General features: G+C 69.0%; 46 protein-coding genes and 2 pseudogenes (1 of these 48 only partly in view). 36 read left to right on the top strand and 12 right to left on the bottom strand.

Annotated elements, in window-relative coordinates; genetic code table 11:
* The 3 genes from U9R90_RS08070 to U9R90_RS08060 all read left to right on the top strand — a co-directional run.
* A protein-coding gene (locus U9R90_RS08070) for a sensor histidine kinase (protein ID WP_411055706.1) crosses the window boundary here: on the top strand, positions 1 to 877 show its 3' portion. Its footprint begins 368 nt before the window's first position; 877 of the gene's 1245 nt are visible here — the last part of the coding sequence; the start codon falls outside the window, past its left edge; it ends in the stop codon at positions 875 to 877.
* Positions 878 to 1269: 392 nt separating this feature from the next.
* Entirely contained in the window at positions 1270 to 1566 is a 297-nt protein-coding gene (locus tag U9R90_RS08065; protein WP_003951337.1) for a DUF4193 domain-containing protein, read from the top strand.
* Positions 1567 to 1578: 12 nt separating this feature from the next.
* Entirely contained in the window at positions 1579 to 2466 is an 888-nt protein-coding gene (locus U9R90_RS08060; RefSeq protein WP_411055705.1) for a hypothetical protein, read from the top strand.
* A 27-nt stretch (positions 2467 to 2493) separates the two neighbouring features.
* Here the strand turns inward: U9R90_RS08060 and U9R90_RS08055 are convergent, their stop codons facing one another.
* Positions 2494 to 2952, bottom strand: coding sequence for a DUF3093 domain-containing protein (locus tag U9R90_RS08055; RefSeq protein ID WP_411055704.1), 459 nt, complete (start codon positions 2950 to 2952; stop codon positions 2494 to 2496).
* Positions 2953 to 3010: 58 nt separating this feature from the next.
* On the opposite strand from U9R90_RS08055, the gene U9R90_RS08050 reads away from it, so the two are divergent.
* From U9R90_RS08050 to U9R90_RS08015, 8 genes are all read left to right on the top strand, one after another.
* Positions 3011 to 3592 (top strand): PaaI family thioesterase, encoded by a 582-nt coding sequence (locus tag U9R90_RS08050; RefSeq protein WP_411055703.1) that lies wholly within the window; start codon positions 3011 to 3013, stop codon positions 3590 to 3592.
* Complete coding sequence (gene dut / locus U9R90_RS08045) at positions 3589 to 4116, top strand: dUTP diphosphatase (protein WP_411055702.1); 528 nt, start codon at positions 3589 to 3591, stop codon at positions 4114 to 4116. The genes U9R90_RS08050 and dut overlap by 4 nt, the downstream gene beginning before the upstream one ends.
* A 1-nt stretch (position 4117) precedes the next feature.
* Positions 4118 to 4900, top strand: coding sequence for a DUF3710 domain-containing protein (locus tag U9R90_RS08040; RefSeq protein ID WP_411055701.1), 783 nt, complete (start codon positions 4118 to 4120; stop codon positions 4898 to 4900).
* 165 nt (positions 4901 to 5065) lie between these two features.
* Positions 5066 to 5809, top strand: coding sequence for an ABC transporter ATP-binding protein (locus tag U9R90_RS08035; protein WP_411055700.1), 744 nt, complete (start codon positions 5066 to 5068; stop codon positions 5807 to 5809).
* Positions 5810 to 5959: 150 nt separating this feature from the next.
* Positions 5960 to 8503, top strand: a complete 2544-nt coding sequence (locus tag U9R90_RS08030) for an ATP-binding protein (protein WP_411055699.1) — start codon at positions 5960 to 5962, stop codon at positions 8501 to 8503.
* A 77-nt stretch (positions 8504 to 8580) separates the two neighbouring features.
* Positions 8581 to 9264, top strand: a complete 684-nt coding sequence (locus tag U9R90_RS08025; protein WP_411055698.1) for a response regulator — start codon at positions 8581 to 8583, stop codon at positions 9262 to 9264.
* Between the two features lie 125 nt (positions 9265 to 9389).
* On the top strand, positions 9390 to 9788 hold the full coding sequence (locus U9R90_RS08020) for an OB-fold nucleic acid binding domain-containing protein (RefSeq protein WP_411055697.1): 399 nt from the start codon (positions 9390 to 9392) through the stop codon (positions 9786 to 9788).
* 3 nt (positions 9789 to 9791) lie between these two features.
* Positions 9792 to 10550, top strand: coding sequence for a DUF3159 domain-containing protein (locus U9R90_RS08015; protein WP_411055696.1), 759 nt, complete (start codon positions 9792 to 9794; stop codon positions 10548 to 10550).
* Positions 10551 to 10625: 75 nt separating this feature from the next.
* Here U9R90_RS08015 and U9R90_RS08010 read toward each other — a convergent pair whose 3' ends face one another.
* Together U9R90_RS08010 and U9R90_RS08005 are read right to left on the bottom strand one after the other, a co-directional pair.
* On the bottom strand, positions 10626 to 11288 hold the full coding sequence (locus tag U9R90_RS08010) for a potassium channel family protein (RefSeq protein ID WP_411055695.1): 663 nt from the start codon (positions 11286 to 11288) through the stop codon (positions 10626 to 10628).
* On the bottom strand, positions 11285 to 11953 hold the full coding sequence (locus U9R90_RS08005) for a potassium channel family protein (RefSeq protein WP_411055694.1): 669 nt from the start codon (positions 11951 to 11953) through the stop codon (positions 11285 to 11287). Before U9R90_RS08005 ends, U9R90_RS08010 begins: the two co-directional genes overlap by 4 nt.
* 225 nt (positions 11954 to 12178) lie before the next feature.
* Here U9R90_RS08005 and U9R90_RS08000 point away from each other — a divergent pair, with 225 nt between their 5' ends.
* A complete protein-coding gene (locus tag U9R90_RS08000; protein ID WP_411055693.1) occupies positions 12179 to 13507 on the top strand; it encodes a class I SAM-dependent RNA methyltransferase in 1329 nt (442 codons plus the stop codon).
* Positions 13508 to 13857: 350 nt separating this feature from the next.
* Here the strand turns inward: U9R90_RS08000 and U9R90_RS07995 are convergent, their stop codons facing one another.
* Entirely contained in the window at positions 13858 to 13998 is a 141-nt protein-coding gene (locus U9R90_RS07995) for a hypothetical protein (RefSeq protein ID WP_411055692.1), read from the bottom strand.
* Between the two features lie 202 nt (positions 13999 to 14200).
* Between U9R90_RS07995 and U9R90_RS07990 the strand changes: the two genes are divergently transcribed.
* The 11 genes from U9R90_RS07990 (at position 14201) to U9R90_RS07940 (ending at position 35454) form a co-directional block, all read left to right on the top strand.
* Entirely contained in the window at positions 14201 to 16312 is a 2112-nt protein-coding gene (locus U9R90_RS07990) for an AIPR family protein (RefSeq protein ID WP_411055691.1), read from the top strand.
* A 257-nt stretch (positions 16313 to 16569) separates the two neighbouring features.
* Positions 16570 to 18726: a methylation-associated defense system DNA methyltransferase MAD2 gene (mads2, locus tag U9R90_RS07985; protein WP_411055690.1), complete on the top strand. Its 2157-nt coding sequence runs from the start codon at positions 16570 to 16572 to the stop codon at positions 18724 to 18726.
* Complete coding sequence (gene mads5 / locus U9R90_RS07980) at positions 18723 to 20147, top strand: methylation-associated defense system restriction endonuclease subunit S MAD5 (RefSeq protein WP_411055689.1); 1425 nt, start codon at positions 18723 to 18725, stop codon at positions 20145 to 20147. The genes mads2 and mads5 overlap by 4 nt, the downstream gene beginning before the upstream one ends.
* Positions 20147 to 24541, top strand: coding sequence for a methylation-associated defense system protein kinase MAD6 (gene mads6 / locus U9R90_RS07975; protein WP_411055688.1), 4395 nt, complete (start codon positions 20147 to 20149; stop codon positions 24539 to 24541). The genes mads5 and mads6 overlap by 1 nt, the downstream gene beginning before the upstream one ends.
* On the top strand, positions 24532 to 26178 hold the full coding sequence (mads7, locus tag U9R90_RS07970; RefSeq protein ID WP_411055687.1) for a methylation-associated defense system protein MAD7: 1647 nt from the start codon (positions 24532 to 24534) through the stop codon (positions 26176 to 26178). Before mads6 ends, mads7 begins: the two co-directional genes overlap by 10 nt.
* Positions 26178 to 31865, top strand: coding sequence for a methylation-associated defense system ATP-binding protein MAD8 (gene mads8 / locus U9R90_RS07965; RefSeq protein WP_411055686.1), 5688 nt, complete (start codon positions 26178 to 26180; stop codon positions 31863 to 31865). Before mads7 ends, mads8 begins: the two co-directional genes overlap by 1 nt.
* A 251-nt stretch (positions 31866 to 32116) precedes the next feature.
* Positions 32117 to 32269 carry a hypothetical protein gene (locus U9R90_RS07960; protein WP_411055685.1) on the top strand — a complete coding sequence of 51 codons (153 nt, stop codon included), beginning with the start codon at positions 32117 to 32119 and terminating at the stop codon, positions 32267 to 32269.
* Between the two features lie 51 nt (positions 32270 to 32320).
* On the top strand, positions 32321 to 32695 hold the full coding sequence (locus tag U9R90_RS07955; protein WP_411055684.1) for an integrase core domain-containing protein: 375 nt from the start codon (positions 32321 to 32323) through the stop codon (positions 32693 to 32695).
* A gap of 537 nt (positions 32696 to 33232) precedes the next feature.
* A complete protein-coding gene (locus U9R90_RS07950) occupies positions 33233 to 33862 on the top strand; it encodes a hypothetical protein (protein ID WP_411055683.1) in 630 nt (209 codons plus the stop codon).
* Between the two features lie 236 nt (positions 33863 to 34098).
* Positions 34099 to 34305, top strand: a complete 207-nt coding sequence (locus U9R90_RS07945; RefSeq protein WP_411055682.1) for a helix-turn-helix domain-containing protein — start codon at positions 34099 to 34101, stop codon at positions 34303 to 34305.
* Positions 34306 to 34365: 60 nt separating this feature from the next.
* Positions 34366 to 35454 carry a tyrosine-type recombinase/integrase gene (locus tag U9R90_RS07940; RefSeq protein ID WP_411055681.1) on the top strand — a complete coding sequence of 363 codons (1089 nt, stop codon included), beginning with the start codon at positions 34366 to 34368 and terminating at the stop codon, positions 35452 to 35454.
* Between the two features lie 810 nt (positions 35455 to 36264).
* On the opposite strand, the gene U9R90_RS07935 is transcribed toward U9R90_RS07940, so the two are convergent.
* Positions 36265 to 36750 (bottom strand): hypothetical protein, encoded by a 486-nt coding sequence (locus U9R90_RS07935; RefSeq protein ID WP_411055680.1) that lies wholly within the window; start codon positions 36748 to 36750, stop codon positions 36265 to 36267.
* Positions 36751 to 36952: 202 nt separating this feature from the next.
* Here U9R90_RS07935 and U9R90_RS07930 point away from each other — a divergent pair, with 202 nt between their 5' ends.
* Positions 36953 to 37129: a hypothetical protein gene (locus tag U9R90_RS07930; protein ID WP_411055679.1), complete on the top strand. Its 177-nt coding sequence runs from the start codon at positions 36953 to 36955 to the stop codon at positions 37127 to 37129.
* A gap of 903 nt (positions 37130 to 38032) precedes the next feature.
* Entirely contained in the window at positions 38033 to 38422 is a 390-nt protein-coding gene (locus U9R90_RS07925) for a hypothetical protein (protein WP_411055678.1), read from the top strand.
* A 99-nt stretch (positions 38423 to 38521) separates the two neighbouring features.
* Here the strand turns inward: U9R90_RS07925 and U9R90_RS07920 are convergent, their stop codons facing one another.
* Positions 38522 to 43945 (bottom strand): sacsin N-terminal ATP-binding-like domain-containing protein, encoded by a 5424-nt coding sequence (locus U9R90_RS07920; protein WP_411055677.1) that lies wholly within the window; start codon positions 43943 to 43945, stop codon positions 38522 to 38524.
* Positions 43946 to 44172: 227 nt separating this feature from the next.
* On the opposite strand from U9R90_RS07920, the gene U9R90_RS07915 reads away from it, so the two are divergent.
* Positions 44173 to 44607 (top strand): transposase, encoded by a 435-nt coding sequence (locus U9R90_RS07915; RefSeq protein WP_411055676.1) that lies wholly within the window; start codon positions 44173 to 44175, stop codon positions 44605 to 44607.
* Here the strand turns inward: U9R90_RS07915 and U9R90_RS07910 are convergent.
* Both U9R90_RS07910 and U9R90_RS07905 read right to left on the bottom strand, forming a co-directional pair.
* Complete coding sequence (locus U9R90_RS07910; RefSeq protein ID WP_411057791.1) at positions 44534 to 44710, bottom strand: hypothetical protein; 177 nt, start codon at positions 44708 to 44710, stop codon at positions 44534 to 44536. The two genes, U9R90_RS07915 and U9R90_RS07910, sit on opposite strands and share 74 nt — an antisense overlap.
* 156 nt (positions 44711 to 44866) lie before the next feature.
* Positions 44867 to 46090, bottom strand: a complete 1224-nt coding sequence (locus U9R90_RS07905) for a hypothetical protein (protein ID WP_411055675.1) — start codon at positions 46088 to 46090, stop codon at positions 44867 to 44869.
* A gap of 239 nt (positions 46091 to 46329) precedes the next feature.
* Here U9R90_RS07905 and U9R90_RS07900 point away from each other — a divergent pair.
* Positions 46330 to 46623, top strand: a pseudogene (locus tag U9R90_RS07900) (transporter); the annotation flags it as partial.
* 403 nt (positions 46624 to 47026) lie between these two features.
* On the opposite strand, the gene U9R90_RS07895 reads toward U9R90_RS07900, so the two are convergent.
* A complete protein-coding gene (locus tag U9R90_RS07895) occupies positions 47027 to 47695 on the bottom strand; it encodes a nucleotidyl transferase AbiEii/AbiGii toxin family protein (RefSeq protein ID WP_411055674.1) in 669 nt (222 codons plus the stop codon).
* Between the two features lie 5 nt (positions 47696 to 47700).
* Positions 47701 to 48093: a hypothetical protein gene (locus U9R90_RS07890; protein WP_411055673.1), complete on the bottom strand. Its 393-nt coding sequence runs from the start codon at positions 48091 to 48093 to the stop codon at positions 47701 to 47703.
* 483 nt (positions 48094 to 48576) lie between these two features.
* On the opposite strand from U9R90_RS07890, the pseudogene U9R90_RS07885 reads away from it, so the two are divergent.
* Both U9R90_RS07885 and U9R90_RS07880 read left to right on the top strand, forming a co-directional pair.
* Positions 48577 to 48852, top strand: a pseudogene (locus U9R90_RS07885) (extradiol ring-cleavage dioxygenase); the annotation flags it as partial.
* 305 nt (positions 48853 to 49157) lie between these two features.
* Positions 49158 to 49433, top strand: a complete 276-nt coding sequence (locus tag U9R90_RS07880) for a DUF1876 domain-containing protein (protein WP_411055672.1) — start codon at positions 49158 to 49160, stop codon at positions 49431 to 49433.
* Between the two features lie 72 nt (positions 49434 to 49505).
* Here U9R90_RS07880 and U9R90_RS07875 read toward each other — a convergent pair whose 3' ends face one another.
* On the bottom strand, positions 49506 to 50519 hold the full coding sequence (locus tag U9R90_RS07875) for an Acg family FMN-binding oxidoreductase (RefSeq protein WP_411055671.1): 1014 nt from the start codon (positions 50517 to 50519) through the stop codon (positions 49506 to 49508).
* A gap of 408 nt (positions 50520 to 50927) precedes the next feature.
* Here U9R90_RS07875 and U9R90_RS07870 point away from each other — a divergent pair, with 408 nt between their 5' ends.
* Positions 50928 to 52061: a site-2 protease family protein gene (locus tag U9R90_RS07870; RefSeq protein WP_411055670.1), complete on the top strand. Its 1134-nt coding sequence runs from the start codon at positions 50928 to 50930 to the stop codon at positions 52059 to 52061.
* A gap of 41 nt (positions 52062 to 52102) precedes the next feature.
* Positions 52103 to 52675, top strand: coding sequence for a universal stress protein (locus tag U9R90_RS07865; protein WP_411055669.1), 573 nt, complete (start codon positions 52103 to 52105; stop codon positions 52673 to 52675).
* Between the two features lie 55 nt (positions 52676 to 52730).
* Here U9R90_RS07865 and U9R90_RS07860 read toward each other — a convergent pair whose 3' ends face one another.
* The gene (locus U9R90_RS07860; protein WP_411055668.1) at positions 52731 to 53768 is read right to left on the bottom strand and encodes a GerMN domain-containing protein; all 1038 of its coding nucleotides are present in this window, start codon (positions 53766 to 53768) and stop codon (positions 52731 to 52733) included.
* A 278-nt stretch (positions 53769 to 54046) separates the two neighbouring features.
* Between U9R90_RS07860 and U9R90_RS07855 the strand changes: the two genes are divergently transcribed.
* The 5 genes from U9R90_RS07855 (at position 54047) to U9R90_RS07835 (ending at position 57652) form a co-directional block, all read left to right on the top strand.
* Positions 54047 to 54598 (top strand): flavodoxin domain-containing protein, encoded by a 552-nt coding sequence (locus U9R90_RS07855; RefSeq protein WP_411055667.1) that lies wholly within the window; start codon positions 54047 to 54049, stop codon positions 54596 to 54598.
* A gap of 356 nt (positions 54599 to 54954) precedes the next feature.
* Positions 54955 to 55365 (top strand): cell division protein SepF, encoded by a 411-nt coding sequence (locus U9R90_RS07850; protein ID WP_411055666.1) that lies wholly within the window; start codon positions 54955 to 54957, stop codon positions 55363 to 55365.
* A gap of 56 nt (positions 55366 to 55421) precedes the next feature.
* On the top strand, positions 55422 to 56663 hold the full coding sequence (locus U9R90_RS07845; protein ID WP_411055665.1) for an AAA family ATPase: 1242 nt from the start codon (positions 55422 to 55424) through the stop codon (positions 56661 to 56663).
* A complete protein-coding gene (locus U9R90_RS07840; RefSeq protein ID WP_411055664.1) occupies positions 56660 to 57022 on the top strand; it encodes a nucleotide pyrophosphohydrolase in 363 nt (120 codons plus the stop codon). The genes U9R90_RS07845 and U9R90_RS07840 overlap by 4 nt, the downstream gene beginning before the upstream one ends.
* Positions 57023 to 57169: 147 nt before the next feature.
* On the top strand, positions 57170 to 57652 hold the full coding sequence (locus tag U9R90_RS07835; RefSeq protein ID WP_411057675.1) for a DUF6099 family protein: 483 nt from the start codon (positions 57170 to 57172) through the stop codon (positions 57650 to 57652).
* Positions 57653 to 57671 lie beyond the last annotated feature (19 nt).

The following is a 57671-nucleotide window of genomic DNA, read 5'->3' as shown; positions in this document are numbered from 1 at the left end:
CGCCCTGCTCGGGCTCAGCGTGATCGCGTTCGCCTTCGGGTACGCGATGGCGGGACGGGTGCTGTCGCCGCTCGGCCGGATCACCCGGATCGCCCGCCAGGTGGCCGGCTCGGACCTCTCCCGCCGGATCGAGCTGGACGGCCCGGACGACGAGCTCAAGGAGCTCTCGGACACCTTCGACGAGATGCTGGAACGGCTGGAGCGGGCCTTCACCGCCCAGCAGAGGTTCGTCGCCAACGCCTCGCACGAGCTGCGGACCCCGCTGGCGATCAACCGCACCCTGCTGGAGGTGCAGCTCTCCGACCCGGGGGCGCCCCCCGAGCTCCAGCAGCTGGGCAAGACCCTGCTGGCCACCAACGAGCGCAGCGAACAGCTGGTGGAGGGCCTGCTGCTGCTCGCCCGCAGCGACAACCAGATCGTGGAGCGCAAGCCCGTGGACCTCGCCGAGGTCGCCTCGCGCGCCATCGACCAGGTGCGCGCCGAGGCGCTGGACAAGGGCGTCGAGATCCGCGGCGAGCGGGCGCTCGCGGTGGTCCAGGGCAACGGCGTACTGCTGGAGCGGATCGCGCTGAACCTGGTGCAGAACGCCGTGCGGTACAACGTCCCCGAGGCCGGCTGGGTGGAGGTGCGCACCGAGGTCCAGCACGGCCAGGCGGTGCTCCTGGTGGCCAATACGGGCCCTGTGGTGCCCGCCTACGAGATCGACAACCTCTTCGAGCCCTTCCGTCGGCTGCGCACGGAGCGCACCGGCAGCGACAAGGGCGTGGGGCTCGGGCTCTCCATCGCACGATCGGTGGCGCGGGCTCACGGAGGCCGTATCATCGCCGAGCCGCGTGAGGGGGGTGGTCTCGTGATGCGAGTCACCCTGCCCATCTGAGATGCTTCTGCGGATTCGCCTCAAGTTCGCTTTTAGCGGAATTTTCGGGACCTGCTCCCGGGAGATCCGTGTGGGATCGATCACAAGGGCGAATTTCCAGCCATCTACTCTCCGTGATCGCCGAGGTCGCCAGAAAGCCGGGAAAATCCGGGTTTTGGGGGGTCTTGATCACGGGAAGTACACGGGGTGGCGCCCGTGAACTGCGATATTCGGACCGTGTACGGTCCTCCTCGCCATCTAACCGATCACCTCTTCAGGGGTGCGGTTGGGTGTCGATTGAGTAACAGACCTTGATGTGAGGCAAAATCTCCGCCTCGGGTCGGGCACAAGTCCGGCCTCTCACGCGTTACGTGCGCTGGAGACACTGCAGACACCCGGAGGGGGAGAGCGACATGGCAACGGATTACGACACCCCACGTAAGACCGATGACGACCTCAATGAGGACAGCATCGAAGAACTGAAGGCGCGGAGGAACGACAAGTCGACGTCGACCGTCGACGTCGACGAGTTCGAGGCCGCGGAAGGCCTTGAGCTGCCCGGCGCGGACCTGTCGAACGAGGAGCTCGCCGTCAGGGTGCTCCCCAAGCAGCAGGACGAGTTCACCTGCATGAGCTGCTTCCTGGTGCACCACAGGTCCCAGCTGGCGCGGGAGAAGAACGGTCAGCCCATCTGCCGCGACTGCGACTGAGGTCGGTCGGCCGTGACAGGGTCGATGCTGCCCCGGAAGCGACGCTTCCGTAAGGCGGCGGGCACCGCCCCGTGCGACGACGTCCGTGACGGTGAGCGAGGCCGGCAGGCCTCGCTCGAGCCAGCGGACAGCGCGGACGGGGACAGCCCCATGCCCAGGCCCGGCCGACTGGCAACAGCCAGGGACGGCGTACTCAAGGGCGGCCGCAGCACCATGGCCGCCGTCGGCCAGCTGGCCGACCGGATCATCGACATCGCACCGCGCGTCCCGGTGCGTGATCTCGCAACCCTGCGACAGCAGTTCCCGGGCCTGGGGCCCGAGCAGATCGCCGACAAACTGGTGGCAGGCGCCTGCCATGCCGCCTCGACCGTCGGCGCGGGCGTGGGGGTGGCCGCGGCGCTGCCCGTACCGCCCGCGATGCCCGCGGAGCTGGCCGCCGAGATCACCGGCGTCGCCGCGATCGAACTGAAGCTGATCGCGGAGCTGCGCGAGGTGTACGGGCTGCGCCCCGAGGGCACCCTCGCTCAGCGCTCCACCGCGTATCTGACCTCATGGACCCATGAGCGCGGGATCGACGTGGCCAAGACGGCGTCGATCAGCGCGGCACTCGGCACCCAGACGAAGCGCGAGCTGCGGCAGCAGATCATGAAGCGCACGGTCAGAAACCTGCCGAACCTGATGCCGTTCCTGGTGGGTGCGGCGATCGGCGCGGTCATGAACCGCCGTGACACCAAGAAACTCGCGGAGCGCATCCGCGCGGATCTGCGCAGGGCGCAGGTGCCATGGGAAGCGCTGCCCGAGTCGGCCCCGCCTGAGTCGGCCATGCCCGAGTCGGCACCGCCGGAGAGAGCGCCGCTGGAGTGGCAGAAGGCCCCTCAGCAGGCCCTCGAAGGCCCCTGAGAGCCCCGCCGGGAGCCGGGGCGAGGCTCAGGCCGAGCGGACCGCGTCCAGCGCGGCTGCCAGGCCCTGCGGATCGCGGGTCGACACATAGACGTACGGCGTCGGGTCCGACGGGTCCGTGACCGCTACGCGCAGCGCCGTAGGGATGTAGGCGCGCAGCAGCATGTAGGCGCGCGGATCGGCCTTGTGGGTGCGCCAGGCGCGCGCCTCGTCCGCGTCAAGCACCTCGGCCGCGCCCAGGGCGGCCACCGGAATCCGGGCATCCCCCACGACCAGCGAACCGGCCACCACCCGCACCCGTACCGAGCCGTACGAGCTCACCGCGACGGCCGCGAGCGCCCCGCCGCCGATCAGACCGCCGAGCATCGGCAGCGGACCGAGCGGCAGCAGCATCAGGCCGCCCGCGACCCCGAGCAGGGCCACGATGACCCACCACGAACGGGGCGCGGTGAGGCGTTCTTCGAAGAGCTGGGCTGAGGACTGCATAACGCCAAGCTTGGCACGGTGCTTCGGGCATGCGGCCACGCAGGTAGGGTCTGCGGCTGTGAGTGGACGAACATCGTTGACACCCCCCGACGACGCCGTGGCGCCGGAGCGGCATCCTGAGGCCCCGGCACCCGGCGAGCTGCTCGGTGCGCACTACGAGCACTGCTTCGGCTGCGGCGGGGGCCAGCCGCACGGACTGCACCTTGAGGCACGGGCCGCAGAGGGCGTGGCCATCACCGCGGAGTTCACGGTGAAGCCCGAGCACCAGGGAGCACCGGGCCTCGCGCACGGCGGCGTCCTGGCCACCGCCCTGGACGAGACGCTGGGCTCGCTGAACTGGCTGCTGCGCGTGATCGCGGTGACCGGACGCCTGGAGACGGACTTCGTACGCCCCGTTCCGGTGGACACCGTGCTGTATCTGGAGGCCGAGGTCACCGCGGTGGCCGGGCGCAAGATCTACTCCAGGGCCACCGGGCGGATCGGCGGCCCCGAAGGGCCCGTCGCGGTCCGGGCCGACGGCCTGTTCATCGAGGTCAAGGTCGACCACTTCATCGACAACGGCCGTCCCGCCGAGATCCAGGCCGCCATGGCCGACCCGGACCAGGTCAAGCGAGCCCGTGCCTTCGAGGTGAACCCGTGACCCGTGAGCCGCTCGCCGTACAGATCCGCCGCGTAGACCCGGACGTACCGCTTCCGGAGTACGCGCACCCCGGCGACGCCGGAGCCGATCTGCGGACCACCCAGGCCTGCGACCTCGCCCCGGGTGAACGCACGGTGCTGCCCACCGGGGTGGCCTTCGCGCTCCCCGAGGGGTACGCGGCCTTCGTACACCCGCGCTCCGGCCTCGCCGCCCGCTGCGGTGTCGCCCTCGTGAATGCCCCGGGGACGGTGGATGCCGGGTACCGTGGAGAGATCAAGGTGATCGTGGTGAATCTCGACCCGCGCGAGACCGTGCGGTTCGAGCGCTTCGACCGGATCGCCCAACTGGTCGTCCAACAGGTCGAGAAGGTGCGCTTCCACGAGGTCGCGGAACTTCCCGACTCGGTACGGGCCGAGGGGGGCTTCGGGTCCACCGGTGGCCATGCCGCTGTGGACGGCACAGCGGGCGATCCGCAGGGCGGGAACCAATACGCTTCGGTCGCATGCGACCGGGAAGGACAGTGACGTGTTCGGACGTCGTAAGAAGGGTGCCGCCGACGACGCGGCCGGCGAGGCCGAGCAGGTCGTCGAGGGCATGGACCCACAGGACGAGACAGACACGGCGGACGCGGCCGAGCCGCAGCGGGTGAGCCTGCCGCCCGCGCCCCGCCCCGACGGCCCCTGGGACGTCTCCGAGGTCCGTGAGCCCGGCGAGGGCCGGGTCGACCTCGGCGGCATCTTCGTGCCGGGAGTCGAGGGCATGGAACTGCGCGTCGAGGTGGCGGGCGACGCGATCGTCGCGGCGACCGTCGTCCTGCGCGACAGCGCCGTACAGCTGCAGGCCTTCGCCGCCCCCAAGAAGGAGGGCATCTGGGGCGAGGTCCGCGAGGAGATCGCCTCCGGCATCACCCAGCAGGGCGGCGTCATCGACGAGCTCGAAGGCCCGCTGGGCTGGGAGCTGCGCGCCCAGGTCCCGGTGCAGCTGCCGGACGGCACCGGCGGCGTACAGGTCGTCCGCTTCATCGGCTGTGACGGGCCGCGCTGGTTCCTGCGCGGCGTGATCTCCGGCCAGGGCGCGGTACAGCCCGAGGCCGCGGGACTGCTGGAGAGCATCTTCCGGGACACCGTGGTGGTCCGCGGCGACGCGCCGATGGCCCCGCGCGACCCGATCGTCCTCAAGCTGCCGGACGACGCCCAGATGGTGGCCGAAGGCGTCCAGCAGCAGGAGCCGCAGGCCCAGGAGGGCTCCCGCTTCGCCGGCGGGATGGGACAGCTCGCCCGCGGCCCGGAGATCACCGAGGTGCGCTGACGCCCCTAGCTCCCAGAGCGCTGAGGCCGGTGGCCCGTACATCCCGCGAGGGCGTACGGGCCACCGGCCTTTGCGCGCCCCAGGCACCAGTGAGGCCATTGCCCGGCACGGTGCTGTACGGCCATACTTGCGCGCTACGTACAGGGGCTAACGGGGGAGTGGGGCATGACCGAGGACACGAGCGGGCGCGGGAGTACCGCGCTGGCGGCACGGCCCGACGGGGACCCCATGCTCCGGGTCGAGGACCTGCACCGCTCGTTCGGCACCGGGGCCGCCGCCGTGCACGCGCTGCGCGGGGTCTCGTTCACCGTACCGCGCGGTGAGCTCGTCGCACTCAAGGGCCGCTCCGGATCGGGCAAGACCACCCTGCTCAACCTCGTCGGCGGGCTCGACGCACCGGACCAGGGACGGATCACCGTCGACGGCACCGACCTCTCCGGACTCGGCGAGGACGGCCTGCTCGCCCTGCGCCGCGACCGGGTCGGCTTCATCTTCCAGTCCTTCGGACTGATCCCGATCCTGTCGGCGGCCGAGAACGTCGGCGTACCGATGCGTCTGCGCAAGGCCGACCCCAAGGAGCGCGAGGAGCGCGTCGAGCTGCTGCTCTCCCTGGTGGGGCTCGCGGACCACGCGGCGCAGCGCCCCGGCGAGCTGTCCGGCGGCCAGCAGCAGCGGGTCGCCATCGCCCGCGCCCTGGCCAACCGGCCCGTCCTGCTGATCGCCGACGAACCCACCGGACAGCTCGACGCGGAGACCGGGCACGCCGTGATGGAGCTGCTGCGCGCCGTCGTCCGCAGCGAGGGCGTCACGGCGCTGGTCGCCACCCACGACGCGAACCTGCTCGACCTCGCCGACCGGGTCCTCGAGCTGCGCGACGGGCACATCGTCGAGGACAGCGAGCGCGGGTAGCACTCCCGAAACCGCGGTGCCGGAGGCATCAGAGTTGCGTCAAGGACGTCCTCCCGCCCGTCCGCTGTCCGTTTCGCCGTAGTTCATGGCGGTAGGTTCGCGGTAGGCACGCGCCGCGTACGCGGCGGTTTTCTGGAAGACAATGAGGCCATGGGACGCGGCAAGCTTCGGATATACGTCGGTTCGGCACCGGGCGTCGGCAAGACGTACGCGATGCTCTCCGAGGCACACCGCAGGGTGGAGCGCGGCACCGACTGCGTCGTCGCCTTCGTGGAGCACCACGACCGGCCGCGCACCGAGGTATTCCTGCACGGCCTGGAGCAGATACGGCGCCACGAGCTGGAGTACCGCGGCGCCGCCCTCACCGAGATGGACGTGGACGCAGTCCTGGAGCGTGCGCCCGCCGTCGCCCTGGTCGACGAGATGGCCCACACCAACGTCCCCGGCTCACGTAACGCCAAGCGCTGGCAGGACGTCGAGGAACTCCTGGCGGCCGGGATCGACGTCATATCGACGGTCAACATCCAGCACCTGGAGTCGCTGGGCGACGTGGTCGAGTCGATCACCGGGGTACGTCAGCGCGAGACCGTCCCCGACGAGGTCGTACGCCGCGCGGACCAGATCGAGCTCGTCGACATGTCGCCTCAGGCGCTGCGCCGGCGGATGGCGCACGGCAACATCTACCAACCCGACAAGGTCGACGCGGCCCTGTCCAACTACTTCCGCCCCGGAAACCTCACCGCGCTGCGCGAGCTGGCCCTGCTCTGGGTCGCCGACCGGGTCGACGAGTACCTCCAGCAGTACCGCGGTGAGCACAACATCCGCTCCACCTGGCAGGCCCGCGAGCGCATCGTCGTCGGGCTGACCGGCGGCGCCGAGGGCCGGACGCTGATCCGCCGCGCGGCCCGGATGGGCGCCAAGGGCTCCGGCAGCGAGATCCTCGCCGTCTACATCGCCCGCAGCGACGGCCTCACCGCCGCCTCGCCCAAGGAGCTGGCTGTCCAGCGCACCCTCGTCGAGGACCTGGGCGGCACCTTCCACCACGTCATCGGCGACGACATACCGGGCTCCCTGCTGGAGTTCGCCCGCGGCGTCAACGCCACCCAGATCGTGCTCGGCTCCAGCCGCCGCAAGTCCTGGCAGTACATCTTCGGGCCCGGCGTCGGCGCGACCGTCGCCCGCGAGTCGGGCCCCGACCTTGACGTGCACATCGTCACCCACGACGCGGTCGGCAAGGGCCGCGGACTGCCCGTGGCCCGCGGCGCCAGACTGGGCCGCTCCCGGATCGCCTCGGGCTGGGTGGTCGGCATCGGCGGCCCGGTCCTGCTGAGCCTGTCGCTGATCCACCTCGGTGGGGACCTCGGCCTGGCCAACCAGATGCTGCTGTTCCTGGCCCTGACCGTGGCCGCCGCGATGCTCGGCGGACTGCGGCCCGCGCTGGCCTCCGCGGCGTTCGGCTCGATGCTGCTGAACTACTACTTCACCGAGCCCGAGCACGAGTTCCTGATCTCCGCTCCCAGGAACATCGTCTCCATCCTGGTGTTCGTCGGTGTCGCGGTCGCGGTGGCCTCGGTGGTGGACCTCGCGGCCCGGCGCACCCACCAGGCCGCCCGGCTGCGCGCCGAGTCCGAGATCCTCTCCTTCCTCGCCGGCAGCGTGCTGCGCGGCGAGACCACCCTGGACGCCCTCCTGGAGCGGGTCCGCGAGACCTTCGGCATGGAGTCCGTCGCCCTCCTGGAGCGCGAGAGCGACGTCGAGCCGTGGGTGTGCGCGGGCAGCGTCGGACCCCGGCATCTGGGCCGCCCCGAGGACGCGGATGTGGACATGCCGGTCGGCGACCACATGGCGCTCGCGCTCTCCGGCCGCGTGCTGCCCGCCGAGGACCGCAGGGTGCTCGGCGCCTTCGCCGCCCAGGCCGCCGTGGTCCTGGACCGCCAGCGGCTGCAGAGCGAGGCCCAGCAGGCCCGCACCCTCGCCGAGGGCAACCGCATACGCACCGCCCTGCTCGCCGCCGTCAGCCATGACCTGCGTACCCCCCTGGCGGCCATCAAGGCGGCCGTCAGCTCGCTGCGCTCCGACGACGTGGCCTGGTCCCCGCAGGACCGGGCCGAGCTGCTCGCGGGCATCGAGGACGGCGCGGACCGGCTGAACCACCTGGTCGGCAACCTCCTGGACATGTCCCGGCTGCAGACCGGCACCGTCAACCCGCTGATCCGCGAGATCGACCTGGACGAGGTCGTCCCGATGGCGCTCGGCGGCGTACCGGACGACAGCGTGGAGCTGGACATCCCCGAGACGCTGCCGATGGTCGCGGTCGACAAGGGCCTGCTGGAGCGGGCCGTCGCCAACATCGTCGAGAACGCCGTCAAGTACAGCCCCGTCGAGACCGCCGTCACGGTGGCCGCGAGCGCGCTCGGCGACCGGGTCGAGGTCCGGGTCGTGGACCGCGGCCCCGGCGTCCCCGACGACGGCAAAGAGAACATCTTCGAGCCCTTCCAGCGCTACGGTGACGCTCCGCGGGGCGCCGGGGTGGGCCTGGGGCTCGCGGTCGCGCGGGGCTTCGTGGAGTCCATGAGTGGCACGCTGAACGCCGAGGACACCCCCGGCGGCGGCCTCACCATGGTCCTCACGCTGCCCGCCGTACCCGGACAGCCGCCGGCCAGACCCGACCTCTCCGCCCAGGTCACCTCATGACCGTCACCGAAGAAACCCGCGGCGAAGAAACCCGCGGCGAAGAAACCCGCAGCAGAAACAGCAGAAAGCAGGCCCACATGACCAGGGTGCTCGTGGTCGACGACGAGCCGCAGATCGTACGCGCCCTCGTGATCAACCTGAAGGCGCGCAAGTACGAGGTGGACGCCGCCGCCGACGGCGCGGCCGCCCTGCAGCTCGCGGCCGCCCGCCACCCGGACGTCGTCGTCCTGGACCTGGGGCTGCCCGACATGGACGGCGTCGACGTGATCCGGGGCCTGCGCGGCTGGACCCGGGTGCCGATCCTCGTCCTGTCCGCCCGGCACAGCTCGGACGAGAAGGTCGAGGCACTCGACGCGGGTGCGGACGACTACGTCACCAAGCCCTTCGGGATGGACGAGCTGCTGGCCAGGCTGCGCGCCGCGGTCCGCCGCGCCGAGCCCACCGGGGCCGGCGAGGACGACGTACTGGTGGACACCGAGGACTTCAGCGTCGATCTGGCCGCGAAGAAGGTGAACCGCGGCGGCCGGGACGTACGCCTGACCCCGACCGAGTGGCACCTCCTCGAGGTGCTGGTGCGCAACACCGGTCGTCTGGTCAGTCAGAAGCAGCTGCTGCAGGAGGTCTGGGGGCCCTCGTACGGCACCGAGACCAACTACCTGCGGGTCTACATGGCCCAGCTGCGCCGCAAGCTGGAGGTGGACCCCTCGCACCCCAGGCACTTCATCACCGAGCCGGGCATGGGATACAGATTCGAACGGTAGCCACCTGGAGCCGCCGCGTCCGGAACCGCCGAGTCCGGAACCGCCGCGTCCGGAACCGCCGTCACCGGTGTACCTGCGGCCACCGCCGTTGATCCCGCCCCGCCGGACCCCGGTAGGCTTTCTCTATGAGCCCAGTTCCTCGTTCAGAGAAGTCGGCGGGCCGGCTCCGCCGGATGTTCGGCCGACTGTCCTCCGCCCAGGAGGGGCTGGAGTCGGAGGAGCTCCTGGAGAAGTCGGCGACCGCGGGATGCACCCGCATCGACGACTGCCAGGACCGCGAGATGGTGACCGTTACTGGTACGTTGCGCACGGTCACCCTCAAGCCCCGGGCCGGAGTCCCGTCGCTGGAGGCGGAGCTCTTCGACGGCTCGGCCCCACTGGATGTGGTGTGGCTCGGCAGGCGCTCGATAGTGGGTATAGAACCTGGGCGCAGGCTGATCGCATCGGGCCGCATTTCCATGAACCGCGGCCGCAGGGTGCTCTTCAACCCCAAATACGAACTCAGACCGCTCGGACGGGAGTAGCCGGTGACGTCTGTCGACAAGCCGACCGATCAGGTGAGCCAGGACACCGGCGACGCGAGCCGCCCGGACGGCGACACCAAGGCAGTCACCCAGGCCGCCTTGCTCGACGCGTTCGGCGGCGTGCGGGGCACCGTGGAGACGATGGTCCCCGGGCTGCTCTTCGTGATGATCTACACGATCAACCGGGACCTGCACAGTGCGGCGATCGCCGCACTGTCGGTCTCGGTCCTGCTGGTCATCGTCCGGCTGGCCCGCAAGGACACCGTCAAGCACGCCTTCAGCGGCGTCTTCGGCGTCGCGGTCGGTGTGGCCTTCGCCCTCTTCACCGGCAACGCCAAGGACTTCTACCTGCCGGGCATGGTCTACGGCCTCGGCCTTGGCCTGGCCTTCTTCGTCTCCGCGCTGGTGGGGTATCCGCTGCTCGGCATCCTGCTCGGGCCGATCTTCCGCGAGAACCTCTCCTGGCGCACCCGCAATCCGGGGCGCAAGAAGGCCTACGTCAAGGCCAGCTTCGCCTGGGGCCTGATCTTCCTGGCCAAGGCCGCGATCCTCTTCCCGCTCTACTGGTGGGCGGACACCGCGCAGCTCGGCTGGGTGCTGATCGCGCTGAAGCTGCCGCCGATGGTCCTGGCCGTCTACTTCACGTGGGTGTTCCTGGCCAAGGCGCCGCCGCCGATCGACGTGTTCGCGGAGATGGAGGCCGAGGAGCGGGCCGAACAGGCCGCGAAGGAGCGCGCGGCGGCAGAGCGCGGCGAGGCGTAGCCGGCCGTACACGGCACTGGGGCCCGGCACCGGGAAGGTGCCGGGCCCTCGTCGTGTTCGTGACGCCCGGGCGCGTCAGGCGCGTACCGACAGCAGGTCCTCAAGCTGCTCCTCGCGGGCCTGGGCCGCCACGAACAGGAGCTCGTCGCCCGCCTCCAGGGAGTCGTCGGCGCCCGGCGTGAGCACCCGGGTGCCGCGGATGATCGTGACCAGCGAGGTGTCCTCCGGCCACTCGATGTCGCCGATCCGGGTGCCGGCCAGGGCCGACTCGGGCGGCAGCGTCAGCTCCACCAGGTTGGCGTCACCGTGGCTGAAGCGCAGCAGCCGGACCAGGTCGCCGACGCTGACCGCCTCCTCGACCAGGGCCGACATCAGCCGCGGCGTGGAGACCGCGACATCGACGCCCCAGGCCTCGTTGAACAGCCACTCGTTCCTCGGGTTGTTGACGCGCGCGACGACCCGCGGGACGCCGTACTCGGTCTTCGCCAGCAGCGAGACGACCAGGTTGACCTTGTCGTCGCCGGTCGCGGCGATCACCACCTGGCAGCGCTGCAGCGCCGCCTCGTCCAGCGAGGTGATCTCACAGGCGTCGGCCAGCAGCCACTCGGCGTGCGGCACCCGCTCCACCGAGATGGCGGTCGGCGCCTTGTCGATCAGGAGGACCTCGTGACCGTTCTCCAGCAGCTCACCCGCGATGGAACGGCCCACCGCGCCCGCTCCGGCAATGGCGACCCTCATCGGCGACCCTCCTTCGGGCCTTCGGCGAACGCCGCCTCGACCTTCTCGACCTCGTCGGTGCGCATCATCACATGCACCAGGTCGCCCTCCTGCAGCACCGTCTGCGAAGTCGGCAGCACCGCTTCGCCCAGCCGGGTGAGGAACGCGACCCGTACGCCCGTCTCCTCCTGCAGCTTGCTGATCTTGTGGCCGACCCAGGCGGTCGACGCGTACACCTCGGCCAGCTGTACCCCGCCGGTGGGGTCGCGCCACAGCGGCTCGGCCCCCGACGGCAGCAGCCGGCGCAGCATCTGGTCGGCGGTCCAGCGGACTGTGGCCACGGTCGGGATGCCCAGGCGCTGGTAAACCTCGGCGCGGCGCGGGTCGTAGATACGGGCCGCGACGTTCTCGATGCCGAACATCTCGCGGGCGACCCGGGCGGCGATGATGTTGGAGTTGTCGCCGCTGCTGACCGCGGCGAAGGCGCCGGCGTCCGCGATGCCCGCCTCGCGCAGGGTGTCCTGGTCGAAGCCGACTCCGGTGACCCGGCGGCCGCCGAAGCCGGAGCCCAGGCGGCGGAAGGCCGTGGGGTCCTGGTCGATCACCGCGACCGTGTGCCCCTGCTGCTCCAGGCTCTGCGCGAGTGCGGCCCCCACTCGCCCGCAGCCCATGATGACGATGTGCACGCCCGTCCTTCCGGCTGTTCTTCGTTGCGCACGAGACCCTGGGGCCTGTCGCCCTGATGAGGATGAGGCCCCGCTCAGGTTCCACAGCCCCTCTGATCTGAAGCCTGTCAGAAGCCTCTCAGACCGAGCCCCAAGCTACACATGGGCGGCGGAGGGCCGACTCCCACGTAGACTCGTAGGTTGTTGTCCCGCCGCACGCATTCGATCTCTTGGAGCCATCCCACCATGCAGGCAGAACCGAAGAACTCGCTGGTGGGTCAGGAGTACGAGGTCGAGATCGGCCCCGTCGCCCACGGCGGCCACTGCATCGCCCGTACCGCCGAGGGGCAGGTGCTGTTCGTCCGGCACGCGCTGCCCGGCGAGAAGGTCATCGCGCGCGTCACGGACGGCGAAGAGGACTCCCGCTTCCTGCGCGCGGACGCGGTCCAGGTACTGGAGGCGTCCAAGGACCGGGTCGAGGCCCCGTGCCCGTACGCCGGTCCCGGCAAGTGCGGCGGCTGCGACTGGCAGCACGCCAAGCCGGGCGCCCAGCGCCGCCTCAAGGGCGAGGTGATCGCCGAGCAGCTGCAGCGGCTCGCGGGGCTCACCCCCGAGGAGGCGGGCTGGGACGGCACCGTCATGCCCGCGGAAGGCGACAAGCTCCCGGCGGGAGAGGTCCCCGCCTGGCGCACCCGGGTGCAGTACGCCGTCGACGCCGACGGCCGCGCGGGCCTGCGCCGCCACCGCTCGCACGAGGTCGAGCCGATCGACCACTGCATGATCGCGGCCCCCGGCGTGAGCGAGCTGGGCATCGAGAAGCGCGCCTGGGACGGCATGGAGTCCATCGAGGCCATCGCGGCCACCGGCTCCAGCGACCGCCAGGTGATCCTCACCCCGCGCCCCGGCGCCCGCCTCCCGCTCGTCGAACTCGACAAGCCGGTCTCCGTCCTCCGCGTCGACGAACACGACGGCGGCGTGCACCGCGTACACGGCCGCGCGTTCGTCCGTGAGCGCGCCGACGACCGCACCTACCGCGTCGGCAACGGCGGCTTCTGGCAGGTCCACCCGCAGGCCGCGAACACCCTGGTCAGGGCCGTGATGCAGGGCCTGATGCCGCGCAAGGGCGAGATGGCCCTCGACCTGTACTGCGGCGTCGGCCTGTTCGCGGGCGCGATCGCCGACCGGGTCGGCGACCAGGGCGCCGTCCTCGGCATCGAGTCCGGCAAGCGCGCCGTCGAGGACGCCCGCCACAACCTCAAGGACTTCGACCGCGTCCGCATCGAACAGGGCAAGGTCGACCAGGCCCTGCCGCGCACCGGCATCACCGAGGTCGACCTGGTCGTCCTCGACCCCCCGCGCGCGGGCGCCGGCAAGCAGACCGTGAAGCACCTGTCGAGCCTCGGGGCGCGCCGCATCGCGTACGTCGCCTGCGATCCGGCGGCGCTGGCGCGGGACTTGGCGTACTTCCGGGAGGGGGGCTACAAGGTGCGGACGCTGCGGGCGTTCGATCTTTTCCCGATGACGCACCATGTGGAGTGCGTCGCGATCCTTGAACCGGCCGCGAAGAGCTCCTGACCTGCAGTTTTGTGCGTGCGCGTTATGTGCGGTGTGGGCGTTACGGGCGATATCTTGACGCTGAAATGGCGCTCGTGACGCTCATTTGACGCTCGTTCTGATGGGGTGTCAGGTGATCTGTCGAGCAGGTCTGGGATGTCAGGGGTTGCGTATGTCGATGGGTCTGGAGAGAGTGCGACGCTGCTGAGCGTCGATCTACTGAGTCCTGCTCGTCAGATGTCTCGCGCCACTTGCGGAACCATGACTCGCTCACGCCCAGAGCGCGGTACGAGACGGTGTACGGGACGCCGTGCTCGGTCTTGTTGTCGCTGATCACCCCGACCGCCGCGGCCGGGCACGCCGCAGCTACTTCACCCACAGGGCCATGCAGCGTTGGAGGAATGGCGCTCCATCACCAGCTCCTTGTTCTCCTTCTCCAACGCCGCGTTCTCCGCCGTCAGCCGGGCGATCAGCTCGTCCCTGTCCTCGGACGTATGCTTCCCGGCCCGCATCGCCCGCGAGACCCAGCTCGCCAGGGTCGTCTCGTTGATCCCAGCTCCTTCGCGACCTTGGGGACCGGCTTCCCGGACTCCGTCACTATCCGTACCGCCCCTCACGAAACTCCGCCGTGTTGCGATGCTTCTCTGCCATGACAACCAACATCCCCTGCCTCGATAGGGTGTTGACGATCTGAGGCACTGACAGGGGTGGATCGTGAGCAAACTGCACGTGGGGTACGTCCGCAAGGCGATCGAGGACCGATTCACCGGTCTCATCGACATGTCGGACCAGGCGCGGCTGTCGGAGGCCAGTCGCCATCAGGCGTTCCTGAGCCGTGGTCTTGCCGCGCTCGCCGCGCAGATCGAGCACCCGTGCAGCGACCGGGTAGCCGCCGCGAGGGCCTTCGACGGGCAGGACGATCAGGGCCTTGACTCGATTGCGGTGGACCTCGGCGCCACACGTTCCCGGATCTGTCTGGTGCAGGCGAAGTGGAGCGACCAAAACAGGGGCGGCTTCGGCGAGGCCGAGGTGCATAAGATGTTCCACGGTCTGGAGTTGATGCTCGACCGGAACTTCGGCCGATTCAACCGCCGCTTCCAGCCGTTCGTCCCCGACATCGAACGGGCCTATGACTCTGGTACCCCGAAGATTACTCTGGTGCTCGCCCTGATGCGCGAGGCGCCGCTCAGCGACGGCGTACGCGAGCTGATCAAGATGAAGCAGGACGAGCAGAATCAGGTCGTCCGCGACATGGTCGAAGTCAAGGTCCTCGACCTGCGCGACTTCCACCGCGCGATTCTCGGCGACTCCGCCGCACCAAAGATCGACACCAGGGTGCAACTGGAGTGCTTCGGCCAGGAGTCGACGCCTTACAAGGCGATGTACGGCACCATGACCGTCCCCGCCCTCGCCGACCTCTACGAGGAGCACCGGCGCGGCCTCTTCGCCCGGAACATCCGCGACTCCCTCGACGAGAGCGACGTTAACTCCAAGATCAGAGAGACTCTGCGGGAGGAGCCCGAGCACTTCTGGTACTTCAGCAACGGCATCACTATGCTGTGCGAGTCGATCCAGCCGATCGGCCGGGCGCTGCCCGGCAAGGTGGGGAACTTCCAGCTGTCCGGCGTCAGCGTGGTCAACGGCGCGCAGACGGTGAGTGCCATCTACCGGGCCTTCACCGAGGACACGGGCGCGGCGCAGGACGGCCGGGTCCTGGTACGCCTGATCTCCTTGGAAGACTGCCCGCCAGGCTTCGGCGACCAGGTGACCACCACCACGAACACGCAGAACCCGATCGAGGAGCGCGACTTTAAGTCGCTTGACCCCGGCCAGGTCAGGCTCCGCGACGACTTCGCCATGCTCCTCAAGCGCAGTTACGTCATCAAGCGCGGTGAGACGGTCCCCGACCCGGCGCACGGCTGCTCCATTACCGAGGCCGCCGAGGCGCTCGCAGCCGTCAGCCCGAACGCCCGGCTCGCAGCCGTGGCCAAGCGTGACGACCACCTCGCCGGGTTGTGGGAGGACCGCAACTACCAGGAGACCTTCGGCCCCGAACCGAACGTCTTCAAGGTCTGGCGCAGTGTCGAGCTTCTCCGTGAGGTCCGGGCGCAGCTGCAGCTCCTGCGCGAGGGGCTGGTCTGGCGCGCCGACGCGGCGGCCTTCTACGGCGACCTCCTGGTCACTCACATCGTTTACCGCCGCCTGGACACCCGGGCCATCGAGGACCCGGAGTGCGACTGGGCGACGGAGCTCGCTAAGGTGCCCGGCCTGGTCCGTGACTCCCTGTCCTGGGTGCTCGACGCAATCGACAACGAGTACGGCACGTCCAGCCACATCATCGCCGCCGTCCGGAACACGGAACGGATCGAGCGAGTGGTACGTGCGGCCCTGCGCAAGCTCGACTCCGAGGACGAGGCGCCGGCGCTCAACGAGGACTATCGGGTAGCTACGGCCGAGGCTCGGGGACGGAAGGTGAACGCAGTGACGACCTTGGTCGCCGCCGGCGAGATTGAGGAGGGCACGGTTCTGGAGTTTCGCCCGTACAGCAAGCCGGAGCGCCGCGAGATGACTGAGTGGCTGGCGGCGGATCCGCGGCGGGCCCAGGCGACGTGGAGCAACGAGGCAGGGCGTAACCCCTTGCAGTGGCACGCCGACGACGAGTGGTACTCGCCCAGTGGCCTCGCGCGGAAGATGCGCTTCGAGGCGTCCGGGGTGGACAGCGCCGCGCAGGGCACGATCCGGTGGTTCCTGCCGGGGCAGGGGTCGCTGGACGAGCTGGCACTGGCGGTGCGGCTGCGGGAGGGCAACGAGCCGACGGAGAAGTGAGCGCGGGCAGGGAGTAATGAGCTGAGGGCGCCGCTGGCCCAGCCCCGTTGTCCGCTTCTGCCCAGGCGTTGTCGGTGCTCGCCTGTAGGGTCCGGAAACCCCGGACCGCGCACCCTCCGGCCTGGCGGAACGCGCCTTAGGAGGCGCCCCTGGGGCCGTAGGATCACAGATGGCAACTGTGTTAGCGCACGCAAGGACCGCCCCGGGGCGCAGGCCCCTACCCGCACCACCGAGCACAGGAAAGTAGCAGCACGCCGATGGAGGAACTGACCTTGGACCTGGACATCCCGCAGCAGCCCGAGGACGGCGCGGAGCCTGCAGCGGAGGGCTCCGCGCCCAAGGTCACGGCCCTCAAGGAGGGCCAGGTCGTCGACTACATCTCCGGCGAAGCGATCAAGGAGACGGAGAAGGAAAAGGTCCGGCAGCGGATCGCCCGCGCCCTGGTGCACGAGCACGGCATCGACCCCGGCGACATGCAGCGCGACTTCTCCGTCACGGTCAGCGAGGAGGGCGCCAAGCGGAAGCGGAGCAAGAAGGCCGACATCGCGATCTTCGAGTCCGGCGCCCCGCACACCACGGCGAACCTCCGGCGGGTGGTGATCTGCAAGCAGGAGCCCAAGCGCGGGAAGAACGTCGTCAAGCTCCGCGAGCCCGACCAGGCCCGGAAGGACCTGGAGGAGCTCCAGGAGCTGATGGGCAACGAGGACCGTCCGCAGTGCGCGGACGGTATGTGGACCGACGGTGTCGACTTCTTCTTCCTCAAGAAGGTGGTCGGCGACTTCGGTGCCGACTTCGAGGACCGCAGCAACTGGGAGGTCGCCGACGGCACCCTCGGCAGCCGCACCGTTGCCTCGCACCAACGGCTGCGCCAGGCCGACCCGGAGATGCTCAAGATCGCCTTCCGGCGCTGTCACAACTACATCCACGGCAACGAGGGCATGCCGAAGGACGCCGCCTTCTGGCAGTTCCTCTACCTGCTCTTCGCCAAGATGTACGACGAGCGGGTCAGCCACGGCTCCGTGCACGGCCGGTTCCGCACCGGTCTGAAGGAGATGTTCGACCCGAACGGTCGCGCGGCCATCAGCAAGCGCGTCAAGGAGCTCTTCGAGGACGTCAAGAGTGAGTACAAGGACGTCTTCAAGCCCACCGACGAGATCACCCTCTCCGACCGGGCTCTTGCCTTCATCGTCAGTGAGCTCGCCCCGTACGACCTGATTGGCACGGATGTCGACGCCAAGGGCATCGCCTATCAAGAACTCGTCGGCACCAACCTGCGCGGTGACCGAGGCCAATACTTCACACCGCGCGGCGCGGTCAACCTGATGGTCGAGATGCTCGACCCGAAGGAGGACGAGACCGTCCTCGACCCGACCTGCGGCACCGGCGGCTTCCTCCAGGCCACGCTGAAGCACCTGCACCACACCTGGAAGAAGGAGGCTGGCACGTTCGGCTTCCCGGACACCCCGGAGGAGCGGGAGCGGTACGGAGACAAGCTCAAGGTGTTCGCGGAGGAGCATCTGTTCGGCTCCGACTTCGACCCGTTCCTGGTGCGTGCGACGACCATGGCGATCATGACGCTCGCGCAGACCACGGGGAACGTCTTCCACATGGACTCGCTCGCTTTCCCGCGCGGGCACCTTGCGGGCGTGGAGGCAGCGAAGAAGAAGATCCCGCTCGACAAGCCTACCGTGGACGTACTCCTGACCAACCCGCCCTTCGGCGCGGACATCCCGGTCAGCGACGAGTCGGTGCTCGGGTCGTTCCGTAACGGGATCGCCAAGTCCTGGGGGCGTAACAAGGAGACCGGCGAGGTCGAGGCGAGCACGACCAGCATGCCGTCGAGCATGGCGCCGGAGCAGTTGTTCATCCAGCGAGCCATCGAGTGGGTCAAGCCGGGCGGACGGATCGGAATCGTCCTGCCGAACGGCATCCTGTCGAACCCGGGGCCGACGGACGAGGCGATCCGCCGGTACGTTCTGCGGAACTGCTGGGTTCTCGCGAGCGTCGAGCTGCCGGTAGAGACGTTCGTCGTCGACGCCAACGTCAACATCCTCACCACGCTCCTCTTCCTGAAGCGGAAGACCCGGCAGGAGATCCAGAACCACGACCTCGGGACGGAGAAGGCGTACCCCGTCTTCATGGCCGTCGCGGAGAAGGTTGGCTTCGACCGACGCGGCAACGACCTCTACAAGCGTGAGCCCAACGGGGAGATCGTGGTGGAGACGGAGGTCGTCATGGAGCGTCTTCGTGTCCGGGGTAAGGAGGTGACCCGGCCACTGACTCGCAGCAAGAAGGTCATCGACAATGACCTCCCGGTGATCGCGGAGAAGTACCGGGAGTTCCGGGCCAAGTACCCGGTGCCGGGCGTGGACCCGCGTACGGCAGGGTCGGCGGGAACGGAGGTCGGGGCGTGAAGGTTGCCGAGCTGTCCAATCCGGTGAAGTCCGACTGGTTCGCGGATCAAGGGCTTCGGCTTGATGCCTCGCCGTACGTGGCGGGGTCCATGAAGACGAAGAAGCTGCTGGAGCAGTTGCCGAGGACGCAGCCGCTGGTGAGTCTGACGGCGGGGCACAAGGGCGGACTTTTCAGCGGACCCATGTTCCGGCGGGTGTTCCTTACCGATCCTGAGCACAGCGTGCCGTTCCTCGGTACCAAGGATATGATGGCGGCCGACCTGACCGGGTTGCCCCGGCTGCGTAAGTCGGATGCGGAATCGCCAGCTCTGTCGTACCTCCAGCTCAAGCCTGGAATGACCTTGGTCTCGCGCTCGGGATTTAACGCAGGAAGGCGTGCGTACGTCCGGCCCGACATGGGTGATTACTGGGCCTCGGAGGACACTGTCAAGGTCGAGCCCGATCCGGAGAAGATCAAATCCGGATATCTGTACGCCTTCCTGCTCAGCAAGTTCGGTGAGTCGCTCGTGCGAGGGTCGGTGTATGGCTCGGCCGTGAAGCACATCGAGCCGCATCACATCGCGGGGCTGCCAGTGCCGCGATTGGGAACGAAGCTCGAGGGGCAGATTCACGATCTGGTGGAAGAGTGCGCGCGACTACGTGCCGAGTTCCAGTCGTCCTCGGTCAGCGCGACGAAGGACCTCTTCACGAGTGTGGGGCTGCCCGAGCTGATCGATGTCGGCTGGCATCAGCAGGAGCGGGACCTCGGGTTCGAGGTTCCGAGTGTGAGTGCGATGTCGTTGCGGGCGCTGAATTTCGCCCCTAGGGCCCGGCAGTTGACAGAGAAGCTGGCATCCGTACCGAATGCCAAGCTTGGTGACATCTGCTCCGGCGGGCAACTCGGATCTGGGACCAGGTTTGCCAGGGTCGAAAGCAACCCTGAGTACGGAGTCCAACTCATCGGACAGCGGCAGGGCTTCTGGTTGCGCCCCGAAGGGCGCTGGATCAGCGCTGCTCACGCTCCTGCTGGAATTTTCGCCAGCGACGAAACGATCATGATCGCTGCGCAAGGCACTCTGGGTGACAACGAAGTTTTCTGTCGACCGCTGTTCGTAACTGGCCGTTGGCTTAAGTACGTATACACCCAGCACTTCCTCCGCGTCGTCAGTGGCGATCCTGGGATCTCCGGTGCCTACCTCTTCGCCTTCTTTCGCTCCGAGGCAGCCTTCCGCCTGCTCCGCTCTCTGAGCGCAGGCGGCAAGCAGCAGGACATCCACGAGCACTTGCGCGACGAGATCCCGGTCCCTGTCGCGCCCCCCGCCGACCGCGACCGCATCGCAGCCACCGTCCGCCACGCCTACAAATGCCGCGACGAAGCCGACGTCCTGGAGGACCAGGCCCTCGCGCTGCTCACCACCGCCATCGAGGAGGCTGCCGGCTAATGGGTGCCAGGATCGTTGCTGTTGGGGAGGCCGTCAACGATGCCGAGCGGAGGGTGATCGCGCACCTGCGTGATCACGCCCCCGACGACTGGACGGTCCTGCACTCCGTCGAGATTCCGTACAACCGGAACGAGCTGTTCGAGGTCGACCTCGTCGTGGTCACCGGGCACGCCGTGTACGTCATCGACGTCAAGGGCACCCGGGGCCGCATCGAGGTCGACGGCGGCCGTTGGCAGCCCTTTCACCGGGCGCCGTTCCGCTCCCCGCTGCCGAAGCTGCGCGGGCACGCCAAGCAGCTGAAGACGCTCCTGGAGACGGCCCACCGTCCGCTTTCCCGGCTCTACACGGACGCCCTCGTAGTCCTGCCCGCACCCGATGCCCTGCTCGTCGACCGGACGCCCCGTCAGCACGACGCCCGTGACACCGTCACCCTCCCGGACCTTATTGGCCGGCTCGCGGACGTGAGCCGCGTACCCACCTCGACCAACCGCTTCGACACGGATGTCTCCGCGAACCATGAGCTGATCGTGCGCACCGTGCAGGGTTCGTCCCGGCCGCCGTCGGGGCCTCTGCGGTTCGGCAGCTGGGAAGTGATCGAGCGGCTGAGCGAGACGGGCCCGGAGGAGGGCGACGACGTCCACCGCGAGTACCGGGCGAAGAACGCCCTCGCGGTGCAGGGCTCGGGCACGGTCCGGCTCTCTGTCCGCAGGGCGGATCCGTATGCGCCGGAGGCCGAGCGGCTCCAGCAGCAGAAGCGGATCGGCATCGCGTACGAGGCGCTCGGCAAGCTGCCCTCGCATCCGAACATCGTCGGAGTGCGGGACTTCTTCGCCGACGAGGACAAGGACTCCTTCGTCACCGTCTACGACGACGTTCCGGGGCACGCCCTCGCACTGCACCTGAACGGGGCCGCAGACCCGCTGACCGCCGACGCGAAGCTGCGGACGATCCGTCACATGCTGATGGGACTGGCCCACGCGCACAGCCGCCTGATCGCGCACCGCGAGCTGAACCCGTCCACCGTGCTGATCGCGCAGGACGGCCGGGCAATGCTGACCGGTTTCGAGTACGCGAAGACCGCGCAGCGCCGCGCCCACACGGTCATGCGGGAGGCGTACCAGGTCGCCGATCGCGCGTATCTGGCGCCCGAGTGCCATGCCGACCCGGCGGCGATGGGGATGAAGTCGGACATCTACGCGGTCGGCGTCATCGGGTTCCAGCTCCTCACCGGCGAGCTGCCGTTCACCTCCGCAACCGAGCAGGCCGACGCGGCAGGGCGGCTCCCTGCGCAGGTCCTCGAAGCCGCCGAGGTCCGTGTAGAACTGGCCCACTGGCTGCAGAAGTTGTGCGCAACGGCTCCAGACGACCGGCCGACCACTGTGGAGGCGCTGCGCCGTCTGGATCTGGTGACGGGAGCGCGGAGGGTTCCAGCCCGGCGTATCGGCTCCTCGGCCGCAGTTCCCCCGGCTCGTCCTGAGCCCGCCGCCGGGCAGCCCGTGCAGGACGGTCCGCGGGGCCCGGAGTTCTACCGTGACCTGCCGGCCGACCACCAGCTCGGTACGAAGTATCTGGTGCGCCACCGTCTGGGCCGTCCCGGCTCGTTTGGTGTGGCCTACCGGGTGTACGACACGATAAGGAGTGTCGATCGGGCGGTGAAGCTAGTCCTGCGGGACCGGGACTCTGTCCTAGAGCGGCTACGCCGCGAGGCGGGCGTCCTGGATCGGCTGCAGAACGCCCCGCACCCCAATGTGGTGTCGATGGTGGACGCGGACCGGCTGATGCCGCCGGACGAGTACCCGTACCTGGTCTTCGAGTTCGTCGACGGCAAGGACGTCGCCGAAGTGATCCGTGGCGGCCGGATGGGCGCGGCGGACGTGCTGCGGCTCGCGATCGACACCGCGCGCGGGCTGCGTCACATCCACGAGCGCGGGGTGTGGCACTGCGACATCAAGCCGAGCAATCTGCTGTGGACCGACGACGGCGTCAAGCTGATCGACTTCGGGATCTCCAAGACCTCCGACTCATCCGAGGGGCACAGCTACACCAGCCCCCGGTACAGCCCGCCGGACCTGGACCAGGTGCCCGCCGACGCCTCCGGCTACACCGACCGCGACCTGTTCGGCCTCGGCGTCACGCTGTACGAGGCGCTGACCGGCGGGCAGTACCCGTGGGAGGGAGTCGGGCGGCCTTCGCCCGGAGTGCCGCCGGTGGACCCGCGCACCGCGTACAGCGGTTTCGGTGATCTGGCACCCGGCTTCGCCGAGATCATGCTGCGCGCGATCTCCCCGTACCGGGCGGAGCGGTTCTCCACGGCCGAGGAACTGCTGCGCGCGCTGGAGGCGCTGGAATCCGCGCGCGTCGCCCCCGCACCTCCACCACCGGCTGTGGCCCCGTCGTCCCCGTCCGAGCGGGCCGAACAGCCCCCGGCGCCATCGTCGGAACCCGGCACCGGCCAGGAGCCGCAGGACCCCGAGCCGAACGCCAACCCGTTCGTGGCCCACCTGCAAACGCTGTACAGCCAGAGCCGCCGCAGCAACCGCGGCACCCGCGGCCTTGACCCGCACACGATGTCCGTGTACGTCGAGACGGCCCTGGACCGGGAGCTCGTGCCCGCACTGCGGGAAGGCCGGCACACGCTGGTCGTGGTGACCGGTAACGCGGGCGACGGCAAGACGGCCTTCCTGGAGCGATTCGAACGCCAGGCGCACGAGCTTGGGGCCGAGTTCGGGCCCCGCCGGGCCAACGGCAGCGACTTCAGCCTGGACGGGCATCGGTTCCGCACCAACCACGACGGCAGTCAAGACGAGGGTGAGATCAGCGGCGACGACGTACTGGACGAGTTCTTCGCACCCTTCGCCGGGGCTGACGCATCGGCGTGGCAGGTCGCGGGGGAAACCCGGTTGATCGCCATCAACGAGGGGCGTCTGGTCGACTTCCTCAGCCACCACCACGACCGCTTCCCGCACCTCGCCAAGGTGGCCAACCTCGGCCTGGCGGGCCGGGACACCGGGCAGGCCGTCGCCGTCGTCAACCTCAACGCACGTGACGTCGCGGCTCGTTCCCTCGACGCCGACGGCGAACCGCAGAACGGCGAATCGCTCCTGGAGCGCATGCTCGACCGAATGACACACGACCGGTTCTGGGAGGACTGCGAGCGCTGCGACCTGGCCGCCACCTGCTACGCCCGGCACAACGCCCAGACCTTCCAGCACCCCGCCGCCGGCCCGCAGGCCGCGCGTCGTCTGCGCCGCCTTTACGAAGTGACCCAGCTGCGCGGAAGGCTCCACATCACCCTGCGCGATCTGCGCTCCGCGCTCGCCTACACCCTCACCTCGGGCCGCGACTGTGCAGAGATCCACCAGCTGTACGCGGCCGGTTCCGGTCAGGAGATCCTAGACAGCTTCTACTTCTCCGCCCACCTCGGCGCCCCGGCCGCCGCCGATGGCAGTCCGCGCGAGCGGGACCGACTGCTGACCCTGCTGCGCGAGGCCGATGTGGCGGCGGTCCCGCAGCCGCAGCTCGACCGTCGTCTGGACTACGCCGGGCTCCTGGAGGACCGGGCGCTGGTCGCGGTCGACGGGCGTGGCGACCGCGATCGCGTACTGCTGCGCGGCGCGTTCGAGCAGCTCGGCCGGTCGGTCACCGAACGCGTCTCCCAGGCCGCGGCCCACCGCCACTACGTGGACGCGGCCCGCCGCCTGCTCTACTTCGAACTCCACGACGAGGATCGTGCGGAGCGGATGCTGCCGTACCCGTCGGTGCTGCACTTCATGGCGCTGTTGTCCAGCGCAACGCAGACGGGCACCAAGGATCGGGATCGGATCCTGCGGGCGCTCAACCGTGGTGAGGGACTCGTGGCACCCGAGCGGATCGGCGACGCCCTCGCGCTGAAGGTGCGCGACGTACCCGGCGGCACCATCCGTACCTTCCGCCGCTTTCCCGCAGAAGGGTTCCGGCTCGAACCAGGTAACGCGGCGGCCTCGCCGTACATCGAGTCGGGGCGCACCTCGCTGCGGCTGAGCTACCGGGATCCGGCCGGCAGCCAGGGCGGCACGGCCGAACTCGACATCCGGCTCGACCTGTTCGAGCTTCTCCAGAGGTTCGAGCGCGGCTACCGGCCGTCCGTGACCGACCTGCAAGGGCAGCAGCTCGCCCTCGCCGTGTTCAAGAACCGGCTGGCGGCCGTGCCATACCAGGAGATCCTGCTCACTACACACGGACACGACCTGCGACGGATCCACCGCACTGAGGACTCTGTCCTGCACATGGAAGAACTGACAGCACGGTCCGGCGACGACCACAGCGGGGCGGACGGCGACGGTCCGGCTGTCGTGGGCACTGCGGTCGGCATCGCACGGGACGCCGCGAGGGCGGAGGAGACGACATGGCGCTGAGCGGTTCCTTGGGGACGTTCCACCACCCCGGCATCAGCCGGCTCGACTACAAGACACTGGACATGGACCGTGTCCTGACCGGACTGCTCGCGCGTCTGTGGCATCAGGGCATGCCCAGCAAGATCAACCGCTCCAACGAGCTCAAGGTCGACGTCTTCGTCAAGCTGTTCCTGGACCACCCGGAAGTCTTCGATGGCTTCGACCGGGAGACCACCACCCGGTGGGCCTCCACCCATCTCCTCGACATGGTCAACCGGGGCAGGGCCACCGAGGCTGTGGCTGGCCCCAGGCCGCTGCACGGTCTCACCTACCGGTTCCGCAACAAGCGCAAGTCCCGCCCGTACGGGGCCGACGAGCAGCTGTACGAGATGCTCGCCACCGACGAGGGGGTCCTGGACCAGCTCCGCGAGTTCTTCTTCTCCGACGTCGACCGCGCCACTGCGGAGATCACCCCGGGGACGGACACCGACGTGGAGACCCAGGCGCTGCTCCACCTGGTGGAACAGGCGGGCGGACAGATGCGGGACCGGCCCGACACCACCCGCCCCCGCACCCCCTACCCCGCCCTGTGCGCCGAACCGGCCCGCCAGCTGTGCCGGGACGTACTGCGGCTGCTTTACCACCAGGACCACATGCCCCGGACCGTGCTCGTGGATTACCTGAAGATCCTCTTCGCCTTTCACCTGGCCCTCTACCACCTGCGGATGATGAAGCTGCTGCCCGCCGTGATCGAGGCCGGATCGGCGCCCGCCGCCTGCCGGACCGGACATCAGGACACGCCTACGGCGGACCGCTGCCCGCACCGCGTCCGGCTCTTCGTCGACGTCGAGGGCGTGCCCGGCACCCCGGCGGCCGCGCTCGCCGAACGCAGCGCCGGCATTTGGTACGGGCGGATCACACGTTTCGTCCAGGCGACCTATCAGATCAAGAAGCTCGACGAGTTCTCCGAGGACCTCGTCAAGAGCCAGAAGCTGACCCCGCCCGTCGGCCGGAACTACTTCACCCCGGCGGAGGTCCTGCGGCGCCTCTCCACCCATCCCAAGGAACGCGAGGCGTTCTTCCTCCAGCGCGCCACCCGCGTACGGGACGAGGAGAAGGACCTTCCCTCGGAGCTGAAGCAGATCACCCAGCTCGGGCTCAACGCCTTCGACGAGTACATCGAGATGCTGATGCACTACAAGGGGAGCTACTACCGCAGCTACTTCATCGACTGCCTCGACTCGATGCTGCTCAAGCACCGGCCCGGTGCCCTGCTCGCCCAGCCTCGCGGCAGACGCGACAACGCCGTCCGGCGATTCGTCCTGGACGCACGCCTGCTCGAAGTGCTCCTCCAGGTGTCGCTCCTGAGGGAGGGCGACGACGACACCGGCAATCTGCGCACCGCACCCATGCGTGTGGACGAGTTCCTCACTCTCCTGCGCGAACGGTACGGACTCCACATCGACCAGCTGCCGGACGGCGACGGCTTCTCCGGCGCCCACCTGGACAACCAGGCCGCACTGCGGGCCAACGCGGCGGCCTTCCTCAACCGACTGCGCGAGATCGGCTACTACCAGGACATGTCGGACGCCTATCTGACGCAGACCATCACCCCCCGGTACACCATCGGGGCCGCGACGACGGGGGCGACGGCCTGATGAGCAGCACCAGTACCGGTCTTGCGGAGCCCACCGCGAAGGACCTCCGCGAAGCCCTCGAAGGCGTCCTCGTCCCGCGCCTGGCCAAGCTGGTCGGCGAGCGGGGAGCCGGGCACTGCATGCGGGTCACCGAGGTGGAGACCGAACTCGCGGTCTCGCTGGTCCGCCGGCTCCGGGGAGCACTCGGGCCAGCCGTCACAGTCTGCGTCCTGGGCACCGCCGAAGACCTCGCTCCCGAACAGCCGCACCACGACACCGTCGTCACCAGCACCAAACTGGTCGAACTCCGCAACCGCACCGAAGGTGACGACGGGAACGGGAACAGCCTGCCCGGACCGCTCCTCGTCTTCGTCCCCCCGGGCGCCCGGGTCAGCGCCGAGGACTCCTTCGGTATCGCGACCTTCGAGGAAGTACTCCTCAGCGACGCCTACGCGCAGCTGGCCGACCACCTTCTCGACCAAGTACCGGACCGGCTGAGGCCCGGCGTCGACGAGCTGCTCGCCGTACTCCGCGACCGGCCCGGACATGGGACGGGCGACCGGGCCGTCGCCCTGTACCTGCTGACGCTCCGGACCAACGACTACCGCGACCAGGTCGCGGGGGCCGCTGTCTACCATTTCGGCCTCGTACCCGACTTCGAGCTGTACGCCGACCCATCGCTCGTCAAGGATCGGGCCGAGCGGAACCACAAGCTGGTCGACAAACTCACCACCTCCAGCCGCTCGGAGCGCCAACGCGTCCTCGATCTGGGGCTGACCGACGCGGACTTCGCCGGCAGGCTCGCGGGATTCGCCACCCGCTGCGGCCTGGAGGACCCGGCGACATGGACCCGCCGTATCGTCGTCGACCGGGAGAACTGGACTCTCTCCTTTGGGAACTGGCGCGTCGACGAACGGCGCCGCGCCTCCGTCTCCATCGAGGTACGCGAACTCGGTCTGCCTGCCGCCGGAGACAACGCCGAGGAGCTACAGGCCCACCCGGCACTCGAAGCCATCGTAGGGCAGCCCTACCTGCTCGCCGGAGACAAGGGCGTCCGCGACCTCACACCCCGGTTCACCATCAAACCGTCCCCGCTCAAGGTGGAGGGTCTTGACCGCTTCCGCGTGGAGATCGTCTCGGAGAGCGGCGGGCCAATCGGTCGGATTGCCCACGTCACCAAGGGGACGCGGGCCAAGCCCGATTACAAGGCGCCGCTGCGCCGCCTGAACAAGATTGACTGGCAGGAAGGGTGGCACTACGTCAGAATCACCCCGCTCGACGCCTCCGGTGACGCTCTCGATATCGCCCCTGGTGCGCACGGCCTGCCCGGGGGCGAGAGCGAACGTTTCTACGTCGTCCCCGAGGGAGAGGTCGAGGAGCCACCGGAGCGTAGCGCCGGGCGCTACGACGGCATCACCCAAGCGCTGCGATCACTGCAGTTCGAGGCGCTGGCTGCCGGGGACGATCCGGCCCGTGTCACGCTGACGGACGTCCGTTGGAAGTCCACTTCGGCGCGCAGCCCCCTGCGCGTCCTCAACGCCCGCATCCACACGGCGGGAAGCGCAGAGATCCGGCTCTCCCCGCTGCTCGTGCAACTCCAGCAGGACCTACTCGCCCGCCCTCATGACACTTCCCTGCGCCGACTCGTACTGCGCCTCGACGGTATTAGCGAGGCCCCGGAGGGGAACGAGGAGGACCTGTCCCTCACCCTGACCGGGCGGGCCGCCGAGGCTTACGACCGCTATCTCGCGACGCGCCACGCCTATTTCGCCGCCCTGTGCGGCCAGGCGGGAGACCCGGCCGATACCGATCAGCTCCTGGTCAGCGAGGCTGTCGACTTTGAGGTGGTCCGGGACGAACTGGTCACCTACACCGAGGCGTACGCGGAACTGGTGGAAGCCCAGTCGCTTCAGGCCGAGCGGGCCGGTGACGGCACCCGGGGCGCCGCGCTGGTGGCGCTGGCCCGCATCCAGCAGATCGACTGCGCGGCCGTCACCCTTACTGACGGTCTCGGCGGGCGCGACACCGTCCTGCTCGTCTCCCCGACGCACCCCCTCCGCGCACTCTGGCTGGCGACCTGGTCGGCTTTGGGCAGGGACTGGGCCGCGCGCCTCGCCGGCGAGGAAAAGCGACGGGTCATCGCCACCCGCGACTCCTTCCTCCAAGCCCTCTCGCCTTTGGGCTTCCCGTTCGCCGTCCCGCGCCAGGACGGCAGGCTCATGACTGCCGCTGACAACCTCACCCCGTACTGGGCTGCCTACCTGCCCAGCGAGACCGCCGATCCCCGTGGCCTGCTTGGCCGACTCACCACCGCGCTGCACCTCCCGGCCGTCGGGCCCCGAGCCGCAGGCGGAACCGGTGCGTTGTCCGGTACGGCGCTCGCCGACCGGATCGAGCGGTACGTACGTCTCCACCCGTACGTCCGCACCCTGGTCATGAACATCGTCAACGCTGGCCGGGCCGAGATCGTCGCCGACGCCCTTCTTGAGCTGCAGCGCCGCACCCCCACCCGGGACCTCACCTACGACATTCGGCTGTGCGTGTCCGACCCGGAAGCCCCCGAGTCCGGTGCGGCGCTGGGTGAACTGATCAGCGCACAGAGTCAGTTCACCTCCACCGAGGCGGAGGCGTTCCTGCACGCCGCGGAAGGCACCCGGAGCGCGAAACTCGTCTACTCCGTTCGCTCGGTGGAGGAGTTCAGCGAACCCGGAGCGGAGTTCGATGCCCATCTGACCGTGCTCATCGACGCCTTCGGCGGGGAACAGCACGGTTCCGTCACACGCCACGACATCGCGCACGCCCCGGTCCACGGCCTAGTTCAGCCGACGTCCTCCACGTACGAGGACAACGAGCAGCAGATCGTGTGGCGGACCATGCCACGCCACGGCGTCGCTCTGCCCGCCGAGGACGCGGAGGACCTTGCCACTCTCCTGGGCCGGCTACCCGGACTCCTCGCCGGCGCTGCGGCCAACGTCGCCACCGCGGGACAGGCGCCGCGCCATGTGCCGTGCACCGTCCTTTCCCTCGACAACACTGACCGGGCCCTGCTCTACCAGGCCCACGAGGTCGGCGACTGGGTCGTCACCATCGACAGGACCCTCGGCCTGGAGTACTTCGACCACGCCGGACAACGTGACCGACCCGAGTACGTCATCGACTACGCGCCCTCGCTGGACAGCGGCCTCGGCCACCAGATCATGGTCAGTTCGAACTCGGTCGACGAACTGCGTGCCCTGCTCGGACCGACCGCCCAGCAGCACGGCCTCGACGTCGAACAGCGCCACCTCAACACCTTCTTCGAGCAACTGCGCCTGCTCTCCGGCAACCTCGCCTTCAAGCTGGCCTCCACCGCCCCCACACAGCGCACCGAAGTACTCGGCCTCGCCCTGGCCCGCCTCTACCTGGACTACCAGGACGCCCTGAACAACCAGATCGTCGTCCCCCTGGACGCCCACCCCGAGCTGTACGCCGAAGTCCGCCGCCAGGCCCGGGAACTGGGCGACGCCCTCACCTTCCAGCGCAGTGACCTCGCCCTGTTCCACCTAGACGCGCGGACCCGGACCATCACCTGCCGCCTCGTCGAAGTCAAGTGCTACACCGCGCTCGACGACATCGGCGCATACCAGCGCCTCAAAGCCAAGGTCACCCAGCAGCTCGGACGGAGCCAGACCGTGCTCACCGAGTCCTTCGATCCGGGCCACACCTCCCCGGACCGGGTGGACCGGCCGGTCAAGAACCTGGCACTCGGCTCCCTGCTCCGCTTCTACCTGGAGCGGGCGGCACGCCACGGGACCATGGGGCACGCCCCCAGGAAGGCGGCCCACGCCCTGCTCGACAACCTTGATGACGGCTACGCCCTCCACTTCACCCGCAGCGGCCTGATCTTCGACCTCGCCCGCGAGGGAACCGACCGCGAACTCGACGACGAGGTGGAGTTCCACCGCATCGGTAGCGATCTGATCACCGAGCTGATCAATGCGATTCCCACCGTTCGGCCGGGTGTACCCGCGCCCACGGACCTAGCCGTTGAGGAGCAGGATGAGGACGGAGCGGCCACCGCTCCCACCCTGGCACTGTCGCAGTTGGCTGTGCCACGGCTCTCCGATGCCGAATTCCGGGCACCTGACGTACAAGACGAGCGGGATGCCAAAGATGCTCAGGAGGAAGACTGCGGGCAGGCCGGTGGAGGCAAGGCAGTGACCCTCCTCGACACGGACGAGGTCGCGAACGGCAACGAGACCACGCCACTCACCGCACCTGAGCGTGCGGGCCGTGAGACAGGTCCGGCCCAGTCCGTGGCAAATTTGACCGTGCCTGGTGCCGACGCGGAGGGGGCGGACCCGGCGTCTCCTTCTTCGGAAGGAACCTCATCGGCTGCTTCTCCTCCGGGCGGTACCGGAAATCCGCTGCGGACGGGCACCGTCGCTGAAAGTCAGGGCTTCCATGAGTCGCCGACTATCGATGCCCAGCCCACCTCTGTCACACCGGGATCGGCTTCACCAGGGGGCCTCCCCGAGATCTTCCTCGGCGTCACCCGCCCCTCCCTGCAACACGGTGTACTCGGCGAGGTAGCCGGCCGGAAAGTCGCGGTCGATCTCGACGAAACCCACACCATCAGCCTCTTTGGCGTACAAGGAGGCGGCAAGAGCTACACCCTGGGCAGCATCATCGAGATGGCTTCGCTGCCCGCCCCGCCGGTCAACGAACTTCCCCGCCCTCTCGCGACCGTGGTGTTCCACTACAGCCGCACCATGGACTACGCACCGGAGTTCACTTCCATGGCGCGCCCAAATGTTGACCAAGCGCAGCTCCAGGTCCTGAAGGAGCGCTACGGAGCCGAACCCCAAGCGCTGTCGGACGTGCTGCTGCTTGCCCCCGCCGACCAGGTCGCCGACCGGCGACGGGAATTTCCCGGTATCGACGTCCAGCCGCTCGCCTTCTCCTCCGCCGAACTCCAGGCATCCCACTGGCGCTTCCTCATGGGAGCGGTTGGCAACCAGTCAACGTACATCCGGCAGCTGACTCGCATCATGAAGTCGAACCGCAACAACCTGAATCTCGGCGTCATCCGGCAGGGCGTGGCCGATTCCGGTATGCCCGACCACGTTAAGCAACTGGCCCAGGAGCGGCTCAATCTCGCCGAGGACTACATCGACGACAATGCCCGGCTCACCAGCCTCATCCGGCCCGGCCGACTGATCATTGTTGACCTCCGCGACGAGTACATCGAGAAGGACGAAGCACTCGGTCTCTTCGTCGTCCTGATGCAGCTCTTCGCCGAGGCGCGCAGCGGGGAGGAACACTTCAACAAGCTGGTCGTCTTCGACGAAGCGCACAAGTACATCGACAGCCCGGACCTGGTCGCCGGCCTAGTCGAGACCGTCCGCGAGATGCGCCACAAGGGAATGAGCATCTTGGTCGCCAGCCAGGACCCGCCCTCCGTACCGATCTCCCTGATCGAACTCTCCGACCACGTCATCCTGCACAAGTTCACCTCGCCGGCCTGGTTGAAGCACCTCCAAAAGGCGAACAGCGCCTTCGCCAGTCTGCGCTCTGAGCAGATGGCGCAGCTTCAGCCTGGCGAGGCGTATGTGTGGGCGAGTAAGTCCACTGACCCGGCGTTCACTCACGGAGCCGTCCGAATGCGATGCCGTCCTCGGGTGACCCGGCATGGCGGAGGGACGAAGACGGCAACGGGCGGACAGTAATCTGAGAGTGTAGACCGAAACCTGCTGTCGGCCCTGTCGTGGAAGATGCATTCACCGGGCGTCGAAGACCAGATGGGCATCACGGCCGCCTGTCGGCTGACCGGCCGCTCCCGCGCCACGCACTACTGTCGGTTCTGGCCCCGCCACCGCGCGGTGCACGTACCCCGCAGGTGCATCCGTCGGCGCGATCTACGTGGAGTTGCTGAACATCGACGAGTACGCCGAGCTGGCGCCCGCGCAGATCTGGGCCCTTGAGCGGACGCGGGCGCTATCACTGGTCGGTCTCGACGATGTACCGGATCCTGCGCGAGCAAGGTCAGGCCGGTGAACGCCGCCGACAGGCCACCTATCAGACCAAGACGCTGCCCGAGCTGGCGACCGGCCTCTCGCAGGTGTTCACCTGAGACATCACCAAGGCGGCCGGACCGGCCAAGGGCATCTGGTATCACGCCTACGTGATCATCGACATCTTCAGCTGGTACATCGTCGGCCACACGGTCGAGCGGGCCGAATCAGCGGTTCGCACCGAGGAACTGATCCGCCAGACCATCACCCGCAACGGCATCGTGCCCCCGGACCGTTGCACTTCGATGACGAGCAAGAGGATCTCCCAACTTGTGATCGACCTTGGGCGTCACCCGGTCGACTCGCGGCCGAAGGTCTTCAACGACAACCTCTACAGCGAGGCCCAGTTCAAAACCACGATGTACATGGCGGACTACCTCGAACGGTTCGACGCACTGGCCCACGTCCGCGAGTGGTGTGACGCGTTCATCGCGTACTACAACCACGAGCACCGGCACTCGGGTATCGGTTGGCACACCCTATAGGCGTCGACCCGTGTCGACGATACCCCCAGCGCCGCCGGGACAGGAGCTTCCGCCCGACCTGGCGGGCCATCAACTGAGCGCTGGTCACAGCACGGCACCGATCGAACGTGGCGTCGCACGCCTGAAGGTGTAGTGGATTTAGCAAGTCCTGGTGCAGCCCGAATTCTAGGTAAGGAACAGAGCGGGCGCTTAGAAGGCGCTTGCCCTGTCGTGTCGTTTCTGGTTGCTATTTGCCCTATTTTGGGTGTAATTGTGCAGCAATCTCTGTCCCTGGAGGCGGTTCGCCCACGGCAGACATATTGGGGCGGCAATGAACTGGATTAGTTCGGCAGCTTCAAGTGAACCTAGATGCAGGCGGATTGGCTGCCGGGGCGCGTGAATGCAGTGGTGAGAAGCGGAGCTCTTCTGTGCCGGTCCCCTGCCCTTTGTAACACGAGATCCCCGGTTACCGAAACCGGGGATCCTCTGGACTATTGATGCTGTCGAACGGGCCTCCGTGCGACGAGTCGGCTGTTTTCCCCAAAGGAGTTGAGCGCTGTGTATGTCGACGTCTTGAATGAGGAATGGATACTTTCAGAGGGGCAAGTTCGTTCGCTGCTGGATTGCATACGCAGGCAGGCGGGCGGGAGTCGCTCGGTGTACCCCTACCTGGTCACTGTGGCCGAGGGGGCACTTCGTTCGAGTGAAGCCCGCTCCCTGCGTGTTCGCGATGTTGTCCTTCGTTCGGATGGTTCTGGTGAGCTGACGGCTCGCCATCGAGGGCAGGCTCGAGTGATTCCGCTGCGACCGCGGTTCGCGACGTTCCTGCGTGGGTGGATCGACGAGGCAGGTCTCCAGGAGGACGATCTGCTGTTCTCCGGCCCGCGTGGTGGCCAGCTTCGGGTAGCCGCGTATGCGCGGCTGTGGGAGCAGGCGCAAGAGGCCGTGTTGCCGCACGATGAGCTGCTGAGCTGGCGGTTGGGGGAGCCCGTCGACATCCTCAGGGAGTCCTCCCTGGTGCGGTGGCTGAGGCTGGGCGTCGATGTCGCCACGGTGGCCGAGCTCGCCGGGGTGGCCCCCGCCTGGTTGGCGCTCCGCTACCCGTACTGCCTCCGTCTCGAAGCAACCGAGATCGACTGGGAGCGCCTTGCCCAGGCGACTCGCCTTCTGGAGCCGACTGCGCGGTGAACCGGGGCGGTGCTCCGCCAGATCAGCGGAGCGCCGCCATCCGCGATCCATTTCCCGCACGCTCTCCGGTTCGCCGTCAACACCCTTCTGGCCTGTCTCCTGCTTTCAGGAGCGCCGCCGCCCCCGTGACGTGCCGCGCCCCGTCCCCGACGGGGCTTGTTGGCCTTCAACTACGGACTGGCCTCGCGGCTGCTTTCTCGCCGTGCCCCTTCACTCTCCCTGCCAAGGACTCGCCCATGCCTGCGCGCCTGTTGTCCATTCCCGCCGTCGCCGCCGCCCTGGACGTCGACCGTCGCTCCGTCTACCGCTTCATCGCCGCAGGCGACCTTCCAGTCGTCGATCTGCGCACCGGCACGGACCGCTCGCGTATCCGCGTCCCCGCAGCCGGCCTCAACGAGTTCATCTCCAGCCGCGCGGTCATCGCACCGAGACCGCGCCGCTGACCCCGGTCCACCGAAGGGCCTTCCGTACTGACATGAGGAGTTGGGCTGTACCTACGCAAGTTGAAGACCGGAAACTGGCAGGCGACGGTACGCAACCGGCTCGGTGACCGGTTCAGCGAATCGTTCCCCCTCAAGGCGCAGGCGCGCGCCTGGGGGCTCGAGATGGAGACCCAGTTCGCCCGCGGGGGCATGCGTGACCCGCGGGCCGGCGAAACGTCTTTCCGTGAATGGCACGACCGGTGGTGGGAGGCCCGCGTCGTCGAGCCACACACCCTGCGGGGAGACGGGTCGAGCATCAAGAACCACGTCATGCCCCACTGGGCCGACTGGGAGATGCGGGCCATCACCCGTATGGATGTGCAGAGTTGGATTCGTTCCCTGATCGAGAAGGGCGCCGGGGCCGCGGCCATCAAGCGGGCCTACAACCTGACGTCGTCCATCATGCGCGCGGCCGTCGATGACGATGTGATCGCGGTGAGCCCCTGCCGCAGCATCGACCTGCCCCAGATCGCTGTCAAGCCGCCGCAGTGGTTCACGCTGGACCAGGCGCAGAGCGTCCTGGACGAACTGCCCACCGTGTGGCGGACGATGTGCCTGCTCGGCTTCTACACCGGGCTGCGGTGGGGCGAGCTCTCCGGCCTGCACCGCCACCGCATCGACCAGCGCCGCTCCCGCCTGTTCGTCGTCGAGGTCAACACCAAGAGCGGCATCAAAGAGTACCCGAAGAGCTCCAAGAGCCGCCGCGAGGTGCCGCTGCCGCCGCATGTATTGGAGGTCCTCGAACGCCACATCCACCGGCTCGACCGGGATGCCGTGGTGTTCACCACCCTCACCAAGGGGCGCGCCGGCCGCCTCCTGAGCGACGGCAACTGGCGACGGCAGACCTGGTGGCCGGCCGTCGTCGGCGCCTACTACTTCGACTATGACGGCGAGCAGCAGCTCGTCCCGCACTACCCGCCGCACTCCATGCGCCACACCTGCGCCTCGTGGCTCGTGCAGAAGGGCGTCTCGCTCTACGAGGTCCAGCACCTGCTCGGTCACGAGAGCTTCCAGACCACTCAGCGCTACGCCCACCTGCAACCGGACGCACACAAGGCCGTCCTTGGAGCCTGGGAGCGGATGGAAAGCCCGCTCACCGTCGCTGCATGAACGTTCCTTCACCCCTGTCCTCCAAGGACAGGGGTGAAGGCGTCTATAAGTGAGCTGAGGCCCCGATCACAGGCTCCAGCCGGACGGCTCGAAATAAGGAAGTACTCTACTGTGGCCGTCGGCGTCGCGAATGTACTTTCGGTTGTTCACGCTCTTGTCGATTGCTGGGGCGAGAGGCCCCTGAGGACTCCCACGACTGGCGGACCTCTTTCGCTCCAGACGAGGTAGGGCAGCGCGGTAAAGGCTGGAGCCTGTGCACTGGTGGTCGGCCTGGATCGAACCGCAGTGTGGGCTCGACCCTTGATGTCAAGTGGCTGGCGTTCGGCTGCTGTGATGCGGCATCGTTGCCTCCTGATGATCGACGACGACTCTACGGTCGCTGACGTCGGTGAGCCGACGGAGCCTGCGCAGCCTCGGTCGCCCTATAGCGAGCGACCCGTCGCGCGTGCCCGGCGGGCGAAAGCGCAGGAACTGATCGAGCGACTCGTCGCCGAGGGGCGCGTCCGGATCGCTGAGCCGGATGACGACGAGGTCGCGGAGTGGCGGCGCGTCGTCAATTACGCGAAGCGCCACGGACTTGAGCCGGCGGGTCAACGTATCGAGAAGGTCCCTCATGGTGGGCCGGGGCTGGAGCTGTTCCTTGCGGACGGCCCGCACCCCAACGCGCGGAGTCAGCGGCCGAAGACAGCCGGGAAACCGATACCAGTCCCCGCACGTCTGGGACACCTGCATCCGGTGGTGGCAGCGCTCAAAGACGACGGGGGTCGGCTGGTGATGCCGCCTGCGCTGCGCCGCAGGTCGCTTCTGCTGCTACAGGGCCTCGCGGCTGAGGCGGTACGGCGAGGGTATGAGGTGCGGAAGGCACGGTCGTCCTTCTACCCGCGCGAGGGTGGAGTGGACGTCAGTGTCGATGGCTTCGCGTACACTGTTTCCGCCAGGCAGGAGTTCCCAGAGTCCACGAATCCGGAGCGCTCCGCCCGTCTCGTTGTGGAGCTTGCCCATGGTCTGACCGACAGGCCCGGTCGCTGGCGGGATCGGAAAAGCCGGACACTTGAAGAAGCCCTGGGCGTGATCCTTGGGGAGATTGAGGCGCGAGCTGCCGAGGACACTCAGCACCGGCAGGATGAACAGCGCGCCAGGGCAGAACGTGAGGTTCGTTGGCAGGCGGCCTTGGTCGTGGCGAAGCGACAAGCTGTTCGCAAACAACTTGCCCAGGTGCTGCGTGAAGAGGCCAGGGGGTGGCAGGAAGCGGCTGCCCTTAGCGCGTACTGCATGGCGCTGGAACGTCGTATCCAAGAACTGGATAGCACCGCGGACGAGTCGGCACTGGACTCAGCCCGACGCTGGTTGGAGTGGGCAAGAGCATATGCAAGGTCGATAGACCCCCTGAGTGGACTTCCAGGCATGCCTCGCACACATGAACCCACGGCGGAAGAGCTTGAACCGCACCTCAGGGGATGGAGCCCCCACGGACCGGAACGGCGTGGCTGAGGGTGATGTGAGCTTGTTCGACTGCGCCTACGGGCGGTGCGATGGCCACCGAGACTGGAAGGAGTTCCACAAGGTGTGGAACGTCGAGCTGACCCGTGCAGTGGCGGAGCACGCCACCGCCGCCGTCGTCGAGGAACTGGTGGCCGACGTCCTGTCGGCAGACCTGGCCGAGGCGATTACATGAGGAAGCTGCTCCGGCCTGTCGTGACGCTCATTTGACGCTCCGAGTGCCCGAAGGCTCCTCCGGCAGACCGAAAAACGACACCTTACCTGCTGGTATGTCATGCCTCTCGTTTTGTGACGTGTTTTCGATGATCCATCATGTGGAGTGCGTCGCGATCCTTGAGCCGGTGTCGAAGGACTCCTGACCTGCAGTTTTGCGTGTGCGCGTTATGTGTGGTGTGGGCGTTACGGGCGATATCTTGACGCCGAAATAACGCTCGTGACGCTCGTTCTGATGAGGTGTCAGGGAGTTCTGAAGGCAGGTCAGGGCTCGTGCTGCGTTGACTGAGGGCAGTGCAGCGTTGGAGAACAGCAGCAGCGCGCGGGTGCCATCCTGGTCGGTTGTCCCGGAAGAGACCAGCCAGGCCGTGACCTGCGATGTCTGGCCGTCGCAGGTCGTTGACCTGCATGAATGCCCTTTCGGTTGTTTCACGCTCGTACTGGCTGATGCGGCCGGAAGTCTCAGGAATGTCCCAGAGAACTCCCACGGGCAGGAGCCGCTCTTTCGGCTCTGTACAGGGCTTGTGAGTGCGTTGTGGGTTGATGATCGTGGATCGACGGCCTGACCCGAAGGAACGGCAACGCGCACTGCTCGAACGGCTCGCAGCCGGTGAGGAGCATCCCGCAGCCTGGGTGCCGGGGGGATTGGCGGTCGGCTTATGCCTTGCGTGATCGAGGGGTGTTGGGGGGCAGCCGGAGTGGCAGGGAAGCGCTTGTGTGGAGGTCGCTGGGGACGGCCTCTACTACCGGCATGGTCATCGTCCTGAGGGGTTGACGCCGGCTGAAGGGAGCGACCAGACGGCATCTGGCGGACATGGTGGGCGCAGGCGTAGCTCCGTGCCCTACGCCGAACGGCTCGTCGCTCGTGCGCGACGAGGCGACCGAGTTGGTCGAACGGCTTCTCACCGAGGAGCGTGTCCGTGTCGCCGATGACAACCAGTTCGCCAAGTGGCGGAAGGTCATCGACTATGCGAAGCGGCACGGACTGGAACCTCCCGGCAAACGCGTCGAGAAGGTCTGCCCCGGGGCAAGTGGGTTGAAGCTAGACCTCGCAGAGGGACCACACCCCAACTCGCGGAGCCGGAAGCCGGCGGGCGACGCCTCGGTGGTTCCGGTTCCCACACGGCCTACTTCTCCTCATCCGATCGTCGCCGCGCTCAGAGACATGGAGGAGCGGCTCGTGACGCCTAGGCCCGTGATCCGCCGATTGCTGATGATCACCGCACGCGTCGAGTTCCCCACCACGCGACCATGATCAACCATCCACGTCTGACGTCTCACCGCCAACCATGCACGAGCTCACCGAACTTGACGTTCAACCCGACGCATCTCGTGCTGGAGTTGAACGTCAAGGTCACAGCAAGTATGAGAAGCGCAGTGCCCCTCCCTCTTCGCGGTAGCGGCCCCGGCCGCGCTTTCCGTAGGGGTTGGGGAGCATCTGGATGGCCATCTTGTGAGGGGTGAGGGCGTGTGTGACTACCAGGAGGCGCCAGCGGTCGTTGCCCGCGTGCTGGCGGGCCGCGCGGACCTCGCTGTCTCCCAGCTCGAAGCGGCCGCCTTCGCCCCCGGTCGCCTTCACCTCGTACAGGTATGGCCGGCTGCCGGAACCGACCCGGAAGTCGAAGCCGAGGCCGTCGTCGCCGGACGGGCCGGGGAAGGCTTTGCGGCGGTTGCCCGACACCCAGCCGGTTTCGTCCATGCGGTCCGGGTAGCGCGCACACAGCCACTGGTACGCGTACCACTCGCCCACGTACCCGATGGCCTCCCGCTGGGCCGTAGTCAGCCCGCTGTCCATGCCGCCCCCGTACCGCCGCCCACGCGTGCGACCGGTCGCCTGGGTGCGCCCGGTCTGGGGACGGGGGTCCGTGAAGCGGAGCGGCCCGGCGGCGGTGATGCCCGGCGCCGAGCCGCTCTGCAGGACCCGGTCAAGTTGGCGGGTGAGGGCGGTGAAGTCGCCGGAGGACACCTCGAAGTCGCGGCCGCCGACGGAGATCGACCGCCGTTTGCGCTCGCGTTCGTGGCGCTCGTGTTCCGCCGCGTTGCGCACCCGGTCCAGGTCGGCCTCGGACAGCCCGTGCCGCTCGGGATCCGTCGCCACCGCCATCCCGTCGGGCCACTGGCCGAGGGCCGCCAGCCAGCCGACGACATCGGCGGGGGACAGAGGTCGAAAGTCCAGCGCGCCCGCAGCTTCCAGCCGCGCGGTGACCTCCTCGGCCGGCTCGCCTCCGGTCAGGGCCGCCGGCAACGGGTGTCCCGCCGCCCTGACCAGGACCGCGAGTTCGGCAGCCAGGCCGGTGATCGTACGGAGGTTCGCGCCGCGTACCTGGTCGGGGGCGGGCAGGCGTTCGCCCGACTGGGGCAACGGCACCGGGCGGCCCAGACGCAGCGCCAGCTGCTCCTCCACGTGCGCCTCCAGGCTCCCCGTGTCGGCCGTGTCCACGGTGTACTCCCATACCTCCGGCGCGGTGATCCAGTCCAGGGCCCGGGCCGAAGGCCAGTCGGGCATCGGACGGCGCGCGTCGAAGTCCTCCAGCACCGCCCAGCGCAGCCGGTTGACGAGCTCCTTCTTGCGCAGGTCCAGATAGGTGCGGAGCGCCTCTTCGTGCTCGTCGGCGTGGCTGACCGGTTCCAGGGGCGGGCTCATCGCGCGCAGGGTGTCGTTCAGCTTGGCGAATTCGATGCCCAGGTCGCGCCGCAGTTCGTCCGTACCGCGGGCCGCGCGGGCTCTGGCGATGAACTCGGATACGGGGACCGGGAGCTCGGCGGCGTACTCCTCGAGGTGAGCCTGGAACTCCCGGGTGTCGCCCGGCGGCGGCAGGAGCAGCGAGTTCGCCGTCTCCGTGCCGAGCAGGTGGACGAGGAAGGGCCTGCAGCGCTCCAGGACCACGCCGATGGCCCCGTCGATCCGGCGGCTTGTCTCCTCGACCTGGTGGACTGTGACTTCCAGGGCGTCGGCGAGCTCCTCCTGACCCGGGTCGCGCAGGTCGGCGTGGCGGGAAGCGAGCTGGTGGGCGGCGAGGCGCAGCCGGTCGCCGAACTCCCGCCGTCCCAGCAGCTCGGCGACCGCGACCACGATGCGGGTGGTCTCGGGCCAGCCCGGCTCGCCTGCCGGGGCGAGGACGAGCGGATGCTTCGGATCGGGCAGCGGCAGCACCCCGCCGAGGCGGCCCGGCAACGTCACGGGCTGGCCGTCGAGCTCGATGCTCCAGGAGCGGTAGCGGTGCAGCCGTACGCTCCGGACCAGGGACGTCAGCTCGCTCAGCTCGGCCTCGCTCGCCCGGGGGCCGCGCGCCAGGTGGTCGCAGAGGACGCCCACGGCCAGCGTGAGCCAGGGCAACTGCTGGACCAGTGGCTCTCCCATGGCCGCGGGTTCGACCCGTGCGCCGTCCACGGTCACCGTGAACATCAGGTCGTCGGTGTGCCGGACGGTGGCGGGGTGTTCGGCCGCCAGCAGCTCGGCGGCCTCCGCCGAGACACCGGGAAGGGTGAGCAGGGGGCGTTCCATCTCCCGTACCAGCAGGGCCGTCAGGCCGTCGCGTTCACCGTTGACGTAGAGCACGGCCTCGGCATCACCATCGTCATCGCTCTCCCCGCCGTCGAGGGCGGACAGCGGTACGCTGATCAGCCGGTCCCCGGACTCAGCGAGCAGACTGGCGCCCTCGGGCAGTGCGGGACGGGGACGCCGTACGAGGTGCCTCCAGGCGCGTTCGTTGGCGCGCTGCGCGGCGGGCCGATCCTCGGCCCCCAACGCGCCCTCCGCCGCAAGCCGTCCCAGCGCAGCGATGAGGCGGGCGCTGTCCCGCGGGTCGTCCCAGGTCGGCAGCCGCATCTCCCGCAGGCGGTCACCCGCATTCCCGCGTTCCAGAAGGTGGCGCAGCCGATGGTCGACGGTCGGCGCGTACGAGGGCTCCTCCTCCAGCCCGAGCGGGCAGCGCCAGGCGTCGGCCGGCCGGACAAACCGGACGGCCCGGTCGCGGCCCCGCACCGGGAGCCACGGCTGCTCCCGGACGAAGGCGTCGAGCGGGGTCGCGACCCGTTCCCTGTCCGGGGAACTCTGGCTGCCAGCACTGGTCCAGACGCTGGCGAACCTCGCGTCCTCCCAGCTGGCCAGGCCACGCAGGACAAGCCGTGCGTACGCCAGCCGGGCCTCCTGCCCGAGGCGTCCGACGACGTCCTGGCCGGGGAGCCACCAGGCCGGGGTTCCCCGGTACGGCGTCCGGGGGTAGTAGACACCGGGCCAGTGGACGTATGGCTCCCACTGCTTCTGCACCTCGGCAGGCACCTTCGCCATGCGGACCAGCTGCCGAGCGCTGAGCTCCTGGCCTTGCTCTACCCGGCTCAAGGCGTCGGAGGACCTGACCGGGACCAGCCCGTCGGCCACCCCGGCCTCCAGCAGGAACGCCAGCCACTCCTCGGTCTCGCCCCGCTTGGCAAACTCCTCAGGCGCGGCAAGGAGGCGTCCAGCGATCGCCTTGAGGCTCTTCGACACGTCCTGCCCGGCGGCGACCACCGCCGCTAGGTCCTCACCGACGGAGGTGCGGCCCCAGCCCCGGCCGAAGACAGCACCGCTCGCCCTGATCAGCTGGCCGTCTGCCGACGGTACGTACAGTCCGAGCGAGGAGATCTCCGTCCCGTCCAGCGAATGCCTCGGCTGCCACAGCCGGAAGACGAACCGCAGGGTCTGGAGCCGCAGTCGGCGATCGGTGCTTGCGCTGAGCGCCTGCCGTACGTGGTCCAGCAGGCCCCTCGTGTCGTACGGCCGGACGAGCCCCTCCTGCTCGAGGAAGGCGAGGGCGGCCTGCCCGCGCGCACTCTCGCTGCGGTCCTTCCAGACCAGCCCCGGGTGCAGGGAGAACAATCGGTTGCGGAGCAGGGCGGGGACGGACGGGGCCTCGGTCTGGTTCGCCTTCGTACGCGCCGGCTGGAAGAACGCCTCGCGGCGGGCACCCTGACCGCTCGGCTTGGCCTGTGTACGTGTACTTGTGCCCGTACCCGCTCTGTCGAAGGGACGGTTGGTGTGCTGCAGTGTGCAGTCCTCCGCGAGCAGCAACTGCCTGCCGTGCAGGACGTGCCCGTCGTCCTCGAAGAGGGCGGCCAAGTCCTCGTACAGCGCGCTCCACTGCTCGGGGGACTCATCGGATCGGGGGAGGGGAAGGCCCCCGACGATCCGTTCCACGTACTCGGCGAGGACCTCCGGGCCCGGCTCCCACGGACACGCGAGGGCCTTGCACAGGGTGGCCAGCCGTTTCAGCCGGTCGCCGCCAATCTCGGGATCCGCCACCACGATCCCGGCCTCGTGCGCGCGGTGTGCCGTGAGGATGGTCAGGTCGAGGTCCGGCCACAGGACCGCGCCCCGGGGCGGGGCCCAGCTGGCCTCCGGCGGGGCGCCGTCCGCGGCGAGGACGGGCACGAGCGGTACGTCGGCGAGTTCGCTCCCGTGCACGCGCAGGGCCGCCGCGCGAAGCCGCCCCGCCGAGCCCTTCTCACTCTCCCAGCTCACCAGGTCCACAGCCAGCTGCCGCATGGACGGCTCGGGCACGGTACGCAGTGCCGCGGCGGCCGCCAGGCAGGTCTCGGCAACCGCGTCAAGCAGCAGCACGTTGAGGGGGTTGTCGGAGGGAAGCCCGGTGCGGTCGAACTTGGTGAAGAACGGGGCGTTCACGTGCCCCGGGAACGGCGCGGCCTGGTCCTCGCCCATGGGCAGGAAGGTGTAGACCTGCCCGCGTCGCGGTCGGCGCGGGGCGGGCAGCGGGAGTGCGACCTCGACGACGGCGGACCGCTTCCACTCCTGCCATGTGTCGTCGAGGAGCCCGGAACCCACGGCCTCGGCGAGCGTGCTGTTCAGCCGTTCCTTCTCCACGGTGCCCCGCGCTACGAGAAAGGTGCCGGACGGCCCCAGGTCCACGGTCGCGCAGGAGGCGGGGAATCCGTGCCCCGCGCCGTCCTGCGCAACCGCGAAGCGCTCCTCGGAGCGGGTCAGTTCGTGCCGCTCGAGCGCCTCGTGGACGTCGTCCAACTCGCCCGGCTCGCCACCGACGGCCCGCCGTTCCAGCGTCAGGCCAGCGAGCCGATCGAGGAACAGCATCACGGGTACCTTCGCCCCCGCGAGCTCGCGCATCCGCAGCCGGACCTCGGCCCCGGCGGCCTCGCTCAGCAAGGGCAGCCGGACGATGGTTACGTACCCCTGGGCGGCGAGCTGCCGACAGGTCGCGGGTACGTCGTCCAGCGGCAGGGGCGCCTGGAGCGGCGGATACTTGGCGGCCACGTCGTGGGCGTTGTCCTCACCGGCGAGGAACTCCTCCACGTCGACCTTCTGCGCGAAGCGGAAGCAGTACCCGTCCACTTCCGGGCCGAGTGGGCTGTCGGGGTCTGCGCTGTAGATCTCGGGTGCCTCGCTGATCAGCAAGATACTGCGGAACCCGACGCCCTTGTTCCCGATGCCCTCACCGACCTCCTTCGAGCTCTGCGCGAGCTCGCAGACCCGCTCGACGTCCCGCCAGGTGAAGGGCGTCCCGCCGTTGGCGACGTACAACGTCCCCCACTCGCCCTCCGCCTCGTCCAGCAGGACGTGGACCCGTCCGTCGCGGCGGTCCCTCGGATGCGCGTCGTAACCGTTCTGCAGCAACTCGAAGAGCGAGCGGCCAGCGTACTCCCGCGCGCTCGTGTACGACACGGCGTTCACCTGTCGTGCCATGCGCAGGACTTGCTCCGACCGGGCCCCCTCCAGCACGGACCGGCCGTACTCCCGCAGCTGCTCCGCCCGGGCGTTCCTCGCCATGGTTCTCCCCTCACCTCAGCGTGATGAGGACGGTATCCCGCCGCACTGACATCGCGGGGCGGCGAGGACCACCGTGTGGAGCGCGACTCGGAGCTGCGCTTGACGTTTTGGTCCGCCGTCGAACGGGCTCGAGTTTGTTCAGGGCTTTTCCCCTGTTCACGGCGTGCCAGTGAGGCCGGGGCCTGATCCTGCGAGGAGAGGTCGGCGCGGCGTGTAAAGGCCAGACCGTGGAACGGGTTGAGCACCGGGGTCAACGGGACGCGTTCGCAGCGGTGACGGCACTCCGAACCGAGTTGTACTCCTGCCTGCTTTCGCGCGGCGATGCCCTGTTCGAGCTGTGCGACGCGTTGCTGTGCACGGACAGTCCGGTCCGCACCCTCGTGGACTTCGCCCTCGCCCCCGAGCACCGGCGTGGACACGGTGCCCTCAACTCCGAACAGAACCAGAGCCGGATCGATGTCGCTCGGCTGCGTCGGGCTCTGGTCGGGGTGCCGTTGCCCCAGGCAGCCGAGGGCCGCCTGCCACGCCTTCGGCCGGGCCTAGCCAGCCTCGGAAAGCACGTCTGCTGGCCTACCTGGGTGTGCCGGTTCAGCTTCGCCGTGCCGCGTCCGCTTTCCGCACCATCTTCGCCGCGTGGTCAGCCGAGTCGGCCAAGTTCCTGAGTGCGCGGGAGACCCGGCTGAGGAACTCCACGATGTGGTCGGCGAGGGTGTCCTGCTTGGTGCTGGTGCTGGTGCTGGTGCGGAAGGTGGTGCTCTGGGACACGGTCGGCTCCTCGGAAAGGGGGTGCTGGGTGTGCTGCGCCCACTGTGGCACTGGGGACTGACGTGTCGGGCGGAAACACGACACCTCCCACCCGAACCGGGCAGGGGGCTCTGGCACCAGGTGACGCAGCGAGGGCGGTCAGTGGTGGCCGATAGATCACGCCTCATGCTTCCTGCGGCACGAGAAGTGCTCTGGCAGCCCTTCGGGTCCTGGAAGGCTTGCGGGCTGACCGCAGCCGAAGCGGCAGAGCGGGATCGCTTGACCCGACGCGTCGACCGGAACCCTGGCAGCCTCAGTTTCCCGCGGTCGGGACTCAAGGACGATCGCGCGGCTGCCCCGTCTCTGCTTCGGTTCAGCCCGCATCTCTGAAGCCGGACGGTCCTCGGTGCACCTGTCGCGCCGGTCCCCCTGTCGTACGGATGGCTGGCGCGCCTTGTCGTCCAGGGCGGGCCCGTTCGCCTCGAGGTACTGCTGCCACTGCTGTGCCGGGAGCCAACCATGGTGGCCGCCCCGCTGGAATGGGATCCGCTCACCGGCCGCAGCTTCCACAATGAACCGGGTTAGGGTCAGGCCGCCTTCCCCTGTGAAGGTGCTCGACTGATGGGCGGGCATGAGGACGCGGTGCCACCCCCCGCAGTACCCGGAGTCGGTGGGATTCTCCGGGTCGTAGGGCTTCTCCGGGCACCGGGTGAGCGCGCCGTTTTGGTTGCACTGGCCCTCCTCCAGGACGAAGTTGCCGTCCTGGACCGCGATGGGGTTCTTCTGCACGCGAATGACGGAGGCCGGCAGGTTGGGCGTGCGGACGTAAGGGACGGTGCCGATACCTGCGTGGTCGGGGTCGGCGAAGTCCCAGACCGACTGAATACCGCCGCGGCGTCGGAACCCCTCCCGTGCACGCATTCCACGGGCTGTCTGGGCGCTCAGCTGAGGCTCGTAGCCCAGGACTATGCCGTTGGCGCCGTTGATGCGTACATCGAGGCGCGCGTGCCCGTCGGTGGTCTGCGACTCGATGTCGGCGTGGAAGCCGTGATCTTCGGAGTCCTTCGCGACGCGTTCCTTGCGGGCGAGGTGCTCATCGGACTCGTGGCTGATGGGCTTCTCCCCGGGTTTCCGGTAGTGGGAGGCAAGCCATACGCCGTCACGCTGGACGAGGTACATGGGGACGCGTCGGCCGCGGACGTCCCGGCAGTCGGGGCAGATGAGCCCGCGCTTTTCGACGGGGACACGTCCGCGCATGCGCAGGAGCACGTTCAGGAGGTCTTGGCCTTGCGGGACTCCGAGGTCGGAGCGGTCCAGGTCGAGGTTGCGGCCGGCCGGTTCGTAGTAGACGGGGTTACGGAAGAGGTCTTCGTCGCTGTCGATTTGAAGGTCGTCGTCCATTGGTACTCCCCGCAGCCGCCACGAGTAGGACTCACAAGGCTACGCGGAGGGTCTGACAACCGGGGCTGACCTGTATAAACGCAGCTTCCGGGCGCTGTCCCCCGAGGCGCGGGGGACGCGAGCGCTCTCCGGCCGGACCGTACACAGGGCCTCACACTATCTTCACACCTCCGTAGCCTCTCGCGGAAACACTCCCGCACCTCATCGGCGTTGGTGATCTCCGAGCCGAGGAGGGGAAGGTGTCGGGCCTGAAGCTGTTCCGCACGGATACGACGAATAGCGGCGTGACTGAGGTCACGCCGCGTCTTGCTGAGGCCGAGGCAGGTGTGCAGGGACTCGTCGAGGCGCACATGGAGACGCTGGTGGATGTCTGGTTCCTGGCGAGCGAGTACAGCACCGGGCCGTTGCACGGGGGCCGGATCGATTCGCTCGGGCTGGACGAGAACGGATCGCCGGTCATCATCGAGTACAAGCGTGGCGTCGACGCCGGCGTCATCAACCAAGGTCTCTTCTACCTGGCGTGGCTGACGGACCCGACTCCGTCGGCAGGGGCACGGGCAGCTTCGTCGGCGTCGTCTTCGAGCCGTTCCTTTGCTGCCTGTACCTCGCGAGGGTGCTTGCCGTGCTTGAGGTAGTAGCGGCCGTCCGCCGTGACGACCGCGACGGGTGGCCCGCTGCCGCGCCATGTTCTCTTGATCAATCCGCGCTTCTCAAGCGCCGCAGCCGTATGGATGGTCTTTGGCGGGAGAACCACGGCCTCAGAAGCAGCCGCGATCTCTCGCAGCATCGCGGCCTGCTTCTCCGACAATGAGTACTTCCACGGCCCAGGACTCCGCTCGGCTCAGTGCAGGGAGGAGCGTCAGGCGGCAGAGGCAGGTGCTGCGGGGTTTCGTAGCCCGTCTGGGTGGCTAGAGCCGTGTGAGGGTTCGGGCGTGATCAGTCGATGTCCGGATCATCGGACTCTTCGAGGCGTCGGGTCGCGAGGTCGTCGGCCCACTCCACGGCCCAAGCGCGGAGAGCGGTGATCGTGGCCTCGTCCAGGCCGTAGGCGGCGAAGGCTTCGTCGTCGGTCCACTCGGCGCCCGTGAGGTTCGACTGCAGGTCTTCGTGCTCGAAGCGGCCGCGGGCGTGGCGGCGGCCGAATTCTTCGAGGTCGGCAGTGTTCCAGCGACGGGAGGCTGCGAACACGTCGATCAGGTCACGGGGTGCTCCGTGGTCGGCGAGGGCGCGGACCTTGGTTCCGATCACGTCCTCGTCCGCGAGGACGGGCCCGTACGGGCTCTGGGTGACCGGTCGCCAGAAGACTTCCTTGAGGATGTCGACCTCGCACTCCTGCCCGGTGGCTGGGTCGGACACTGTGAAGCGGGCGGACAATGGGGCGGTCTCCAGCGCCTGCACCTTCCAGCCGCGGGCTTCCAGGCCGACGCGGACTACAGCCGCGATGTCGGCCATGGGCGCCGCGTTCTCGGTGGCGACATCGAGGTCCTGGCTCGGGCGGTTCACGAGGCGGTGCGCCCGCACGGCATATCCGCCGGTGAGAACAAGGGGATACGGGGAGCCGAGGGCGATCACATCTGCCAGGAGCCGCGTGTGCAGCTCCGGCATGTCCGTCACGCGGCTGCCCGGCTGCGGGAGGCGAGCTGGGGGAAGGCGTCCTCCCACACGGTGCGCACGGTGCGACCGACGAGGGTGCGCAGCACAGGCCACAGTTGGAGGAGCAGGTCCCGGTTGAGGTAGCGGGGCAGGTCGTCGTGCAGGCCCTCGTGCAGGACGGTGCGGTACAGGCCCATGCGCTGGCGAGGCTTGCTCATGTCGTACGAGGTCATCCCCGACCAAGCCATGTGCAGCGGCAGATCCACGATCCCCCGGGTCGGGCCGTGCAACTCGTCCAGCGACTCCGGTAGACGCCGCCGGAACTTCTCCCGGTACAGCGCGAGGTCCTCGGCGACCGCGCCCGAGCGGTCGCTCGGTGTGGGTGCGGGGTGCTGTGGGCTGGAGGGCATGAGTCCATTATGGCGGCCGGAGAAGTGACGCGGGTCATGAGCCAGCTGGCGTCTTGAGTGAGCGGGACGGTGTCCGCTGGGGAGCTGGTCGTGGCAGCTCGGTCTGGCCCGAGCAGGCGGGACGGGCTGTCGGCCGTGACGCTCGTTTGCCGCTCTGGGCTCCCTTACGCTGCACAGCGAGCCGAGAAAGCACCTCTGACCTGGTCTTTTCCACGACTCACTCAGGCCGACACCTTTCCGATGACGCATCATGTGGAGTGCGTGGCGATCCTTGAGCCTGCCGAGAAGGGCCGCTGACCTGTGGTTTTGGCCAGTGCTCAGCATGCGCGTTACGGGCGTACGTGCGGTATCTGACGCACGCGACGCACGTTACGCGCGCCTCACGCAGGAACTGACGCATTGAGGTCGTAGACCTGGCCGTCCGAACCGCGGAGGCGGCCCTCGAAGCGCGGGGGAATACAGGCCGCTCTGCGCGGTGTGGAACGCCTCCTGCGTGTCAACGAACACCACCACTCCATCGCGGTCGGCGCCGTACGCGGCCTGCCGATCGACCCGGTCCGAACCCGGATCCAGCACCTCAACATCCAGGCCGCCGGCCTCGACGACGTCGCCCAGAGCTACCAGCGTGTGTGCGAACTCGGCTTCGACATGGCCCTGTCTGTGGGACAGCACACCAACGACAGGGAGCTGTCGTCCTACGCCCGCACGCCCTCGAGCTTCGAGTGGGAGGTTGGCTGGAACTCCCTCGTCATCGACGAGGGTCAGCGGTGCCCTGCGGTAGTCAGTCCGCGGTGTCCAGGCACTGGCCTGCGAGGTCCTTCATCCTGACCGAGATCCGCCTCGTGGTGCCCGCGATGGGCCGCCTCCTCGCGCGGCAAGGGCTCCAAAGCGTCATGGTGCGTGCCGGGACCGGACGGTGACAGGGCCGACCGGCCCTCGCGTCCGCCTCATGGCGGGGTCTCATGCTGCGCCACCGTGTGAGTAGGGCCGTTCGGCTCTGTACCCGGCAGGGGAGACGGAGCACGCTGAAAGCCCGGAGTGCGCGGTCGACTTGAGGAGTGATCATGATGGAAACCAAGCAGTGGACTGTGCGGATCCAGATCACCGAGGACGGCGACGACACCCACGCCCGCGCGGTCCTGACCACCGGGGACATGTCCACTGTCAGCGGCAAGGGAGTGGCTCGGCGTAACCCCATCGACCGGCCCATACCGGAGATCGGTGAGGAACTCGCCGTCAGCCGTGCGTTGGAGGATCTCGCGATCCGGCTGCACGACGTCGCCTCCGACGACATCGTGCAGTTGACCGGGCCTGCGCAACCGGCATCGCGGCGTCTGTGAGTCTCCTCGCGTCCCCGTGGGCCCGGTCGGGTCCTCCGGGTCGTGCCGCGCCGGGACGCGGGCACCCGGACGTCAAGCGGCGGCCGGCTCCTCTATGGACAGTACGTCCTGAACCGGGCGGCGAGGGGTCCGTAGCGGCCGGTTGCTGTGGCCGAGCCGCATGATCATCTGCGGGCACTGCCGTGATGCGATCATGGTTCGGACCTCGGCCCGCAGTCCGGGGATTTCCAGGGGCTGGGTGTGGAATCCGGCCCTGACCCTGTGCCCGGCGGCGTAGAGCAGGATGCGCTGGAGCGCCTGCCCCGCGCGTAGCCAGTCCTGCGGAGTGTCGTGCGGTGTGTTGAGCAGGACCACGAGCCCCGTTCCCGAGGTCGACGTCCAGGGCGAGTCACCGGAGCCACCGGTGGTGCGGTTGTGGGCGTGTCCGGTGAAGTCGCGTGCCGCGAGGAGAGTCGAGTCCGGGGGGAACGGGCTGGCTTCGGCGGGCACCCCGTCGAGGCGGCGGCCCCGCTGCGGCTGGGTCCAGCGGGCCAGCTCGGCGGCATGGCCGGGGCTGGAGCGCTGGAAGGCCTCGGCCTCGCGGACGATGGCGGCGAGCCTGCGCTGCTCTGCCGGTCCGGCGAGCGTGGAGAACTCGGCGCCCTCGGCCAGTGCCTGCCGCCGTAGTGCGTTGACCAGGGGCGCCGGGAGCGGCGTGGGCTGGAACGGGCCGCGATGGGTGTGCCGCCGACGCAGCGCTTGGTGCATCAGCTCTTCCTCGGGTGTGGTCCGTGCGTACGCTCCCCAGCTCACCCTGGCCAGCAGGGTCGGGAGCCGGGGGTCGGGGTGCGGCCGTACGACCGGCAGGAAGCCGAGATGCCGCATGGCGATGCGCAGATTGAACAGGGCCGCGCCGCAGCTGAGCGCCATCTCCCGGCCGCTCGGGTCGGTGGTCAGGAGCCTGCGGGTGACATCGGCGTACAGCAGGATGTCGCCGCCTCGGCAGGTGAAGAGCCAGGGCTGGGAGTTGTGCAGCGAGGGCGCGGTGACCGCCGCGCGGACCAGGTAGTTGGCCGCGTGGTCGCGTGGGGTGCGATGCGTGGACATGGTGTGCCCCCTGGTTCTCCGTTCTTCTGTTCTTCTGTACTTCTGTACTTCTGGGCCTCTGGGCCTCTGGGCCTCTGGTTCTCGTCGGGCCCGCCTCTTGCTTCAGCGTCGTCGTCGGTCGGGACGCTGCGCAGGGGCCGATCGTCCCCCTGTGTGGTCTGTCCGGCCCGGACCTGAGAGGTGCCCCGCCGGGCCAGAATGGTGGCAAGAGAGACATACGGGCGATGCCCGCTTGTGGTGCGCGTCGCACGAGGCGGCTCAGTCAGTCACGCCACGTGTGCAAGCGTCACGTACGGTTACGCTGCGTGTGGTCACGTCCGTGCGGTCACGTCGCATGGCTAGCAGCGCCCTGCCGGAACCGGCAGGTGGGATGTCCGGTTCCGTGCCGGGTGCCGGAGGGCGGACACGGTGAAGGAGACACTGCCACTGGGCCGGATCGCAGGCGTACGCGTCGGGCTGCACTGGAGCGTGCTGGTCATCGTCGTGCTCGTCGCGCTCATGCTCGCGAGCGGACGCTTCCCGACCGCCCACCCCGGTGAATCGGCCTGGACCTACTGGGGGCTTGGTCTCGTCACCGCTGTGGCGCTCCTGGTCTCGCTGCTCGCGCACGAACTCGCGCACGCCGTCGTGGCCCGACGTAACGGCGTCGAGGTCGACGGAATCACCCTGTGGATGCTCGGCGGGGTCGCGCGGCTGCGGAGTGAGGCACGCGAGCCGCGTGCGGACTTCCGGATCGCTGTCGTGGGGCCGCTGGTCAGTGCCATGGCCGGGATGCTCTTCGCGGGCGTGGCCGCGTGGCTGGAGGTGCTTGGCGCTCCAGGACTCGCGGTCGAGGCCGTGACCTGGCTGGCCGTGATCAACATCGTCCTCGCGCTGTTCAACTCGCTGCCCGCCGCACCACTTGACGGTGGACGGCTACTGCGCGCGTTCCTGTGGCGGCGTACCGGCGACCGGGTGCGTGCGGCGTTGGGCGCGGCGGCCGCGGGGCGCCTGTTGGGGTGGTTCATGGTGCTCACGGGCGTCGCGTCCGTCCTGCTCAGCGGAGAACTCGCCGGGCTGTGGGCGGCGCTCGTCGGGTGGTTCGTGATCGCCGCCGCGACGGACGAGGGGCGGGAAGCGCGACTGCTGAACGTGCTCGCCCAGGTTCGCGTGCGGCAGGTGATGACGCCCGATCCCGTCACCGTGACGGACACCACCACGGTCGCGCAGCTCCTCGCCGGCGCCCCGTTCCGCGGCTACCGCCACTCGGTGCTCCCCGTAGTGTCCCAAGACGGCACCGCGGTCGGCCTGGTGACGTTGACGCAGATCAACCACACGCCTGTGCGGGCCCGTTCGGTCACCCCGGTCGGCCAGGTGATGCGTCCCCTGGACGAGGTCGTGACGGCCACACCGGACGAAGCAGTCCCGGATCTGCTGCCGCGCCTGCAGGCGAGCGACGAGCGTCGCGCCCTCGTGTTCGAAGGTGAGCGCCTGGTGGGCATCGTGGCTCTGTCGGACATCAGCCGCGCGGTCGCGTGGCTGACGGCGATGGCACGGCCGTGACCTCGGCATCGGCACACGAGGCCGGAAACCGAAGGAACACCGTGTTCGACGGGTTCGACGGGTTCGACGTGTTCGACGACAGGAACGGGGAGGCGACCATGGAGGAACCGCCGTACGGCAGCGTGATCGTGGGCGTCGACGGCTCGGCCGCCGCGCTCGCCGCCCTGCGCTGGTCGGCCGCCAAGGCCGAGCAGCTGCGGACCCGTGTCGTGGCGGTGCACGCCTGGCTGCCGACCGCGAGCCTGCGCGCGCCCTACGCAACCGCCGTGGGGCTGCCCACGCCCGAGGAAGAACGGCGCAGGGCGGCGGCGACGCTTGAGGAGACGGTGGCCCGGCTGCTCGACCTGTATCCGGAGGCACGGATCAGTGCGTTGCTCGACCAGGGTCCGCCCGCGCCGGTGTTGCTGCGCCATGCCCGGCATGCGTTGCTGCTCACCCTTGGGCGAGGGTCCCGCGAGGACGTCACCCTGCCCGCGCTCGGTGCGGTGGCACGGGAGTGCGTGCGGCACGCGACGTGCCCGGTGGTCACCGTGCCCGAGCCACCGGCGGACGCCAAGGAGGCAGAACTTCCGTGGCTGTTCGAGAACACGACCCTCGGACTTGAACGCGCCTGAGCCTGCCTGATTGGTCTGCCTGATTGGTCTGCCTGAATGGTCCGGTCGGCCACCCTTACCGCTTCACGGTCAGCGGCACGGTGTCGATGATCACTGGGCGACCGTCCTTCGGGGAGTCGTAGTACGCGGTCAGCACCCCGGCGCCCGAGCGCGCGGCCTTGTACGGGATGGTCACGTCGTACGTTCCCCGGGTTCCGGAACCCGAGGTCGCGGTGGCGAAGACATTGGCGGCGGTGCCCCCTGCCGCGTCGGTGACCTTCAGTCGGAGCGTGGCCTCGAAGGTGTTCGCGCTGCCCCACACCCGCACGGGGGTGCGGATGGTCTCGCCGATCAGCGGCGACTCCACCAGGATCTGCGGCGCCAGGTCCTCGAAGTCGGTTCTTCCGACCGGCCGGTTGAGGACGATGCCCTCGCCGCCGAACGCGGTCACCGGCTTGCCGTCGAGCTCGAACCGGACCTTGTCGATGCTCGGGAAGCGGGTGGCGGTGAAGACGACCTGGGCGAGCCGGGCCCGCATGGACAGGCTGCCGCCGCCGTCGTCGTAGCGTTCGGACAGATCGACGGTGGCGATGCGGTCGCGGATCACGACGGAGTTCAGGGCCGTGTCGGAGGGGATGGACGTCGTACGGTCGTGGCCGCGCTCGAAGCGGTCGGGTCCGGCGAGCAGGGCACGCAGGGCGCCGGCGGCGGTCGTGGGTGCGACCACGGAACGCGGCGCGGGGGACACCTGCTCCCCGTGCAGGAAGTACACGGCGGTACGTACCTGCCGCTGCCCGTCGCCAGGAGCCGTGGGAGCCGTGGGCGCCGTGGACGCAGTGGGCGGGGTCGGTGTCGGTGTCGGCTTTGTGCCGGGCGTGGTCGGCCCGGAGGGGCCGTCTCGGCGAGGGCTGGTGCCCGGCGAGTCGGTTCCGCCGGTGGTGCCGCCCGGGGTCGGGCTGCCAGTACGGGTGTTGTCCGCGGGCGGGTCCGCGGTGCTGGTGTCGTTGCCGCCGCCGCACGCGCCCAGCGCAAGCGGGAGGACCAGGACGGTGGCGAGAGCGGACGGGCGGAGCCAGCGGAATCGTGTGGGCGTCGAATGGACCTGGGTGCTCATGGCAGCCTCCTCCGAGACGTACAGCACATACCGCCAAGGCAGGTACTCCAAGTGCCGTACGGACCTGGTCAGACGGGCCGGACGGCCCCTGAGGCAGGGCCGGTCGGGTCGGGAGGCCGCGAACGTCGTCCAAGCACCCGGGGACGGGCGGGCCACAGCACTCGCCGACCGGCCCGGGAAGGGGACTTGAGGCCCCTCCACACAGGGCCGGCGCGGCGCGACGCTGCTGGTACGAGCGTGTGAGCGACGCTGCTGGTACGAGCGCGTGGAGGTGGAGCATGAACGTTCTGGTGGGATACGCCACCGCGCACGGATCGACCCGCGAGGTCGGGGAACACATCGCGGCGCGGCTCGGCGAGAAGGGGCTGAGGGCCGAAGCCCGGCCCATGCGCGAGGTGGACGACGCCGACGCCTATCAGGCGTACGTCCTGGGCAGCGCAGTCCACGGGCAGGCGTGGCTGGAGGAGGCCAAGGACTTCCTGCGTAGCAACAGCGACCTGCTGCGCTCCCGCCCGGTGTGGGTCTTCAGCGTGGGCATGCCTGACGCCCTGCGCGGCCCATGGAAGCGTACGGCCGCCCGTAAGGAGGACGACGTCCTCGCCAAGGACCTCGCCGAGCTCGTCCCGTTCCGCGGCCACCGGCTCCTGTCGGGCGTGATCCGCCCAGGCCACCTACCCCTCACCGGCCGGGTGTTCTTCCGGCTGATGGGCTGCCGGTACGGGGATTTCCGCGACTGGCCGGCCATCGAAGGCTGGGCGGACCGGATCGCCCGGGAGTACGGGCCCGGTCCCCGGGAGTACCGGCCCGGTCACGGCTCTCCAGCCGAGTGACGCGGAGAGGCGACGGGGAGAGGTGGCGCGGAGACGTGACGCGGAGACGTGACGCGGAGAGGTGTTTCACGGGCTGTCAGGTCCGTTGAGGTCGATGCGGATGTCGACGACGCCCTCGACGGCGCGCGTCAGGCGGGCGAGGAAGCGGGCCCGTCGCGGCCGCGCCGGTCGGATGCGTAGCACGCGACCCTGGTGGTGCTGATCTGCGGGTTCGTGGCGGTGGGCGCGGCGCTCGCGTGACGCGTTCACCTGATGCGTTGCCCGTGTCGGTGTTGGGCCGATCGGGTGAGTCGCGTAAGAATTGCCCCGGTCAGTCCATGTCAGTCAAGCAGTACGAGCCCGGACGGGGTGGGGCAGTGAACAGCCACGACGTCACCGACGCACAGTGGGAAGGGCTCGCCCAGGTCGTACCGCTGCGCAGCCGTAACGCATGGCCGTCCTGGCCGGGGCACCGGGCGATGCCCGAGGCGAAGACGGAGGCCAGACGGCGTTTCGTGGTGATGCGGGTGAACGTCTTCTCCGACGCGCGTGATGTCGCCCAGACGGTGATGGCGCGGGTTCCCGTGCTGCTCGACCTGTCCGGCGCGGAGAGTGAGGTCGCCAAGCGCGTACTGGACTTCAGCAGCGGGGTCGTCTTCGGCCTCGGCTGCGGCATGCACCGGGTCGAGCGGAACGTCTTCCTGCTGGCTCCGTCGGGCACCGAGGTGCAGGAGTTGGTGGAGGGCGTGGCCACGGCAGCGGACGAGGCCAGCGTCCCCCGATCGTAGGAAGGTCGGTTAGGCGGAACGGTTCTGCGTGCCCCGCGTTGCCTAGCGTCGCGCATATGACAGTGACGTGGGACAGCGCGACGGGTACCGCGGGTGCGGGCGGCGGTGCGGGCGGAGGCGGCGCGGGCGGCGGGCCCGCGGTCAGTGAACTACGGCTCTCCGCCTTCAAGTCACACCGGGGCGTGGAACTCGCCCTCGGCCCGATCACTCTCTTCGCGGGTCCGAGCGGGAGCGGCAAGTCCAGTGCGCTCCAGGCGTACGAGGCGTTGGCGCGGCTTGCCGGGGGCGCGGAGCTTGGCGAGGTGTTCCCCGACCCGGTGGGGTGTGTGCCGGAGCGGGCCCGCCCCGACCAGCAGCGGCGGCGCGGGTTCCGGATCGGCTGTACGGTCGTCGGGCCCGCTGGGCCGGTGCGGCTCGACGTGGCGGTGCAGGCCGAGCCCGAACTCCGGGTGGTCGGCGAGCGGTTGACGTCGGGCTCGGTGGTGCTCCTGGAGTCGGCGCTGCGTGATCCGTCGCGGCGTTCCGTCCAAGCGGCCTGGCATACCGCGGGCACGACACCGGTGACCAGGGCGCCACTGCCCGACGACCGCCTGGGTACGGCGCTGCTGCCGCTGCGGGTCGCGGGCAAGACCGCGGGCCAGCGGCAGGTACTGGCCGCCGCCGAGCAGGTCGTGGTGGCACTGCGGTCGGTCTTCGCCTGCGATCCGCAGCCCGCCGGGATGCGGGCGCCGGTGCCGGTCGGGGACGGGCGCCTGCAAGGCGGTTGCGGCAATCTCGCCGAGGTGCTGCGGCGCACCAGGTCCGAGTGCGTCACACGGCATGCGGCGCTGGTGGCGGCGGTGCGGGCGGGGTGTGCCGGGCCGGTCGCGGACGTACTGGCCGATGTGCTGGCGGACGGGACGGTACGGGCCGTCCTCGCGCGCGGCGACGGGCAGGGTCTGACGCCGGTGGAGCGACTGGGCGACGGCGAACTGCGGTATCTGGCGCTGGCCTTGGTCCTGCTCACCGGCCCTGGGGTGCTGGCGGTTGATCCGGTTGCCGAGGTGCCGTCGGCGTATCAGACGCTCACCGTGCTCACCGACGGGTTCGTTCGCGGTATGGACGCCCGGCAGGCGCGGGAGCTGATCGCTCTCGCGGTGCGGATGTGCGCCAGGGGGCACATCAGGCTGGTGGGGACGGTGCAGGACTCTTCGTGGGCAGCTGGCCGCGGCGAGGGTGCGAAGGGCGCGAAGGGCGCGCAGGGCGTGGACGGCGTGGACGGCGTGGACGGCGTGACGGTGGTAGACCTGGGGCCGTGACCGAACTGGATGTAGAGAAACTGCAGCGCAGGCTGGCCGAGTTCGCGGCGGCGCGGAACTGGCAGCCGTACCACACGCCCAAGAACCTGACCTCGGCGCTCAGCGTGGAAGCCGCCGAACTGGTCGAGATCTTCCAGTGGTTGACTCCCGAGCAGTCGGCGCGGGTGATGGACGACCCGGAGTCCGCGCACCGCGTGCGGGACGAAATAGCCGATGTACTGGCCTATCTGCTGCAGCTGTGCGAGGTGCTCGGGATCGATCCACTGGCGGCGCTGGCCGCGAAAATCGACCGCAACGAGCAGCGCTACCCGGTGGGTTCGTCCGAGCCGGTGATCCCTCGTCGTCACTCTCCGGAGTGATAGATATATCCACAGTCGAGCATCTGTCCACAGATTCCCGAATTCCCCTGGTCTTTCGGGCTGGTTGCGTTCACTCTGGGTAGTGGAACTCATAAGGATGCGAGTTCGACGGAGTGGTCGGCAGTGTGGGACGGACGGGGGCGGCGCATGGACGCGGTGCGGCTCATCCGCGCGAGCAGGGGTGCCCTGGCGCGGAGTGAGGAAGCGGCGGACATCATGGCGGAGGCGTGGCAGGCGCAGGCCCTCGCACAGGCGATAGGCAGTCGGCTGGCGGTCGGTGGGCCGCCGGAGCTGCGGGGTGAGGCGCTGGGCCTGACCGAGGTCAGCGGCCGGGGGTGCGGGGTCCTCGGCACCCCGCCGCTCGGGAACGGCGGGATACGCGCGGCGCGGCTGACGGGTGTCGATGACGCGCGCAGCACTCTGGTCGGGCTGGGCGGGCTGCTGGGGGAGGTCGGGATCGCGCTCGTGTGCGTCGCCTGCTCGGCGGACCAGGAGCCGCGCTACTGGCAGTGCGTCGAGGCCATCGACGCCGCCGACGAGTCACGGGACCGGGTGCTGGAGATGCTCCGCCGCCTCGCGGCCCGCGAGCGGGGCCTGTCCGCCCCGGACCCCACGGCGGGACCGCCTTGAGGCTGAGGGGCGCGGGGGA

Source organism: Streptomyces sp. E11-3 (assembly GCF_046540415.1).
GTDB lineage: Bacteria > Actinomycetota > Actinomycetes > Streptomycetales > Streptomycetaceae > Streptomyces.
Note: the sequence above shows the minus strand (reverse complement) of the source record. Positions and strands in the feature narration are given on the sequence as shown.

What these genes read in the sequence shown, in the direction of transcription:
- mads2 (WP_411055690.1), top strand. Translation starts at nt 16,570, where the DNA reads ATGGAGGAACTGACCTTGGACCTGGACATCCCGCAGCAGCCCGAGGAC.
- mads8 (WP_411055686.1), top strand. Translation starts at nt 26,178, where the DNA reads ATGAGCAGCACCAGTACCGGTCTTGCGGAGCCCACCGCGAAGGACCTC.
- U9R90_RS07995 (WP_411055692.1), bottom strand. Translation starts at nt 13,998, where the DNA reads ATGCGGGCCGGGAAGCATACGTCCGAGGACAGGGACGAGCTGATCGCC.
- U9R90_RS07855 (WP_411055667.1), top strand. Translation starts at nt 54,047, where the DNA reads ATGAACGTTCTGGTGGGATACGCCACCGCGCACGGATCGACCCGCGAG.
- U9R90_RS07875 (WP_411055671.1), bottom strand. Translation starts at nt 50,519, where the DNA reads ATGTCCACGCATCGCACCCCACGCGACCACGCGGCCAACTACCTGGTC.
- U9R90_RS07945 (WP_411055682.1), top strand. Translation starts at nt 34,099, where the DNA reads ATGCCTGCGCGCCTGTTGTCCATTCCCGCCGTCGCCGCCGCCCTGGAC.
- mads6 (WP_411055688.1), top strand. Translation starts at nt 20,147, where the DNA reads ATGGGTGCCAGGATCGTTGCTGTTGGGGAGGCCGTCAACGATGCCGAG.
- U9R90_RS07880 (WP_411055672.1), top strand. Translation starts at nt 49,158, where the DNA reads ATGATGGAAACCAAGCAGTGGACTGTGCGGATCCAGATCACCGAGGAC.
- U9R90_RS07860 (WP_411055668.1), bottom strand. Translation starts at nt 53,768, where the DNA reads ATGAGCACCCAGGTCCATTCGACGCCCACACGATTCCGCTGGCTCCGC.
- U9R90_RS07895 (WP_411055674.1), bottom strand. Translation starts at nt 47,695, where the DNA reads ATGCCGGAGCTGCACACGCGGCTCCTGGCAGATGTGATCGCCCTCGGC.
- U9R90_RS08035 (WP_411055700.1), top strand. Translation starts at nt 5,066, where the DNA reads ATGACCGAGGACACGAGCGGGCGCGGGAGTACCGCGCTGGCGGCACGG.
- U9R90_RS07905 (WP_411055675.1), bottom strand. Translation starts at nt 46,090, where the DNA reads ATGGACGACGACCTTCAAATCGACAGCGACGAAGACCTCTTCCGTAAC.
- mads7 (WP_411055687.1), top strand. Translation starts at nt 24,532, where the DNA reads ATGGCGCTGAGCGGTTCCTTGGGGACGTTCCACCACCCCGGCATCAGC.
- U9R90_RS07920 (WP_411055677.1), bottom strand. Translation starts at nt 43,945, where the DNA reads ATGGCGAGGAACGCCCGGGCGGAGCAGCTGCGGGAGTACGGCCGGTCC.
- U9R90_RS08010 (WP_411055695.1), bottom strand. Translation starts at nt 11,288, where the DNA reads ATGAGGGTCGCCATTGCCGGAGCGGGCGCGGTGGGCCGTTCCATCGCG.
- U9R90_RS08055 (WP_411055704.1), bottom strand. Translation starts at nt 2,952, where the DNA reads ATGCAGTCCTCAGCCCAGCTCTTCGAAGAACGCCTCACCGCGCCCCGT.
- U9R90_RS07890 (WP_411055673.1), bottom strand. Translation starts at nt 48,093, where the DNA reads ATGCCCTCCAGCCCACAGCACCCCGCACCCACACCGAGCGACCGCTCG.
- U9R90_RS08030 (WP_411055699.1), top strand. Translation starts at nt 5,960, where the DNA reads ATGGGACGCGGCAAGCTTCGGATATACGTCGGTTCGGCACCGGGCGTC.
- U9R90_RS08000 (WP_411055693.1), top strand. Translation starts at nt 12,179, where the DNA reads ATGCAGGCAGAACCGAAGAACTCGCTGGTGGGTCAGGAGTACGAGGTC.
- U9R90_RS07845 (WP_411055665.1), top strand. Translation starts at nt 55,422, where the DNA reads ATGACAGTGACGTGGGACAGCGCGACGGGTACCGCGGGTGCGGGCGGC.
- U9R90_RS08065 (WP_003951337.1), top strand. Translation starts at nt 1,270, where the DNA reads ATGGCAACGGATTACGACACCCCACGTAAGACCGATGACGACCTCAAT.
- U9R90_RS08025 (WP_411055698.1), top strand. Translation starts at nt 8,581, where the DNA reads ATGACCAGGGTGCTCGTGGTCGACGACGAGCCGCAGATCGTACGCGCC.
- U9R90_RS08020 (WP_411055697.1), top strand. Translation starts at nt 9,390, where the DNA reads ATGAGCCCAGTTCCTCGTTCAGAGAAGTCGGCGGGCCGGCTCCGCCGG.
- U9R90_RS07835 (WP_411057675.1), top strand. Translation starts at nt 57,170, where the DNA reads ATGGACGCGGTGCGGCTCATCCGCGCGAGCAGGGGTGCCCTGGCGCGG.